Genomic DNA, 54,333 nt, shown 5'->3' on the forward strand with positions numbered 1-54,333 from the left:
GTCACCCTCGCCGCCTGCGACACCGCCGACCCGGCCGCCCTGACCGCGCTGCTCGCCACCGTCCCGGCCGAGCACCCGCTCACCGGGGTCGTGCACGCCGCCGGCGTCCTGCACGACGGCCTGCTCGCCAACCTGACCGACCGGCAGCTCACCGACGTGCTGCGCCCCAAGGCCGACGCGGCCTGGCACCTGCACCGGGCGACCGCCCACCTGGACCTGTCCGCCTTCGTGCTGTTCTCCTCCTTCGCCGCCACCGCCGGCGGACCGGCCCAGGCCAACTACGCCGCCGCCAACGCCTTCCTGGACGCCCTGGCCCACCGCCGCCGCGCCGAGGGCCGGCCGGCCGTCTCGCTCGGCTGGGGATACTGGGGAGAATCGAGTGCGATGACGTCCACCCTGGACGCCGTGGACATCGCCCGCTTCGCCCGCTCCGGCATGCTGCCGCTCTCGGCCGCCCAGGGCCTCGCCCTGCTCGACGCCGCGAGCACCGTGCCCCGCCCGCACCTGGCGGCCGTCCGGCTCGACCGGCACGCCCTGGCCACGGCCGGCGCACCGCCGCTCTTCGCCGACCTGCTGCCCCGGCGCGCCACCGTCCGGCGCACGGCCGCCGCCACCGCGGCGGCCACCGGCGAGCGGGGCGTCCTGGACCGGCTCGCCGGGCTCGGCGCCGCCCAGCAGGAGCAGCTGCTCCAGGGCCTGGTCGTCGGCCACCTGGCCGCCGTCCTCGGCCACGCCACCCCCGAGGCGGTCGAACCGGAACGGGGCTTCCTCGACCACGGGATGTCCTCGCTGGCCGCCGTCGAACTGCGCAACCGGCTGAACGCCGAACTCGGGCTGCGGCTGCCCACCACCACGATCTTCGACCACCCGTCACCCGTCGCCCTGGCCGGCCGGCTGCGCGAACTGCTCGGCGCACCGACCGGTGCACCGGTCGGCGAGACTGCCCCGGAGCGGCCCGTCTTCGCCGAACTGGACGGCTTGGAGGTCGCGCTCTCCGCCGCCGAGCTCGACCCGGACTCCCGCGCCCGGCTGCTCAGCCGCCTCAAGAGCCTCCAGTGGCGGCTCGACGACGGCGCGGCGGAACCGGCCGACGGCGGCGCCGACCCGGACACCGGACTCGACGGCACCACCGACGACGAGATGTTCGACCTGATCGACCGCGAACTCGGACTCGCCTGACCGGCGCGGCAGCACCCGCCGCGCCACCGGCCGCCGACCCGTACCACCCTTCCGAACTGCGAGGTTTCCCACCCATGGCCAGCACCTCCGAGGACAGGCTCCGCGACTACCTCAAGAAGGTCACCGCGGACCTGCGGCGCACCAGGCTGCGGCTGGAGTCCGTCGAGGCCAGGGACGCCGAGCCGATCGCGATCATCGGGATGGCCTGCCGCTACCCCGGCGGCGTGCGCACCCCGGAGGACCTGTGGCGGCTGGTCGCCGACGGCGCCGACGCCATCGGCGAACTCCCCACCGACCGTGGCTGGGACACCGCGGCGCTCTACGACCCCACCCCCGGCACCCCCGGCAAGAGCTATGTGCGGCACGGCGGATTCCTCGACGGCGTGGCCGACTTCGACGCCGAACTGTTCGGCATCGCCCCGCGCGAGGCCCTCGCCATGGACCCGCAGCAACGGCTCCTGCTGGAGTCCGCCTGGGAGGCGATCGAACGCGCCCGGATCGCCCCCGCCGCGCTGCGCGGCAGCGACACCGGCGTGTTCATCGGCGGCGCCGACACCGACTACGGCTCGCTGGCCCGGCAGGCCGAGGAGACCGAGGGCCACCTGCTCACCGGCGGAGCCGTCAGCGTGCTCTCCGGCCGGATCTCCTACACCCTCGGCCTGGAGGGCCCGGCCGTCACCGTCGACACCGCCTGCTCCTCCGCCCTGGTCGCCCTCCACCTCGCGGTCCGCGCGCTGCGGGCCGGCGAATGCTCGCTGGCCGTCGCGGGCGGCGTCGCCGTCATGCCCACCACCCGGCTGTTCACCGAGTTCTCCCGGCAACGCGGGCTCGCCCCCGACGGCCGGTGCAAGCCCTTCGCGGAGGCGGCGGACGGCACCTCCTGGGCCGAGGGCGTCGGCGTGCTGCTGGTCGAACGGCTCTCGGACGCCCGACGCCTCGGGCACGAGGTGCTGGCCGTGGTCCGCGGCACCGCCGTCAACCAGGACGGCGCCAGCAGCCGCCTGACCGCCCCCAACGGACCCTCCCAGCAGCGGGTCGTCCAGGCCGCCCTGGCCAACGCCCGGCTCACCCCCGACCAGGTCGACGCCGTCGAGGCGCACGGCACCGGCACCACCCTGGGCGACCCGATCGAGGCCCAGGCCCTGCTGGCCACCTACGGCCGGAACCGGCCCGCCGACCGACCGCTGTACCTCGGCGGCGTCAAGTCCAACCTCGGGCACGCCCAGGCGGCGGCCGGCGTGGCGGGCGTGATCAAGACGGTGATGGCCCTGCGCGCCGGGGTGCTGCCGCGCACCCTGCACGTCGACGAGCCGTCCTCGCACGTGGACTGGACGGAGGGGGCCGTCGAACTGCTGGCCGAGGCCCGGGACTGGCCGGAGACCGGCCGGCCGCGCCGGGCCGGGGTGTCGGCGTTCGGGATCAGCGGGACCAATGCGCACGTGGTGCTGGAACAGGCCGAGGAGGCGGCCGACGTCGCGGCTCCCGAGGACGCGGCACCGGCGCCGGGTGTGCTGCCCTGGGTGCTGAGCGGCCGGACCGGGGACGCGCTGCGCGCCCAGGCGGCACGGCTGCTGGACGCCGGTGCGGCCGGACAGCCGACCGGGGACCTGGCGTGGTCGCTGGCGACCAGCCGGTCGCTGCTCAACCACCGGGCCGTGGTGGTGGGTTCGGAGCGGGAGGAGCTGCTGCGCGGGCTCGGCGCTCTCGCGGCGGGTACGGGTGCGGCCGGGGTCGTCGAGGGTGTGGTGCGAAGTGGCGGGACGGCGTTCCTGTTCTCCGGTCAGGGCTCGCAACGGCTGGGCATGGGACGGGAGTTGTACGGCCGGTTCCCGGTGTTCGCGGCGGCCTTCGACGAGGTGTGTGCCGCGCTGGACCTGCCGGTGCGCGAGGTGGTGTGGGGCGACGACGCGGAGCTGCTGAACCGGACCTCCTTCGCCCAGGCGGGGTTGTTCGCGGTGGAGGTGGCGCTGTTCCGGCTGGTCGAATCGCTGGGTGTGCGGCCGGAGTTCGTGGCCGGGCACTCGATCGGCGAGGTGGCGGCCGCGCATGTGGCCGGGGTGTTCTCGCTGGCGGATGCGTGTGCACTCGTGTCCGCCCGTGGTCGGCTGATGCAGGCCCTGCCGTCCGGTGGGGCGATGCTCGCGGTGCAGGCCACGGAGGAGGAAGTCCGCCCGCTGCTGGGCGAGTCGGTGTCGATCGCGGCCGTCAACGGCCCTCGGTCCGTCGTCGTCTCCGGCACGGAGGAGGCCGTCGAGGCGATCCGTCAGCACTTCGCCGACCGGAAGACCAGCCGGCTGCGCGTCTCGCACGCCTTCCACTCCCCGCTGATGGACCCGATGCTGGACGACTTCCGCTCGGTCCTCAACGGCCTGACGTACCTTGCCCCTTCGATCCCGGTCGTCTCCAACCTGACCGGCGGGATCGCCCGCGACCTCCAGTCGCCCGACTACTGGGTGCGGCACGTCCGCGAGGCCGTCCGCTTCGCCGACGGCATCCGCGCCCTGGAGGCGGCCGGCGTCACCCGCTTCCTGGAGCTCGGCCCGGACGGTGTGCTCACCGCGATGGCGGCCGACTCCCTCACCGGCGAAGCCGTACTGGCCTCCGTCCTCCGCAAGGACCGGCCCGAGGAGCCCGGTGTCCTCACCGCGCTCGCCCGACTGCACGTCACCGGCGCGACCGTCGACTGGGCCGCCCTGTTCACCGGCACCGCCGTCCGCACCGTGGACCTGCCCACCTACGCCTTCCAGCACCGCCGCTACTGGCCCACCCCCGCCCCGACCGGCACCGGCGACCTGGGCGCCGCCGGCCTGGCCGCCGCCGACCACCCGCTGCTCACCGCCGCCCTCGAACTCTCTGACGACGGCGGCCTGTTGTTCACCTCCCGACTCTCCCGGCAGACCCACCCCTGGCTCGCCGACCACGTCGTCCGCGGCGAGGTCCTGCTGCCCGGCACCGCCTTCCTCGAACTCGCCGTCCGGGCGGGCGACGAGGCCGGCTGCGACCGCGTCGAGGAACTCACCCTGGCCGCGCCGCTGGTGCTGCCCGAGCACGGCGGCGTCCAGCTGCAACTGCGCGTCGGCGCGGCCGAGGAGAACGGCCGGCGTACCTTCGTGATCGCCTCCCGCCCCGAGGGCGCCGACGGCCGCGGCTGGGACCAGCACGCGACCGGCGCCCTGGCCGTGGGCGACACCCGCACGGCCTTCGACACCTCGACCTGGCCGCCCATGGACGCCGAGGCGGTCGACCTCACCGGCCTGTACGAGGGCATGGCGGACGGCGGGTACGCCTACGGCCCGGCGTTCCAGGGCCTGCGGGCCGCCTGGCGCCGTGGCGACGAGGTGTTCGCCGAGGTCGCGCTGCCGGAGGGCACCGAGGGCGCCGGCTACGGCCTGCACCCGGCGCTGCTGGATGCCGCCCTGCACGTGACGGCCGTCAACGGCATGCCGCACGGCGTGGTGCCCTTCGCCTGGGAGGAGGTGTCGCTGCACGCCTCCGGCGCCTCGGCGGTGCGGGTGCGGGTCACCCGGACCGGCGAGGAGTCCGTCGCGGTGGCGGTCGCCGACACCGAGGGACTGCCGGTGGCCTCGGTCGGGTCGCTGGCCCTGCGGGCGGCGGCCCCGGCCGGTGCGGCGACGGCCGCGGGCCGGGACGCGCTGTTCTGGGTGGACTGGGTGCGGGTGGAGCCGGTCGCGGCGGAGTTTCTGGAGGTGGCCTCGCTGGCGGAGGTTCCGGTGGAGGTGCCGCCGGTGGTGGTCGTGCGACCGGTTGTCGAGGGGGTGCACGAGCGGTCGGCGTGGGCCCTGGAGTTGGTGCAGGGCTGGTTGGCGGAGGAGCGGTTCGCGGGCTCCCGGCTGGTGTTCGTGACGCGCGGCGTGGTGGCCGGTGAGGACCTCGCCGGAGCTGCTCTGTGGGGCCTGGTGCGATCCGCGCAGTCGGAGGAGCCGGGCCGGTTCGGGCTCGTGGACATCGCGGGGGACGGCGAACTGACCCCTGCCGCCCTCGGGTTGGACGAGCCGCAACTGCTGCTCCGGGACGGCCGGGTGCTGGCCGCCCGGCTGGCGCGTGCCGCCCGCGGCACGGACGAGCCGGTGGCCTGGGCCGGTGCGGGCACCGTCCTGATCACCGGCGGGACGGGCGGCCTGGGCCGGGTCATCGCCCGGCACCTGGTGGCCGAGCACGGCGTGCGCAGCCTGCTGCTGGTGAGCCGGCGCGGCCCGGCCGCCGAGGGTGTCGACGAACTGCTCGTCGAGCTGGCCGAGTCGGGAGCCGAGGCGGCCGTCGAGGCCTGCGACGTGGCCGATCGGACGGCCGTCGCGGAGCTGTTCGCCCGGCACGAGATCCGTGCGGTGGTCCACACGGCCGGGGTCATCGACGACGGCGTGATCGGCTCGCTCACCCCCGACCGGCTGTCGGCCGTGCTGCGCCCGAAGGCGGACGCCGCCTGGAACCTCCACCAGGCCACCGAAGAGCGTGAGTTGGCGGCCTTCGTGCTGTTCTCCTCGGTCTCCGGCGTGTTCGGCGGCCCGGGCCAGGCCGCCTATGCGGCGGGCAACGCCTACCTGGACGCCCTGGCGGTGCACCGCCGTACGCTCGGCCTGCCCGCCGTCTCCCAGGCCTGGGGCCCGTGGACCCGCGACGGCGGCATGACCGCCACCCTCGCCGAGGTCGACCTGCACCGGATCGCCCGCTCGGGCCTGCCGGAGCTCGCCCCCGCCGAGGGCGCGGCCCTCTTCGACGCCTCGCTCGCGACCGGCGAGCCCGCGATCCTGCCCGTGCGCCTGGACCTCGCCGTGCTGCGGACCCAGGAGCCGGTGCCCGCGCTGCTGCGCGCCCTGGTGCGCGGCCGGGTCCGACGCGCGGTGGTCGCGGGGTCGGCCGGGTCGGCGGCGTTGGCACAGCGGCTGTCCGCGCTGGGCGGTGACGAGCGGCGCTCGGCGGTGCTGGAGCTGGTGCGCGAGCAGATCGCGGTGGTGCTGGGACACGAGGGCGGCGCGGCGGTCGACCCGTCCCGGGCGTTCCAGGACCTCGGCTTCGACTCGCTGACGGCGGTCGAGCTGCGCAACCGGCTGCGGTCGGTGACCGGTCTCCAGCTGCCGGCGACGGTGGTGTTCGACTACCCGACGGCGGGCGCGCTGGCCGGCTTCCTGCTGGAGGGCCTGTACGGCGCCGAGACCGTGGTGGAGACTCCCCGGGCGGTGCTCGCGCCGTCGGAGGATCCGGTCGTGATCGTCGGGATGGCCTGCCGCTACCCGGGCGGGGTGCGCTCGCCCGAGGAGCTGTGGCGGCTGGTGGCGGACAGTGTGGACGCCGTGTCGGAGTTCCCGACGAACCGCGGCTGGGACCTCGACGCGCTGCACAGCGAGGACCGGTCGGCACCGGGCACCTCGTACACCCGGATGGGCTCCTTCCTGCACGACGCCGGGGAGTTCGACCCCGAGTTCTTCGGGATGAGCCCGCGTGAGGCGCTGGCCACGGACGCCCAGCAGCGGCTGCTGCTGGAGACCTCCTGGGAGGCGTTCGAGCGGGCGGGCATCGACCCGGTGTCGCTGCGCGGCAGCCGGACCGGCGTGTTCGCGGGCGTCATGTACACCGACTACCGCGCGCTGCTGGACGGCGAGGAGTTCGAGGGCTTCCGGGGCAACGGCAGCGCCCCGAGCGTCGCCTCCGGGCGGGTCTCCTACACCTTCGGGTTCGAGGGTCCGGCGGTGACGGTCGACACGGCGTGCTCGTCCTCGCTGGTGGCGATGCACCTGGCGGCCCAGGCCCTGCGCGGCGGCGAGTGCTCGTTGGCGCTGGCCGGTGGCGTGACGGTGATGTCGACGCCGGGCACCTTCGTGGAGTTCTCGCGGCAGGGCGGGCTGTCGGCGGACGGGCGGTGCCGATCGTTCGCGGAGGCGGCGGACGGGGTCGGCTGGGGCGAGGGCGTCGGGGTCGTGGTGCTGGAGCGGCTGTCGGACGCCCGGCGCAACGGGCACCGGGTGCTCGCGGTGCTGCGCGGCTCGGCGGTCAACCAGGACGGTGCGTCGAACGGGCTGACGGCGCCGAACGGGCCGTCGCAGCAGCGGGTGATCCGGCAGGCGCTGGCGAGTGCGGGGCTGTCGACGGCGGATGTGGACGCCGTCGAGGCGCACGGGACCGGGACGACGCTGGGTGACCCGATCGAGGCGCAGGCGCTGCTGGCGACGTACGGGCAGGACCGTGAACTGCCGCTGCTGCTGGGGTCGATCAAGTCGAACATCGGGCACGCCCAGGCGGCGGCCGGTGTGGCGGGCGTGATCAAGATGGTGCTGGCGATGCAGCACGGGACGCTGCCGCGCACGCTGCACGTGGATGCGGCGTCCTCGCACGTGGACTGGACGGCGGGTGCGGTCGAGCTGCTGGCGGAGGGCGCGGCGTGGCCGGCCACCGACCGTCCGCGTCGGGCCGGTGTGTCCTCCTTCGGGATCAGCGGCACCAACGCGCACGTGATCCTGGAGCAGGCCGAACCCGAGGCCGTACCGGACGCCGCGGGCGCGGCGGGATCGATGCCCTGGGTGGTATCGGCGAAGACGCCGGAGGCACTGGAAGCGCAGCTGGTGCGGCTGGCGGAGCCTCTCGAACTCCCGGCCGAGGATGTGGCGTTCACCCTGGCGGGGCGGTCGCGGTTCGGGCACCGCGCGGTGCTGGTGGACGGTGTCGAGGTGGCGCGGGGGGCGGCGATGGAGGGCAGGAGCGCGTTCCTGTTCTCCGGGCAGGGGTCGCAACGGCTGGGGATGGGCCGGGAGTTGTACGGCCGCTTCCCAGTGTTCGCGGCGTCCTTCGACGCGGTGTGCGAGCAGTTCGAGCTGCCGGTGCGGGAGGTGGTGTGGGGTGCGGACGAGGAGCTGCTGAACCGGACCGACTACGCCCAGGCCGGGCTGTTCGCGGTCGAGGTGGCGTTGTTCCGACTCGTTGAATCGCTGGGCGTGCGGCCGGAGTTCGTGGCCGGGCACTCGATCGGTGAGATCGCGGCGGCGCACGTGGCCGGGGTGTTCTCGCTGGCCGACGCCTGCGCCCTGGTGGCGGCCCGTGGCCGGATGATGCAGGCGCTGCCGTCCGGTGGGGCGATGCTCGCCGTGCAGGCCACCGAGGAGGAAGTCCGGCCGTTGCTGGGCGAGTTGGTGTCGATAGCGGCCGTGAACGGTCCTCGGTCCGTCGTCCTCTCGGGCGCGGAGGAGGCGGTGTCCGGGATCGAGGCGCACTTCGCCGACCGGAAGACCACCCGGCTGCGGGTCTCGCACGCCTTCCACTCGCCGCTGATGGACCCGATGCTGGACGACTTCCGGGACGTCCTCAACGGTCTGACGTACCACGCTCCTTCGATTCCGGTCGTCTCCAACCTGACCGGCGAGATCGGTGGGGACCTTCGGTCGCCCGAGTACTGGGTGAGGCACGTCCGTGAGGCCGTCCGCTTCGCCGACGGCGTCCGCGCGCTGGAAGCGGCGGGAGTCACCCGCTTCCTGGAGCTCGGCCCGGACGGTGTGCTCACCGGCATGGCCGCCGGCGCGCTCTCCGGTGACGCCGTACTGGCCGCGGCGCTCCGCAAGGGCAGGCCCGAGGACACGACCGTACTGACCGCCCTGGCCCACCTGCACGTCTCCGGCGCGCCCGTCGACTGGTCCGCGCTGTTCGCCGGCACCGCCGCCCGGCACGTCGACCTCCCGACGTACGCCTTCCAGCACCGCCCGTACTGGCCGGCGGTCACGCTCACCCGTGGCGGCGACGTCCGGCTCGCGGGCCTCGGCGTGGCCGAGCACCCGCTGCTCGGAGCCGCCGTCGAGCTCGTCCACACCGACGGCTACCTGTTCACCGGCCGCCTGTCGGCGGCGATGCACGGGTGGCTGGCGGACCATGTGGTGCAGGGGTCGGTGCTGGTGCCGGGCACGGCGCTGGTGGAGCTGGCGGTGCGGGCCGGGGACGAGGTCGGCTGCGACCTGGTCGAGGAACTGACCCTTGCGGCGCCGCTGGTCCTGCCCGAGCGGGGCGGGGTCCGGGTGCAGGTGTGGGTCGGTGAGCCGGACGCGTCCGCACGGCGCGCCGTCACCGTGCACGCCCGGCCGGACGGCGAGGCGGGGGCCGACTGGACCCTGCACGCGAGTGGTGTGCTGGGGACGGGTGCGGCACCGGTGGCCTTCGATGCCTCGGTGTGGCCGCCGGTCGGTGCCGAGGCGCTGGACCTGACGGGTCTGTACGAGGGGCTGGCGGAGGCCGGGTTCGGGTACGGTCCGGCGTTCCGGGGTCTGCGGGCGGCCTGGCGCCGTGGGGACGAGGTGTTCGCCGAGGTGGCCCTGCCGGAAGGGGCCGAGGGGGCCGGTTACGGCCTGCACCCGGCGCTGTTCGATGCCTGCCTGCACGGCTTCGCGCTGGCGGACGCGGGCGGGGACGGTGGTGTGCCGTTCGCCTGGGAGGACGTGGCGCTGCACGCCTCGGGGGCTTCGGCCGTGCGGGTGCGGCTGACGCCGACGGCGGGTGGCGGGATGTCGCTGACGGTCGCCGACATCGAGGGGCGTCCGGTGGCCTCGGTCGGGTCGCTGGTCGTCCGGCCGGTGGCGACGGGTGCGGTGGCGTCGGTCGGCCGCAACGGCCTGTTCCGGGTGGACTGGGTGCCGGTGGAGCCGGTCGCGGCGGAGTTCGTGGAGGTGGCCTCACTGGCGGAGGTGCCGGTGGAGGTGCCGCCGGTGGTGGTGGTCCGATCCATTGTTGGGGAGGTCCATGAGCGGTCGGCGTGGGCCTTGGAGTTGGTGCAGGGCTGGCTGGCGGAGGAGCGTTTCGCCGCCTCCCGGTTGGTTTTCGTGACGGGTGGCGTGGTGGCCGGTGAGGACCTGGCGGGCGCGGCCGTGTGGGGTCTGGTGCGGTCGGCGCAGTCGGAGGAGCCGGGCCGGTTCGGGCTGGTGGACCTGGTCGGCGAGGGCGACCTGTCCTCCGCCCTGGGCCTGGACGAGCCACAACTACTCCTCCGGCAGGGCGAGTTGTCCGCCGTCCGGCTGGTCCGGACGGAACCTGCGGCGGAACCGGTGGTGTGGCCGAGCGAGGGCGCGGTGCTGATCACCGGCGGCACGGGCGGCCTGGGCCGGGTCATGGCCCGGCACCTGGCGGCCGAGCACGGTGTGCGCAGCCTGCTGCTGGTGAGCCGGCGTGGCGCGGACGCCGAGGGTGTCGACGAACTGCTCGCCGAGCTGAACGAGTTGGGTGCTGACGGCGTGGTCGAGGCCTGCGACGTGGCGGATGAGGCCGCCGTGGCGGAGCTGTTCGCCCGGCACGAGATCCGCGCGGTCGTCCACACGGCCGGGGTGATCGATGACGGCGTGGTCGGTTCGCTGACTCCCGAGCGGTTGTCGGCGGTGCTGCGTCCGAAGGCGGACGCGGCGTGGAACCTGCACCGGGCGGCCGAGAGCGCCGAGGTCTTCGTCCTCTTCTCCTCCATGGCCGGAACCTTCGGCAGCGCGGGCCAAGCCGCCTACGCGGCGGGCAACGCCTACCTGGACGCGCTGGCGGTGCACCGGCGCTCGCTGGGCCTGCCGGCCGTGTCGCTGGCCTGGGGCCCGTGGTCCGGCGTGGCCGGGATGACCGGCACCCTCACCGACGCCGAGGCCGAACGGATCGCCCGACTCGGCCTGCCGTCGATCTCCCCGGACCAGGGCGTCGCCCTCTTCGACGCCGCGCTCTCCACCGGCCACCCGGCCGTCCTGCCCGTCCGCCTCGACCCGGCCGCGATGGCCGCGCACGGCGAGGTGCCCGCACTGCTGCGGGGCCTGGTCCGGGGACGGGTGCGGCGCGCGGTGGTCGCCGGATCGGCGGTGGCCGCGGGCCTGGCGCAGCGCCTGGCCGCCCTCGGTGACGAGGAGCGGCGCTCGGCGGTGCTGGAGCTGGTGCGCGAGCAGATCGCCGTGGTGCTCGGGCACCAGGGCGGTGCGGCGGTCGACCCGTCGCGGGCGTTCCAGGACCTCGGCTTCGACTCGCTGACGGCGGTGGAACTGCGCAACCGGCTGCGGACCGTGACCGGCCTCCGGCTCCCGGCGACCGTGGTGTTCGACTACCCGACCGCCCACGCCCTCGCCGGCTTCCTACTGGACGGCCTCTTCGGCACCGAGAGCGTGGTCGACGTCCCCGGGACGTTGGCGCCCCTGTCGGACGACCCGATCGTGCTCGTGGGGATGGCGTGCCGCTACCCCGGCGGGGTGACCTCGCCCGAGGACCTCTGGCGCCTGGTGGCCGACGGCGTGGACGCGGTGTCCGACTTCCCGACCGACCGCGGCTGGGACGTCGGAGCACTGTACGACCCGAACCCGGATAACACCGGCACGTCGTACACGCGCTCCGGTGGATTCCTGTACACGGCCGGGGAGTTCGACCACGAGTTCTTCGGGATGAGCCCGAGGGAGGCGCTGGCCACGGACGCGCAGCAGCGGCTGCTGCTGGAGACGTCCTGGGAGGCGTTCGAGCGGGCGGGGATCGACCCGGTGTCGCTGCGCGGCAGCAAGACCGGTGTGTTCGCGGGCGTGATGTACGCGGACTACGCGAGCCTGCTCGGCGGTGGCGAGTTCGAGGGGTACCAGGGGAGCGGCAGCGCGGGGAGCGTGGCCTCGGGCCGGGTCTCGTACACGCTGGGCCTGGAGGGCCCGGCGGTGACGGTCGACACCGCCTGCTCGTCCTCTCTGGTGGCGATGCACCTGGCCGCGCAGGCCCTGCGCAGTGGTGAGTGCTCGTTGGCGCTGGCCGGCGGGGTGACGGTGATGTCCACCCCGAACACCTTCGTGGAGTTCTCGCGGCAGGGCGGGCTGTCGGCGGACGGGCGGTGCCGGTCGTTCGCGGACGCGGCGGACGGGGTCGGCTGGGGCGAGGGCGTCGGCATGGTCGTGCTGGAGCGCCTGTCGGACGCCCGGCGCAACGGGCATCGCGTACTGGCCGTGCTGCGTGGCAGTGCGGTCAACCAGGACGGCGCGTCGAACGGTCTGACCGCGCCGAACGGGCCCTCGCAGCAGCGGGTGATCCGGCAGGCGCTGGCCAGTGGCGGACTCTCACCGGCCGATGTCGACGCCGTCGAGGCGCATGGCACCGGGACGACGCTGGGCGACCCGATCGAGGCACAGGCGCTCCTCGCGACCTATGGCCAGGACCGTGAACTGCCCCTGCTCCTCGGCTCGATCAAGTCGAACATCGGACACGCCCAGGCGGCGGCCGGTGTGGCCGGCGTGATCAAGATGATCCTCGCCATGCAGCACGGGACACTTCCCCGCACCCTGCACGTGGACGCACCGTCCTCGCACGTGGACTGGACGGCGGGCGCGGTGGAGCTGCTGACCGAGGGCACCGCGTGGCCGGCCACCGACCGTCCGCGTCGGGCGGGCGTCTCCTCCTTCGGGATCAGCGGCACCAACGCCCACGTGATCCTGGAGCAGGTCGAACCCGAGGCCGCGCAGGAGGCTTCGGTCGCCCCGGCGTCGATGCCCTGGGTGGTATCGGCCAAGTCCGAGGTCGCACTCGACGGCCAGGCCGCGCAACTCGCGGAGCTCGACGGCTTGTCGACTCTGGACGTGGGTCTGACGCTCGCCGGTCGGTCGCGCTTCGTGCACCGCGCGGTGCTGGTGGACGGTGTCGAGGTGGCGCGGGGTGTGGCTACGGAGGGTCGTAGCGCCGTCCTCTTCTCCGGGCAGGGCTCGCAACGGCTCGGGATGGGCCGGGAGTTGTACGCCCGCTTCCCGGCGTTCGCGGCGGCCTTCGACGCGGTGTGCGAGCAGTTCGAGCTGCCGTTGCGGGATGTCGTCTGGGGTGCGGACGAGGAGCTGCTGAACCGGACGGACTACGCCCAGGCCGGGCTGTTCGCCATCGAGGTCGCGCTGTTCCGACTCGTCGAATCGCTCGGTGTGCGGACGGAGTTCGTGGCCGGGCACTCGATCGGTGAGATCGCGGCCGCGCACGTCGCCGGGGTGTTCTCGCTGGCGGACGCCTGCGCGCTGGTCGCGGCTCGTGGCCGCCTGATGCAGGCGCTGCCGTCCGGCGGCGCGATGCTCGCCGTACAGGCCACCGAGGACGAAGTCCGTCCGCTGTTGGGTGACTTGGTGTCGATTGCGGCCGTCAACGGCTCTCTGGCCGTCGTCGTCTCGGGCGCGGAGGAGTCCGTCGCCGCGATCGAGACACACTTCGCCGACCGCCGGACGAACCGCCTGCGGGTCTCGCACGCCTTCCACTCGCCGCTGATGGACCCGATGCTGGACGACTTCCGCGCGGTCCTCAACGGCCTGACGTACCAGGCACCTTCGATCCCCGTCGTCTCCAACCTCACCGGCGGTATCGCCGAGGATCTCCAGTCGCCCGAGTACTGGGTGCGCCACGTCCGCGAGGCCGTCCGCTTCGCCGACGGCATCCGGACCCTCCACGATCACGGTGTCCGCCGCTTCCTGGAGCTCGGCCCCGACGCCGTCCTCACCGCCCTCACCGCGAGCGCGCTGCCCGACGGCGAGGCCGACGACGCCGTCACCGCCCCGGCCCTGCGCCGGAACCGCCCCGAGGAACACACCCTCGTGGAGGCCCTCGCCCACCTCCACGTCCACGGCACGAAGGTCGACTGGGCCGCCCTGTTCGCCGACACCGGCGCCCGGCGCGTCGACCTCCCGACCTACGCGTTCCAGCGCCGCCGCTTCTGGCCCGCCCCGCGACCCGCCCACGGCGGCGACGTCCGTGCCGCCGGCCTCGCGGCCAGCACGCACCCGCTGTTCGGCGCTGCGGTCGACCTGGCCGACGAGGACGGATTGGTGCTCACCGGCCGCCTGTCGACGGCCTCCTTCCCGTGGCTGGCCGACCACGTCGTCCAGGGCCGGGTCCTGCTGCCCGGCGCCGGCCTGCTCGAACTCGCGCTGCGCGCCGCCGCCGAGGTCGGCTGCGAGCTGGTGGAGGAACTGACCCTGGCCGCGCCGCTGCTGCTGCCCGAGCAGGGCGCCGTCCAACTGCAACTGCGGGTCGGTGGACCGGATGCGGCCGGTCGGCGGGAGTTGGGGATCCACTCCCGGCCGGATGGTGATCCGGACGCCGGGTGGGTGCAGCACGCGGCGGGTTCGCTGGCCGAATCCGCAGTCGGGACGGGGGAGTTCGACGCCTCGGTCTGGCCGCCGACCGGTGCGGAGGCCCTGCCGCTGGAGGGCGTGTACGAGCGGATGGCCGAGGCCGGGTTCGGCTACGGCCCCGCCTTCCAGGGGCTCCGCGCGGCCTGGCGTCGTGGGGACGAGCTGTTCGCGGATGTCGAACTCCCCGACGGCGTCGGCTCGGAGGGCTTCGGCGTGCACCCCGCCCTCCTCGACGCTGCTCTGCACGTCGCCATCGTGGATGCCGGGAGCGACGACACCGTGGTCCCGTTCGCCTGGACGGGTGCGGCGCTCCGCGCCGTCGGTGCCTCGGCGGTCCGGGTGCGGATCGTCCGGCTCGACGGTGGCGGGCTGCGGCTCGACCTCGCCGACCCGGCGGGCGCTCCCGTGCTGACGGTGGACGCCGTGCAGGGCCGCGCCGTGTCGGCGGAGCAGCTGGGCTCGGCCGATCCGCTCTACGCGGTCGACTGGTCCGAGCTGCCGGCCGTCCCGGAGCCGGCCACGGCGTGGACGGCCTGGGACGCCCTGCCCGTCGAGGGCCCGGCTCCGGAGACGGTCGTCCTCGACTGCTCGACCGTGCCCGTTCCGGCCGAGGACGTCCCGGCCGCCGTGCGCGAGGTGACGCACCGCGTCCTGCGCACGGTACAGACCTGGCTGGCGGAGGAGCGGTTCGCGGCTTCGCGGCTGGTCGTGGTGACGCGTGGCGCGGTGGCGGTACGCGAGGGTGAGCCGGTGGACGTGGCGCAGGCGCCGGTGTGGGGTCTGCTGCGGTCGGCGCTGGCCGAGAACCCGGGTCGCTTCGCGCTGCTGGACACGGACGGCGAGGTGGTCGTGTCCGCCGAGCCGGAGTCCGCCGTCCGCGCCGGGGCGGTCCTCGTGCCGCGCCTGACCCAGCTCCCCACGCAGGACGGCCCGTTGTCCGTCGGTGCGGAGGACACGGTGCTGATCACCGGCGGCACCGGTGGCCTGGGCGCCGTCGTGGCCCGCTACCTGGCCGCTGAGCGCGGCGTACGGAGTCTGGTGCTGACGAGCCGCCGGGGCCTGGAGGCCCCGGGCGCGGCCGAGCTGGTGGCGGAGCTGTCCGCATTCGGCGCGTCCGTCGAGGTCCGTGCCTGTGACATGGCCGACCGTGCGGCCGTGGCGGCCCTGGTCGAGGAGATCCCGGCCCTGTCGGCGGTCGTCCACGCCGCCGGGGTCGGTGACAACGGTCTGGTCGGCGCGCTGACGCCCGAGCGGATGGACGCCGTCCTCGCCCCGAAGGCCGACGGCGCCTGGTACCTGCACGAGCTGACGCAGGACCGCCGCCTCAACGCCTTCGTCCTCTTCTCCTCCGCCGGTGGCCTGGTCCTGACCGCCGGGCAGGGCAACTACGCGGCCGCGAACGTCTTCCTCGACGCCCTCGCCGCCCACCGCCACGCCCTCGGCCTGCCCGCCACCTCCCTGGCCTATGGCCTGTGGGATGTCGGCGCCGGCCTCGGCCGCGACCTCGCCGAGGTCGACCGCCACCGGATGGCCGTCCAGGGCGTCCCCGTCCTCGACCACGCGACGGGCCTCGCCCTGTTCGCCGTCGCCCTGCGCACCCACCGCGCGGCCGTCCTCCCGATCCGGGTCGACCGGGCCGCCCTGCGCACCCGCACCGACGAGCTGCCCGCCCTGCTGCGCGGCCTCGCCGGCCCGCGCCGCCGGCCCGCGCTCCCCGCGAGCGGCCGCGCCGCCGCGACCGGCCTCGCCCAGCGGCTCGCCGGGCTGGGGGAGAGCGAGCGCCGCCGTCTGGCGCTGGACCTGGTCCGGACGGAGGTTGCGGCCGTGCTCGGCCACGCCTCCGCCGAGGAGGTGACGCCCGAGCGCGCGTTCCAGGAGCTGGGCTTCGACTCCCTCGCCGCCACCGACCTGCGCAACCGCCTCAACCAGCGCACCGGACTGCGGCTGCCCGCCACCCTCGCCTTCGACCACCCCAACGCCCGGGCCGTGGCGGCCCACCTCCTCGACCTGGCCGGAGCGGGCCGGGAACCGGCGCCGACGGACGAGACACACCCCCGGCCGGACACCTCCGACGACCCGATCGCGATCGTCGGCATGGCCTGCCGCTACCCCGGCGGCGCGGCCTCGCCCGAGGCGCTGTGGCAGCTCCTGACGGACGGCGTCGACACGGTGACCGAGCTGCCGACCGACCGCGGTTGGGACCTCGGGAACCTCTACGACCCCGAGCCCGGCAAGGAGGGCCGCAGCTACACCCGCCACGGGAGCTTCCTGCACGACGCCGGCGACTTCGACCCCGGCCTGTTCGGGATCTCCCCGCGCGAGGCCCTCTACATGGACCCGCAGCAGCGGCTCCTGCTGGAGACCTCGTGGGAGGCGCTGGAGCGGGCGGGCATCGACCCGCTGTCGCTGCGGGGCAGCCGGACCGGCGTCTTCGCCGGCCTGATGTACCACGACTACGCGCTCAACACGAACCCCTCGGGCACCAGCGGCGGCAGCGTGGTCTCGGGCCGGGTCTCGTACACGCTGGGCCTGGAGGGCCCGGCGGTGACGGTCGACACGGCCTGCTCCTCCTCGCTGGTCGCCCTGCACCTGGCCGTCCAGGCGCTGCGCAGCGGCGAGTGCTCGCTGGCCCTCGCGGGCGGCGCCACGGTGATGGCGACGCCGGGCATGTTCATCGAGTTCTCCCGGCAGCGCGGCCTGTCGGCGGACGGCCGGTGCAAGGCCTTCGCCGGTGCGGCGGACGGCGTGGGCTGGTCCGAGGGCGTCGGCGTGCTGCTCGTGGAGCGGCTCTCCGACGCGCGGCGGCACGGCCACCGGGTGCTGGCGGTGATCCGTGGCACGGCCGTCAACCAGGACGGCGCGAGCAACGGGTTCTCGGCGCCGAACGGGCCGTCGCAGCAGCGGGTGATCCGGCAGGCGCTGGCGAGTGCCGGGCTGTCGACGGCTGACGTCGACGCCGTCGAGGCGCACGGGACCGGGACGACGCTGGGCGACCCGATCGAGGCGCAGGCGCTGATCGCGACGTACGGCCAGGACCGTGAACTGCCGTTGCTGCTCGGCTCGATCAAGTCGAACCTCGGGCACGCCCAGGCGGCGGCCGGGGTCGCCGGCGTGATCAAGATGGTGCTGGCGATGCAGCACGGCGTCCTGCCGAAGTCGCTGCACATCGACCGGCCCTCGCCGCACGTGGACTGGTCCGAGGGCGCGGTCGAACTGCTCGCCGAGGCCCGGGACTGGCCGGAGACCGGCCGGCCCCGGCGGGCGGGTGTGTCCGCGTTCGGGATCAGCGGGACCAACGCCCATGTGATCGTCGAGCAGGCGCCCGAGGCGATGCCCGCACCCGCGCCCGAAGCGACCGCCGACCGGCCGGAGTCGGGCACCCTGCCCTGGCTGCTCGCCGCGGCGACACCGGACGCCCTCCGGGCGCAGGCCGGGCGGCTCGCCGCCTTCCTCGGCGCGCGCCCGGAACTCGACGCCCTCGACGTCGCCCACTCCCTGGCGGCCACCCGCTCCGCGCTGGAGCACCGAGCGGTGCTGCTCGGTACGGACCGGGCGGAACTGCTGGCCGGGCTGGACGCGCTGAGCCGCGGTGAACTCCTCCCCGGCACGGCCATCTCGTCGGCCCGGGCGGGCGGGGCGACGGCGTTCCTGTTCTCCGGGCAGGGGTCGCAACGGCTCGGGATGGGGCGGGAGTTGTACGGCCGGTTCCCGGTGTTCGCGGCGGCCTTCGACGAGGTGTGTGCCGCGCTGGGGGTTCCGGTGCGGGAGGTGGTCTGGGGGACGGACCAGGAGCTGCTGAACCGGACGGAGTTCGCCCAGGCCGGGTTGTTCGCCGTAGAGGTGGCGCTGTTCCGGCTGGTCGAATCGCTGGGTGTACGGCCGGAGTTCGTGGCCGGGCACTCGATCGGCGAGGTCGCGGCGGCGCACGTGGCCGGGGTGTTCTCGCTGGCGGACGCGTGTGCGCTGGTGGCGGCCCGTGGCCGGTTGATGCAGGCCCTGCCGGAGGGCGGGGCGATGCTGGCGGTGCAGGCCACGGAGGAGGAAGTCCGGCCGCTGCTCGGTGAGTTGGTGTCGATCGCGGCCGTCAACGGACCGACGTCCGTGGTCGTCTCGGGTGCGGAGGAGGCTGTCGCGTCCATCGAGGCGCACTTCGCCGATCGTCGGACGACCCGGCTGCGGGTCTCGCACGCCTTCCACTCCCCGCTGATGGACCCGATGCTGTACGACTTCCGCGCGGTCCTCAACGGCCTGACGTACCAAGCCCCTTCGATCCCGGTCGTCTCCAACCTGACCGGCGGGATCGCTCACGACCTCCAAGCCCCCGACTACTGGGTGCGGCACGTCCGCGAGGCCGTCCGCTTCGCCGACGGCATCCGCACCCTGCACGAGGCAGGGGTTCGCCGGTACCTGGAGCTCGGCCCCGACGCCGTCCTCACCAACCTGGTGCAGGGCGTCCTCGACGACCCGACCGCCGCCGGCACCTGCGTCGTCGCCGCTCTGCGCGGCGCGGACCGGGACGAGCCGGCCGGCCTGGTCGGCGCGCTCGGCCGGCTGCACACGGCCGGGGCGGTGGTGGACTGGTCCGGCTTCTTCGCCGGTCGCGGCGCCCGGACGGTCGAGCTGCCCACCTACGCCTTCCAGCACCGCCGTTACTGGCTCGACGCGACGACCCCGCTCGGTGACCCGGGCGCGGTGGGCGTCGACACCGTGACGCACCCGCTGCTCGGCGCCTCCGTCGACCTGTCGCACACGGACGGCTTCCTGCTCACCGGCCGGGTGTCGTTGGACTCGCACCCGTGGCTGGCGGACCACCAGGTCCTGGACACCGTGCTGGTGCCGGGTGCTGCCCTGGTCGAGCTCGCGCTGCGGGCCGCCGCCGAGGCGGGGTGCGAGCTGCTGGAGGAGCTGACCCTGGCCGCGCCGCTGCTGCTGCCCGAGCAAGGCGCCGTCCAACTGCACGTACGGGTCGGTGGCCCGGATGCCGCCGGTCGGCGGGAGTTGGGGATCCACTCCCGGCCGGACGGTGATCCGGAGGCCGGGTGGGTGCGGCACGCGGCGGGTTCGCTGGCCGAATCCGCGGTCGGGACAGGGTCGTTCGACGCGTCCGTCTGGCCGCCGGTCGGTGCGGAAGCCCTGCCGATGGACGGCGCCTACGAGCGCCTGGCGGAGGCCGGGTTCGGCTACGGTCCGGTCTTCCGGGGGCTCCGCGCGGCCTGGCGGCGCGGGGACGAGCTGTTCGCCGAGGTCGCGCTGCCGGAGGGCGTCGAGGCCGACGGCTTCGGCGTGCACCCGGCGCTGCTGGACGCGGCGATGCACGCCGCGATCCTGGCCGGCGGCGAGCGGGAGACCATGATCCCGTTCGCCTGGACCGGGGTGTCGCTGTCCGCCGCCGGTGCCTCGGCGGTCCGGGTGCGGATCGTCCGGCTCGACGGTGGCGGGCTGCGGCTCGACCTCGTCGATCCGGCCGGCGGCCCGGTGCTCGCCGTGGACTCGATGGTGGGCCGGGCGGTGTCGGCGGAGCAGCTGGGCTCGACCGACCCGCTGTACGGGGTCGAGTGGTCGGAGCTGCCGAACCCGGCTGCGGTGGAAGGCTCCTGGGCGCGCTGGGAGGACGTCTCCGGCTCCTCGGAGCCCGCGCCGGCCGTCGTCGTCCTCGACTGCGGGGGCCTCACGGTGTCCACGGACGTCCCGACGGCGGTCCGCGCGTACGTCCACACCGTGTTGGGTGTCGTCCAGGACTGGCTGTCCGAGGAGCGGTTCGCGGCTTCGCGGCTGGTCGTGGTGACGCGTGGTGCGGTGGCCGTGCGGGAGGGTGAGCCGGTGGAGGTGGAGCAGGCTCCGGTGTGGGGTCTGCTGCGCTCGGCGGAGGCCGAGAACCCGGGCCGTTTCGCATTGCTGGACACTGATGGCGAGGTGGTGGTCACCGCCGAGCCGGAGTCGGCCGTACGTGGCGGTGCGGTCTTCGTGCCGCGACTGGCTCAACTCCCGCCGTCAGAGGGGCCGTTGCCGATCGTCGCCGAGGACACGGTGCTGATCACCGGCGGTACGGGCGGCTTGGGTGCGGTGGTGGCCCGGTACCTGGTCGCCGACTGTGGTGTGCGGAGCCTGGTGCTGACCAGTCGCCGTGGCCTGGAGGCCCCGGGTGCCGTCGAGTTGGTGGCGGAGCTGTCCGCGCTGGGCGCGGTCGCCGAGGTCCGTGCGTGCGACCTGTCCGACCGTGCGGCCGTGGCGGCCCTGGTCGGGGAGATCCCGGCCCTGTCGGCGGTCGTCCACGCCGCCGGGGTCGGTGACAACGGTCTGGTCGGCGCGCTGACGCCCGAGCGGATGGACGCCGTCCTCGCCCCGAAGGCCGACGGCGCCTGGTACCTGCACGAGTTGACCCGAGAGCACCGGCTCTCCGCCTTCGTCCTCTTCTCCTCCGCCGGCGGTCTCGTCCTGACCGCCGGGCAGGGCAACTACGCGGCCGCGAACGTCTTCCTCGACGCCCTCGCCGCCCACCGCCACGCCCTCGGCCTGCCCGCCACCTCCCTCGCCTACGCGATGTGGGACGTCGGGGCCGGCCTCGGCGAGCACCTGCGGGAGCTCAACCGCAACCGGATGGCCGCCCAGGGCGTCCCGCCGCTCGGCCACGACGCCGGCCTGGCCCTGTTCGCCGCCGCGCTGCGCAGCGAGCGGGCCGCCCTGGTGCCGATCCGGGTCGACCGGGCCGCGCTGCGCGCCCGCACCGACCAGGTCCCGGCCCTGCTGCGCGCCCTCGTCCCGAGCGCTCGCCGCACGGCGGCCCACACCCCGGCACCGGCCGCGCCCACCGGTGGCCTCGCCGCCCGACTCGCCGGGCTGCCGGAGGCCGACCGGCGACGCACCGTCCTCGACCTCGTCCGGGCCGATGTGGCCGCCCTGCTCGGGCACGAGTCCGGCGACGCGATCGAACCGGACCGCGCGTTCCAGGAACTCGGCTTCGACTCCCTCGCCGCCACCGACCTGCGCAACCAGCTCAACACTCGCACCGGACTGCGGCTGCCCGCCACCCTCGCCTTCGACCACCCCAACGCCGAGGCGGTCACCGACTGCATCCTCGCCGAACTGGCGGCGGTCGCCGGAACCGCGACCGGCGACGGGCTGCGCGCCGAGGCCGAGGTGCGGGCCGCCCTGCAGTCGATCCCGACCCGCCGGCTCCGCGACGCGGGCCTGGTCGACGCCCTGCTCGACCTCGCCGAGGACCGGGTCCGTCCCGCCGTCCAGGTGACGGGGGTGGATGCCGAGGCACCGACCGCCGTTCACCACGACCCGATCGCGATCGTCGGCATGTCCTGCCGCTACCCGGGCGGGGTGACCACCCCCGAGGAGCTCTGGCGGCTGGTGACCTCCGACGCGGACGCGATCTCGCCGTTCCCCGCCGACCGCGGCTGGGACCTGTCCGCGTTCCGCACCGAGGACGGCGCCCACGCCCTGGAGGGCGGATTCCTCGACGGTGCGGCCGAGTTCGACCCCGACTTCTTCGGGATCTCCCCGCGCGAGGCCCTGGCGATGGACCCGCAGCAGCGGCTCACGCTGGAGCTCGCCTGGGAGGCCCTGGAACGTGCGGGCATCGACCCGACCGGCCTGCGCGGCAGCCGCACCGGCGTCTTCACCGGCGTGATGTACCACGACTACCCGGGCAGCGACGGCAACGGCAGCGTGGTGGCCGGCCGCGTCTCGTACAAGCTCGGCCTGGAGGGCCCGGCCGTCGCGGTGGACACCGCCTGCTCCTCCTCGCTGGTGGCCCTGCACCTGGCCGTCCAGGCGCTGCGCCAGGGCGACTGCTCGCTCGCGATCACCGGCGGCGTGACCGTGATGGCCACGCCGGGGGTGTTCGCCGAGTTCGGCCGACAGGGCGCGCTCGCCTCCGACGGGCGCTGCAAGTCCTTCGCCTCCGCCGCCGACGGCACCGGCTTCGCCGAGGGCGCCGGATTCCTGGTCGTCGAACGGCTGTCGGACGCGCTGCGGCACGGGCACCCGGTGCTCGCGGTGGTGCGCGGCAGCGCCGTCAACCAGGACGGCGCCTCCAACGGCCTGACCGCGCCGAACGGTCCCTCGCAGCAGCGGGTGATCCGCCAGGCGCTGGCCAACGCGCGCCTCGGCGCCGACCAGGTGGACGTGGTCGAGGCACACGGCACCGGAACGCGACTGGGCGACCCGATCGAGGCCCAGGCCCTGCTGGCCACCTACGGCCAGGAGCGTGAACTGCCCCTGCTGCTGGGCTCGATCAAGTCGAACATCGGCCACACCCAGGCCGCGGCCGGGGTGGCCGGCGTGATCAAGATGGTGCTGGCGATGCACCACGGCGAACTGCCGTCGACGCTGCACGTCGACGAGCCGAGCGCCCAGGTCGACTGGACGGCCGGATCCGTCCGGCTGCTGACCGAGCGCCGGGCCTGGGCACCGGGCGACCGTCCGCGGCGCGCCGGCGTCTCCTCCTTCGGCATCAGCGGCACCAACGCCCACGTGATCATCGAGGAGGCCCCGGCCGTGCTGCCGGCGGCCGACACCCGCCCGTCGAACCCGGTCGAGCCGGCAGCCGTCCCCTGGCTGCTGTCCGCCGCCACCCCGGAGGCGCTGCGCGCGCAGGCCGAACGGTTGCTGACGGCGGTCGGCGACGCCCGTCCGGTGGACGTCGGGTACTCCCTGGCGACCACCCGGGCCGCGCTCGAACACCGCGCGGCGGTGGTCGGCTGCGGGACGGCGGAACTCCTGTCCGGCCTGCGGGCGATCGCCGACGGCCGGGAGCCGGGCGGTGTCGCCACGGGCGGACGGACCGCGTTCCTGTTCTCCGGGCAGGGGTCGCAACGGCTGGGGATGGGGCGGGAGTTGTACGGCCGCTTCCCGGTGTTCGCCGAGGCCTTCGACGCGGTGTGCGCCGTGCTGGAGGTTCCGGTGCGCGAGGTGGTGTGGGGTGAGGACGAGGAGCGCTTGAACCGGACGGAGTTCGCCCAGGCCGGGTTGTTCGCGGTCGAGGTGGCATTGTTCCGGCTGGTCGAATCACTGGGCGTGCGACCGGAGTTCGTGGCCGGTCACTCGATCGGCGAGATCGCGGCCGCCTACGTGGCCGGGGTGTTCTCGCTGGCCGACGCGTGTGCGTTGGTGGCGGCGCGGGGCCGGTTGATGCAGGCGCTGCCGGAAGGCGGGGCGATGCTCGCGGTGCAGGCCACGGAGGAGGAAGTCCGGCCGCTGCTCGACAAGTTGGTGTCGATCGCCGCCGTCAACGGGCCGACCTCCGTGGTCGTTTCCGGTGCGGAGGAGGCCGTCGCGGCGATCGAGGCGCACTTCGCCGATCGGAAGACCACCCGCCTGCGGGTCTCGCACGCCTTCCACTCGCCGCTGATGGACCCGATGCTGGACGGCTTCCGCGCGGTCCTCAACGGCCTGACGTTCCAGGCACCTTCGATCCCCGTCGTCTCCAACCTGACCGGCGGGATCGCCGAGGACCTCCAGTCGCCCGAGTACTGGGTGCGCCACGTCCGCGAGGCCGTCCGCTTCGACGACGGGATCCGAACCCTGCACTCCGCCGGCGTCCGCCGGTTCCTGGAGCTCGGCCCCGACGCCGTTCTCACCGCCCTCACCGCGAGCGCGCTGCCCGACGGTGAGGCCGTCCCGGTCGCGACGCTCCGCCGAGGACACGGCGAGGAGCGGACCTTCGTCGAGGCCCTGGCGCGTCTCCACGTGCTCGGCGCACCGGTGGACTGGTCCATCCTCCACGCCGGGACGGGCGCGCGCCGGATCACCCTGCCGACGTACGCCTTCCAGCACCGCCGGTTCTGGACGGACGCCCCGGCCTTCCTGCCCTCGGCCGAGACCGCCGGGCTCCGGGACGCCGGGCACCCGCTGCTCACCGGCTCGCTCGAACTGGCCGACTCCGCCGGCCTGGTGTTCACCGGCCGCCTGTCGGCGGCGATGCACGGGTGGCTGGCGGACCACGTGGTGCAGGGGTCGGTGCTGGTGCCGGGTACGGCGCTGGTGGAACTGGCCGTCCGCGCCGGGGACGAGGCCGGCTGCGACCTGGTCGAGGAACTGACGATGCACGCACCGTTGGTGCTCCCGACGGGCGGCGCGGTCCGCCTCCAGGTGCGGCTGGCCGAGCCGGACGAGTCCGGCCGTCGCGCCGTCGGCATCCATTCCACGGCGGACACCGGCCCGGACCCGGTCTGGACCCTGCACGCGAGTGGTGTGCTGGGGACGGGCGCGGTACCGGTGGTGTTCGAAGCCTCGGTGTGGCCGCCGGTCGGTGCCGAGGCGCTGGACCTGTCCGGCCTGTACGAGGGGCTGGCGGACGCCGGGTTCGGGTACGGTCCGGCGTTCCGGGGCCTGCGGGCGGCCTGGCGGCGCGGCGAGGAACTCTTCGCCGAGGTGGCCCTGCCCGAGGGGACCGAGGGTGGCGGTTACGGCCTGCACCCGGCGCTGTTCGATGCCTGCCTGCACGGCTTCGCGCTGGCGGACTCGGACTCGGACTCGGACGGGGACGGCGCCGGAGTGCCGTTCGCCTGGGAGAACGTGGCGCTGCACGCCTCCGGGGCGTCGGCGGTGCGGGTGCGGCTGAGCCGTACGGCCACCGGCGCGTCGGCGCTGTCCGTGGCCGACGCCGAGGGCAGGCCGATCGCCTCGGTCGGCGCGCTGACGGTGCGGCCGATCGCGGCCGAGCAGCTCGCGGGCGCGCCGCGGGTGGGTCGGGACGAGCTCTTCCGGGTGGACTGGGTGCCGGTGGAGCCGGTGTCCGCCTCGTTCGTGGAGGTGGCTTCGCTGGCGGAGGTGCCGGGGGAGGTGCCGCCGGTGGTGGTGGTCCGATCCGTCGCCGGGGAGGTGCACGAGCGGTCGGCGTGGGCCCTGGAGTTGGTGCAGGGCTGGCTGGCGGAGGAGCGGTTCGCCGCCTCCCGGCTGGTCTTCGTGACACGCGGGGCCGTGGGCGGCGACGACCTCGCCGGAGCCGCTGTGTGGGGGCTGGTGCGGTCGGCGCAGACGGAGGAGCCGGGCCGGTTCGGTCTGGTGGACCTTGCGGGGGAGGGGGAGCTGTCCTCCGTCCTGGGCGTTGACGAGCCCCAACTGTTGTTCCTCGATGGTGAGGTGCTCGCCCCGAGGCTCGCCCGGACGGCCCCCGCCTCGGAGCGTCCGGTGTGGCCGAGCGAGGGCACGGTGCTGGTCACCGGCGGTACCGGAGGCCTGGGCCGGCTGGTCGCGCGGCATCTGGCGGGCGAGCACGGTGTGCGCAGCCTACTGCTGGTGAGCCGGCGCGGCCCGGCCGCCGAGGGTGTCGACGAACTGCTGGCCGAACTGGGCGAGTTGGGTGCTGACGGAGTGGTCGAGGCCTGCGACGTGGCCGATGAGGCCGCCGTCGCCGAGCTGTTCGCCCGGTACGAGATCCGTGGGGTTGTTCACACGGCCGGGGTGCTGGACGACGGTGTGGTCGGTTCGCTGACTCCCGAGCGGTTGTCGGCGGTGCTGCGTCCGAAGGCGGACGCGGCGTGGAACCTGCACCGGGCGGCGGAGAACGCCGAGGTCTTCGTCCTCTTCTCCTCGATGGCCGGCACCTTCGGCAGTGCGGGCCAGGCCGCCTACGCGGCGGGCAACGCCTACCTGGACGCTCTGGCGGCGCACCGCCGTACGCAGGGTCGGCCGGCGGTCTCGCTGGCCTGGGGCCCGTGGTCCGAGGTCGCCGGGATGACCGGCACCCTCACCGACACCGAGCGGGTGCGGATGACCCGGGCCGGCGTGCCGCCGTTCGACCCGGAGCACGGGTTGGCACTGTTCGACGCGGCGGTCGCCACCGCCGAGCCGGTCGTCCTGCCGGTCCGGCTCGACCTGCCCACCCTGCGGGACCGGGGCGAGGTCCCCGCCCTGCTGCGCGGCCTGGTCCGGACCCCAGTGCGCCGGGCGGCCGCGGCCCCCGCCGCGGCCGACCTGACCCGGCGGCTCTCGGGCCTGGGCGCGGAGGAACGTCACGCGGCCGTCCTCGACCTGGTGCGCGACCAGATCGCCCTGGTGCTGGACCATGAGAGCCGGTCGACGGTCGACCCGTCGCGGGCGTTCCAGGACCTCGGCTTCGACTCGCTGACGGCAGTGGAACTGCGCAACCGGCTGCGGTCGGCGACCGGTCTCCAGCTGTCGGCCACGGTGGTGTTCGACTACCCGACCGCCCATGCACTCGCCGGTTTCCTGCTGGAGGGCCTGTTCGGCGCCGAGCGGACGACGGACCTGCCGGTCGTGCTGCCCGTGCCGTCGGACGATCCGATCGTGATCGTCGGCATGGCCTGCCGCTACCCCGGTGGCGTCGCCTCGCCCGAGGACCTCTGGCGCCTGGTGGCCGACGGGGTGGACGCGGTGTCGGACTTCCCGGCGGACCGCGGCTGGGACGTCGAGACGCTGTACGACCCGGACCCCGACCACGCCGGCACCTCCTACACCCGGACCGGCGGGTTCCTGCGCGAGGCGGCCGCGTTCGACGCCGGCTTCTTCGGGATGAGCCCGAGGGAGGCGCTGGCCACGGACGCCCAGCAGCGGCTGCTGCTGGAGACGTCCTGGGAGGCCTTCGAGCGGGCGGGCATCGACCCGGTGTCGCTGCGCGGCAGCCGGACGGGCGTGTTCGCGGGCGTGATGTACGCCGACTACGCCAATCTGCTCGGCGGCGGCGAGTTCGAAGGCCACCAGGGCAGCGGCAGCGCGGGGAGTGTGGCCTCGGGCCGGGTGTCGTACACGCTGGGCCTGGAGGGCCCGGCGGTGACGGTCGACACCGCGTGCTCCTCCTCGCTGGTGGCGATGCACCTGGCCGCCCAGGCCCTGCGCGGCGGCGAGTGCTCGTTGGCGCTGGCCGGCGGTGTGACGGTGATGTCCACCCCGGCGACCTTCGTCGAGTTCTCCCGCCAGCGCGGCCTGGCCGCCGACGGTCGCAGCAAGGCCTTCGCGGAGGCGGCGGACGGGGTGGGCTGGGGCGAGGGTGTCGGCATGGTCGTGCTGGAGCGGCTGTCGGATGCTCGCCGCAACGGGCACCAGGTGCTCGCGGTGCTGCGCGGGTCGGCCGTCAACCAGGACGGCGCCTCCAACGGGCTGACCGCGCCCAATGGGCCGTCGCAGCAGCGGGTGATCCGGCAGGCGCTGGCGAGTGCCGGGCTGTCGACGGCTGACGTCGACGCCGTCGAGGCGCACGGGACCGGGACGACGCTGGGTGACCCGATCGAGGCCCAGGCGCTGATCGCCACCTACGGCCAGGACCGTGAACTGCCCCTGTTCCTGGGCTCGATCAAGTCGAACATCGGCCACGCCCAGGCGGCGGCCGGTGTCGCGGGTGTGATCAAGATGGTGCTGGCGATGCAGCACGGGACGCTGCCGCGCACACTGCACGTGGACGCGCCGTCCTCGCATGTCGACTGGACGGCGGGCGCGGTGGAGCTGCTGACCGAGGGCACCGCGTGGCCGTCCACCGACCACCCGCGTCGGGCGGGTGTGTCCTCCTTCGGGATCAGCGGCACCAACGCCCACGTGATCCTGGAACAGCCGGAGCCGGTGGCGTCGGCGGAAGCCGCTGCGGTCGACGGCCCGGTGCCGTGGGTAGTGTCCGCCAAGTCGGAGGCGGCGCTCGACCTCCAGCTGGACCGGCTCGCCGAGGCGGCCGAACTCCCCTCCACCGATGTGGCGTTCACGTTGGCCGGACGCTCGGGCTTCCCGTACCGCGCGGTGCTGGTGGACGGTGTCGAGGTGGCGCGGGGAACGGCGGCCGAGGGCAGGAGCGCGTTCCTGTTCTCCGGCCAGGGCTCGCAGCGGCTCGGGATGGGACGGGAGTTGTACGGCCGGTTCCCGGTGTTCGCCGGGGCCTTCGACGCGGTGTGCGAGCAGTTCGAACTGCCGCTGCAGGAGGTCATGTGGGGTGACGACGAGGGGCTGCTGAACCGGACCGACTACGCCCAGGCCGGGCTGTTCGCCATCGAGGTGGCGCTGTTCCGACTCGTCGAATCGCTGGGTGTGCGGCCGGAGTTCGTGGCCGGTCACTCGATCGGTGAGATCGCGGCCGCGCACGTCGCCGGGGTGTTCTCGCTGGCCGATGCCTGCGCCCTGGTGGCGGCTCGTGGCCGGCTGATGCAGGCCCTGCCGTCCGGCGGGGCGATGCTCGCGGTGCAGGCCACGGAGGGCGAAACCCTGCCGCTGGTCGGCGAGTTCGTCTCGATCGCCGCCGTCAACGGCCCGACCTCCGTCGTCGTCTCCGGCACGGAGGAGGCCGTCGCGTCGATCGAGGTGCACTTCTCGGACCGCCGTACGACCCGCCTTCGGGTCTCCCACGCCTTCCACTCCCCGCTGATGGAGCCGATGCTGGACGACTTCCGCACGGTCCTCAACGGCCTGACCTACCAAGCCCCGTCGATCCCCGTCGTCTCCAACCTGACCGGCGAGGTCGCTCACGACCTCCGGACACCCGACTACTGGGTGCGTCACGTCCGCGAGGCCGTCCGCTTCGCCGACGGCATCCGCACCCTGCACGAGGCAGGGGTTCGCCGGTACCTCGAACTCGGCCCCGACGCCGTCCTCACCGCCCTCACCGCGAGCGCGCTCCCCGACGCCGGCGACACCGTCACCGTCCCGGCGGCCCGCCGGAACCGTCCCGAGGAACTCACCCTCGTGGAAGCCCTCGCCCACCTCCACGTGCACGGCGCGACGGTCGACTGGCGCGCCCTGCTCGCCGGAGCCGGCGCCCGGCACCTCCCCGACCTCCCGACCTACGCCTTCGAGCACCGGGACTACTGGCCGACCGGGCTGCCCGCCGGCCGGGGAGCCGAGTCCGCCGGCCTCAAGAACGCCGAACACCCGCTGCTCACCGGCTCCTTGGAGCTGGCCGACAGCGACGGCGTGCTGTTCACCGGCCGTCTGTCGACCCGCTCCCACCCCTGGGCCGGGGACCACGTCGTGCTGGGTTCCGTCCTGGTGCCGGGCACGGCGCTGGTCGAGCTGGCCGTCCGGGCCGGGGACGAGGTCGGCTGCGACCGGGTCGAGGAACTGACCCTCGCCGCGCCGCTGGTGCTGCCCGGGACGGGCGCCGTACAGCTCCAACTCGCCGTCGGGGCACCGGACGAGGCGGGCCGGCGGCCCGTGACCGTGCACTCCCGCCCGGGCTCGGGCGGCCTGCAGCCGTGGACCCTGCACGCGAGCGGTGTCCTCGGGACGGGCGCGGCACCGGCGGCGTTCGACGCCTCCGTCTGGCCGCCCGCCGGTGCCGAGGCGTTGGACCTGACCGGCCTGTACGAGGGCCTGGCCGAGGCCGGATTCGGCTACGGACCGGCCTTCCAGGGCCTGCGGGCCGCCTGGCGGCACGGCGAGGAGCTGTACGCCGAGGTCGCCCTGCCCGAGGACGTCGAGGGCGGCGCGTACGGCCTGCACCCGGCCCTGTTCGACGCCTGCCTGCACACGCTCGCCGCGGGCGGCGGGAGCGGCGACGGTGGTGGCGCCGGGGTGCCGTTCGCCTGGGAGGACGTCGCACTGCACGCCTCCGGCGCGTCCGCGCTCCGGGTCCGGCTGACGCCGTCCGCGTCCGGGGGACTGGCGCTGGCCGCGGTGGACGCGGACGGGCGCCCGGTGGCCTCGGTGGGCTCGCTCGCGGTCCGGCCGGTCACCGCCGAGCAGCTGGGCGCCGCCGCCCGACCGGCCGGCCACGACGCGCTGTTCCGGGTCGACTGGGTGCCGGTGCAGCCGTCGGACGAGGCGGAGCTCGCCTTCGTCTCCGTCGAGCCGACCGCGCAGGCCTTGACCGAGCTGGCCCTTCAGGCCGCAGGATCCGACCTCCCCGCCGTCGTGGTCGCCGAACTCCCGGTCGGCGGCGCCGAGTCGGTGCACGAGCGGACGGCCGCCGTCCTCGACCTGGCGCAGACCTGGCTCGCGCACGAAGCGTTCGCCGCCGCCCGACTGGTCCTCGTCACCCGGGGTGCGGTGTCCGGCGGCGACCTCGCCGGGGCCGCCGCCTGGGGCCTGGTGCGATCGGCGGCCTCGGAGGAGCCGGGCCGGTTCGGCCTGCTCGACCTCGCCCCCGGCGAGACCGGGTTCCGGCCCGCCGTACTCGGTGTCGACGAACCGCAACTCCTGCTCCGCGACGGAGAGTTGTTCGCCGCCCGGCTGGCTCGGGAGGAGCTCCCGGGCACCTCCCCGAGCTGGCCGACCGGCGGCGCGGTGCTGGTCACCGGCGGCACCGGCGGTCTCGGCCGCCTGGTGGCCCGACACCTCGCCGCAGAGCACGGCGTGCGCAGCCTGCTGCTGGTCAGTCGCAGCGGCGCCGCCGCCGAGGGCGTGGCCGAGCTGGTCGCCGAACTGGCGGGGCTGGGCGCCGAGGCCGTGGTCGAGGCCTGCGACGTGGCCGACGGGGCCGCCGTCGGCGGCCTGTTCGCCCGCCACGACATCCGCGCGGTGGTGCACACCGCGGGCGTCCTGGACGACGCGACGGTCGGCTCCCTCACGCCCGAGCGGATCTCCGGGGTCCTTCGGCCCAAGGCGGACGCCGCATGGCACCTGCACCGCGCCACCGAGGGTCTGGACCTCACCGCCTTCGTGCTGTTCTCCTCGGCGGCCGGCACACTCGGCAACCCGGGCCAGGCCAACTACGCCGCCGCCAACGCGTTCCTGGACGCGCTCGCCCGGCACCGCCGGTCGCTCGGCCTGCCCGCCGTCTCGCTGGCCTGGGGCCCGTGGACCGGCACCGACGGCATGACCGGCGCCCTAACCGCTGCTGAGGCCGAACGACTGGCCCGGGCCGGCCTGCCGCCACTCACCCCGGACCTGGGGCTGGCGCTGTTCGACGCCACCACGGCGAGCCCCGAGCCCGCCGTGCTGCCCCTGCGCCTGGACCCGGCAGCCCTGCGGCAGCGCGGCGAACTGCCGCCGCTGCTGCGCGGACTGGTCCGGATGCCGGTGCGGCGCGGTACGGCCGCAGGGGCGGACGGGGTGCCGGGCGGCGGCGCCGCATTCGTCCGGCAGCTGTCCGAACTGCCGGGCGCCGAACGGGGCGAGGCCCTGCTGGAGGCGGTCCGCCGCCAGGTGGCCGCCGTCCTCGGGCACACCGAGCCGTCCGCGGTCGATCCGCAGCGGGCCTTCCAGGACCTCGGTCTGGACTCGCTGACGGCGGTCGAACTCCGCAACCGCCTCGGCGCATTGGTGGACCTGCGACTGCCCGCGACCCTGGTCTTCGACCACCCGACGGTCGCGGACCTGGCCGACCACCTCTTCGACCGACTCGGCCTGGCCCCCGAACCGACCGCCGGACCGGCCGCACTACTGGCCGAACTCGACCGCCTGGAGCAGGCGTTCGGCGCGGACGGGGTCGACGGCTCGGACGAGGAACTGTTCGACCAGGTGGCCGCCCGGCTGGAGGTGCTGCGCGCCAAGTGGCTCGCCGGCCGGGTCGGCGCGGCCGAGGGGGGCTTCGACTTCGACTCGGCCTCGGACGACGAGATGTTCGCCCTCCTGGACAACGAACTGGGCCTGTCCGACTGACCGGCCCGCCCCGTTCCCCCGGCCCTGGTCCCGGCCCCGGTCCCGCCCGCGCGGGACCGGGGCCGGGCCCGTACCCCGGTCATGTCGAGCACGCGGCGGAGGCGGCCGTGCGGCGGGAGCGGCTCGGGCAGACTGGGACGATGAACACCGGGGTGGGTCACGACGAGGTCGACTGGAACGAGGACGGGGCGCTGCGGGCCGCGTTGGGGCGTACGGCGGAGGAAGTCGGGCTCGCGCTGCCCGAGCCGGACGGGACGTCGGGCAGCCTCGCGGTGTACGTCGACGCGGGGAGCGGTCGGCGCGTGACGGTGTACCCGTGGGGCGGGCGGCGACAGGTCTTCGAGGTGGGCTTTCAGCTGAAGGGCCCGCGCCTGGCCTTCGGCCGGACCGGGGACCTGGCCGAGGTGGTCAGGGCGACGGCGGCCTGGACGGACGGCGTGAGACTGGAGGAGACCCGGGCGCGCGCCCCGTTCGTCCGGTTCCGGCCCTGGGCCCTGGCCCACGAGCAGGAGCCCCTCGGAAAGGTCGAGTTGACCTGGAGCCTCAAGCTCGACCGCATCCACATGCCGCCGTTCGACCGGCACCCTCGCGCCCACGCCGTGCTGGCGGCGGCGTACGCCCAGCCGGTGCTGCGCGGGCTGATGCCGGTCAACAGCCACTACAACCTGTGGTTCTCGACCAGTGTCGAGGAGCCCGGGAAGGCCCGGGTCGGGCACGTCCTCCTCCCCTACGACGAGGGGTGCTACGGGGTGTGGAACCGCGGAGAGCCGATCGCGCGCACCGAGACGGCGGAGGAGGCCGTCGCCCTCGTGGTGGCCGCCCTCCCGGAGGGGCTCGGGCCGGCGAGCTGACGCGAGGCGCATCCAGCGCCGGAGGCCACCGGTCGAACGAGCCATCGCCTCCGTAAGACTTCTGGACCGGCCGCGGCCGTGCGGCGGGAGCGGTTCGGGCAGACTGGGACGATGAACACCGGGGTGGGTCACGGCGAGGTCGACTGGGACGAGGACGGGGCGCTGCGCGCCGCGTTGGGGCGCACGGCGGAGGAGCTCGGGCTCGTGCTTCCCGAGTCGGACCGGGAGTGGGGGCGCCTCGCGGAGTACGTCGCTCCGGGGAATGGTCGGCGCGTAGTGGTGTATCCGCCCGACGAGCGGCGGACCTTCGAGGTGAGCTTCCAGCAGCACGGCCCGCGCCTGGCCTTTGGCGAGACCGAGGACCTGACCGAGGTGGCCAGGGCGACGGCGGCCTGGACCGACGGCGCGGGGCTGGCGGAGACCCGGGCACTCGCACCCTTCGTCCGCTTCCGGCCCTGGGCGCTCGCCCACGAGCGGGAGCCGTTCGGGAAGGTCGAGTTGATGTGGCAGCTCAAGCTCGACCGCGTCCACATGCCGCCGTACGACCGGCACCCGCGCGTCCACGCGCTGCTGGCGGCGGCGTACGCCCGCCCGGAGCTGCGCCAGCTGATGCCGGTCAACAGCCACTTCAACCTGTGGTTCTCCACCGGTGTCGAGGAGTACTGGAAGAACCGGGTCGGGTACATCGTCTGCCCCTACGACGAGGGGCTCTACGGGGTGTGGGGTGGCCAGGAGCTGATCGCACGCACGGAGACTGCGGAGGAAGCCGTCGCCCTCGTGGTGGCCGCCCTCCCGGAGGGCGCCACGGTGGCCTAGTGCCGCATCAGGCAACGTTCGCCCTGGCGACGACTGCGCGAAGGCGCTCGTCGGCGGTGTGCTTGTTCCGCCCGCCAGATGATGTAGCGGCGGATCATGCTGCCCTGCTCCTTGTGGCTGGCGTGGTCGGTGCCGTCGAGTGTGCAGTAGCGCAGGGCGGTGAACTGGGCCTCGATCCGGTTGAGCCAGGAGCTGTTGGTCGGGGTGGCAGCAGCACCATCTGGGCCCGCTGCCAGGTCACCACCGACACGGTGCCCCGGCGGACGATCCGTAGCAGCCGTCTGCTCTCGTCGTCATCGATCTCACGGACCTGCACGCGTTCAGCCACGTGATCATTCTGACGGTCCGGTGTCACCCGGTTTCCAGGCCGGGAGGTGATCCGGATCCGCCCTCGCGCATCGTTCCTGCGGCCGTAGAACCCCAGTAAGGTAAGCGAGTTGACGAACAATGGGGGGTAATGGCAGTGGATGCACAGCTTCTCGTCGGGCGGTACCGATTAGTGCGTCAGCTCGGCCAAGGTGGCATGGGGCAGGTGTGGCAGGCCCAGGATGAGACCTTGGACCGGCCCGTAGCCGTCAAGGTCATCTCCCTGCTCACCGGTGGCGGGAGCCGCGGCGACGAGGCACGGGCCCGGTTCCTGCGCGAAGCCCGGCTCACCGCCCGCCTCCAGCACCCCAACATCGTGACCATCCACGACCTCGGCGAATATGGTGCGGGAGAGGACCGCGTCCCCTTCCTCGTCATGGAACTGGTCAGGGGCGAGGGTCTCGACACACTGATGCGTCGGGGCGCCGCCACTCTGACCGATGCCGCTCGATGGGGCGAACAGATCGCCCATGCCCTGGCCGGCGCGCACGACGCCGGAATCATGCACCGCGACATCAAGCCGTCCAACATCCTGATCACCCCGGCGGGCACCGCCAAAGTCCTCGACTTCGGCATCGCACGCGCCGTCGATCCGACCGATACCCGTCTCACAGAGAGCGGCTTCATCGTCGGTACACCGCCCTACATGGCCCCGGAGCAGGCACGAGGCTTCCCAGAACCGCGCAGCGACCTCTACGCCCTCGGTTGCATCCTCTTCGAGCTGATCACAGGCCGGCTCCCCTTCCAGGCTCCCGACACCCTCGGCTACCTCTCGGCACACCTCACCCAAGAACCGCCCGTGCCCAGCTCGCTATCCATCGGCATCCCCTCCGCGTGGGATGACCTCGTACTGAGGCTGCTGGCAAAGAAACCCGAGCAGCGATACCCGAACGCCACCGACCTCTCCAAGGCGCTACAACACCTCAACCACATACCAGAGCCCGCCGGGGGCCCTGCGCCACCAGCAGGAGTGACCACCCAAGCCCCCTCCGTGACAGCGACGGACCCCCTGGGGCTTACGGCTCCCTCCGACAGAGCAGGTAATCCCTCTGCACGGTCGGACGCATCGGCGCACAGCCCGACACGTCTCAGGCGTGCGACACAGTTCGTCCTCCAGGGTTTCCTCTGGCTGCTCCTGCTTCTCTCGCTGGTCCCCTGGGGGGCGATCGGGCTGCTGGCAGCCATGATGGTCCTGTGGGTGTGGACGGCAGTACTCAGGCCGCACTCCCCGCGGCTGACGCGCGGAACTGGGTACGTTGCGGTGACCATCCTTGTTCTTCAGACCGCAAAGTCTGCGGTCCTCATCTTGGATCCTGCTTATGGGGACGATGGAAGCGGGTGGGCTGTGATCGCGTTGGCCGTCCTGACCATTGCGGCGTACTGCTACCGCGACATTACGAGCCGGCGAGCCCGGCGACGCATGACAGCATCGTAACCACGGCCCGCCCAGCAGCCGGATGGCACATCGACGAGCCGAACGTTGCCTGATGCGGCACTAGCAGGCGGCGGTCGTCAAGTCCCCCCACCCTCCCGGACGCCAGTTCTGGCAGCTCACCTAGCCTCCCCGGCCCCACAGTGGGCGGCATCGTGCGGCGGAGGGCGCCGTTCGACACGGCCGGGAGGCAAGGATGAGACCGACAGTGCTCGGGGACGTGCTCGACGAGGCGGTGCCGGCCCTGCGGGGCGTGGCCCGGGCGGAGGCGCGGCGGGAGGCAGCGGAGTTGGCCGGGCGGGTGCTCGGGGTGGAGCCGGAGGGGCTGGACCCGGCACTGCCGCTGGACGGCCGGGCGGTGCGGCGACTGCGGGAGCTGGTGCGCCGCAGGGCCGAGGGCGTGCCGCTCGGCCAGCTGACCGGGCGGGCGGTGTTCGCCGGACTCGAACTCGCCGTCGGGCCAGGGGTGTTCGTGCCCCGGGTGCACAGCGAGCTGGTGCTGGCGGCCGGCCGGAAGGCCGTCGAGGGCATCCCCGGGCCGACGGTGGTGGACCTGTGCGCGGGCTCCGGGGCGCTCGGGCTGGCCCTCGCCCACGCGCGGCCGGACGCCCGGGTGCACGCGGTCGAATTCGACCCGGTCGCCGTGGACTTCACCCGCCGCAACGCGGCCCGGCGCGCCGCGCTCGGCGACACCGAGGTCACCGTCCACGAGGGCGAGGCGGCCCGGGCGGGCGCACTGACCGGACTGGACGCCGCGGCCGACCTGGTGCTCGCCAACCCGCCGTTCATGCCGGACGCGGCCGAGGTGCCGGACGAGTTCGGCCGCTACCAGCCCCGGCAGGCGGTGTTCGGTGGCGCCGACGGCCTGCGGGTGGTCCGCCAGGTGGTGGAGGCGGCGGAGGGCCTGCTGCGGCCGGGCGGCGTCCTGGTGGTCGAGCACGGCCACCTGCACGGCGCGACGGTCCCGGCCCTGCTCCGGGAGTCCGGGTTCACCGACGTGAGCTGCCGCCCGGACCACGACGGCTGGCCGCTGTACTCGTCCGCCGTCCGGACCGCCTCCTGACGCACCCGCGGCGGCAGTCGGGGGGCTGCCGACCCGTCAGTTCGTCCCACCCGTGCGCTCAAGGTCCGCGTGGGTCCGCAGGAACCCGAGGTACTTGGGGTCGTCCTCGTCGAAGATCCCGGCTCCGCCGCCCATGTAGGCCCTGATCAGCTCGTCCGCAGCCCGGTCGTGGTCGCCCAGCTCGAAGGTGGTCTGGCCCAGCCGAAGGTGGATGTACGGGTTGCCGAGCCCCTCCGGGCACTGGACGGCGTTGTGGAAGCACCGGTACGCCCGGTCGTGCACGCCGAGCCGGAAGTGCACGTCCCCGAGCGCGACGTAGATCCAGGTCGAGGCCGCCCAGTCACGGGGGTCGCCCGGCAGCAACCGCAGCGCCTCGACGTAGCGCTGCTTGGCCTCGACGAACTCGCCCATCCCGGCGAGGGTGTCGCCCTCCCGGCACAGGTCCGTGATCTCGGCATGGACCTCGTCCGGCAGCTGCATGGGTCTTCCCCGTCGTCGATCGTCTTCTCTCTCTTCCAGCGTCGGTCATCTGCCACCCAAGAACAAGACTGCAATTTTCAGGCGGAGACCGGGACCATGGCACGCGTGACCTCTCCTTCCTCGGACTCCGAGACCAGCAGAGAACTGTCCGATCGACTCGCCCACGTCCGCTGGCTCGCCGGCGGTACGGGCTCCGGCAAGAGCACGCTCGCCCACCTACTGGCCGACCGGTACGACGTCGAGGTCTACAACGGCGACCGCGCGGAGCACAGCTGGCTGACGCGGTGCACGCCGCAGCGCCACCCGCGCCTGGCCGCGATGCGTGGCGTGCCACCGGGCGGGATGTGGGCGGGCCGCACCGCACAGGAGGTGTTCCGGGCGATGGCGAGCCTGCACGGAGAGACGACCGGCTTCCTCGTCGAAGACCTCCTCGCCATGCCCGCCGATCACATCGTCCTGGTGGACTACTTCGGGATCCTGCCCAACCACCTCGCACCGCTGCTGTGCCGACCCGACCAGGCGGTCTTCCTCCTGCCCGCACCCCCGTTCCGGCAGGCCGCACTCGGCGCGCGCTACGCGGACCCGGCCCGCGCGAGAGCCACCTGGGGCAGGAACGACACCGCGACCATGCTGGTCAAGCGCCTCACCCGCGATGCCCTCTGGGACGAGGAAGTCCGCAGACAGGCCGACGACCACCGCCTCGACACCATCACGGTCGACGGCAGCACCCCCGCCACCGATCTCGCCGATCAGCTGGCAGCACGCTTCGGCTTGGCCCGCAGAACGTGACGCCCGCCGGGCCGGCGCCGGCCCCGCTCACAGCCGCATGAGTCCGGCGGCGGTCGGCCGGAACCCGCACCGGGCGTAGAAGGACTCCAACTGCGGCTCGTAGTCCACGTGCAGCCACTCGGCACCGCGCGCCCGCGCCTCCTCGGCTGCCGCCCGCACCAGCCGCACCCCGAGCCCCCGCCGACGCTCATCGGGATGCACGGTCGTGTCCAGGATGAAGGCGTGCACCCCGCCGTCGCCCGCGACGTTGACGAACCCGACCAGCCGCCCACCCCGACGCGCCGCGACCCAGGCCAGACTCCGGGCCAACACCGGCCCGAACGACCTCGGCCGGTGCCCCGGCCACGACGCCCCGAACAACTCGTCGAGCTCGTCATCCGCCAGCTCAGGACACACCGTCAACGCCACATCACCACTGCTCACCATGCAGGGAACCCTGCCACGCGCCCCCGGCCGGCGTGCAGCACCTGCTGCACCGCGCGAAGTGAGCGCCGTCCCCGGGCCGCGGGGTGGGTGGGGTGGCGCGCAGGAAGTCGGATGGGCCGACTTCCTGCGCGGCGCGGGCCGGTGCCCTGTCAGCGGGGGGTGAGGGGGCGGCGGAAGCCTCGGGTGGCGAGCCAGGCGCCGGTGGCGGCGACGGCGGTGCCGAGGAGGAGGGCCGGGATGGCGGAGCTGGTGCCGGGGAGGCCGAGGGCCAGGGCGCGGGTGGTGTCGATCGCGTACGTGAGCGGGTTGACGTCGGCGATCGCGGCGAGCCAGTCGGGGAGGTCGGCGGTGGGGACGTAGGCGCTGGAGGCGAACATCAGCGGCAGCACGGCGATGATGGCCAGGTTCTGGATGGGTTCGGCCCGGCGCAGCCAGGCCGCGGCGGCGATGAAGAGCCAGCCGAGGGCCCAGCTCATGAACAGGGTCAGCCCGATCGAGGCGGTGACCGCGACCACCCCGCCGCGCGGGTGGTAGCCGAGCACGAGGGTGCCCAGCAGCAGGATGATCACGGCCTGCACGGCGGCGCGCACCAGGGTGGTGAGGCTGCGCGCGACCAGCAGCGAGCCCGGGGCGACGGGCAGGCAGCGCAGCCGGGCGACGATGCCGTTCTGGAGGTCCTCGACCAGCCCGACCCCGGACTGCACCGCAGACTGCACCGCGTTGTCCACCAGGACGGCGGGCAGCACGAAGTCCAGGTACGTGACGTCCGGCGGGAAGTGCGGGGGCAGGCCCATCCGGCTGAACACCTGGGAGAGCACCACCAGGGTGATGACGGGCTGCAGCAGCCCGAACAGCAGTACGGCGGGGTCCGTCACGAGTGCGCGCAGCGAGCGGCCGGTGAGGATGCGGATCTGGGTGAGCCGCGAACTGCCCTGCCAGGCGGGCGGGTTGGGCAGGACGGGCGTCGCCTCTGGGGGCGGTGCGGTCGCGGTGGTCGGGGTGGTCACCGGGTGGATCCTTCCGAGCGGTCCGAACGGTCGAGACGGTCGGGGCGGTGGGCCAGGGCGAGGTAGACGTCTTCGAGGCCGGGCTCGCCGAAGGTCAGCTCGGCGGCCTCGATCCCCACCCCGTCGAGGGCCCGGACGACCGCCGCGACCTCGCGGGTGGCCTCGATCGGGACGACCAGCGCGGTGCCCTCCCGGCCGGTGACCGGTGCGAAGCCGGCCTCGCGCAGGGCGCGGGCGGCGCGGTCCGGGTCGTCGGAGGGTTCCAGGACGAGGGTGACGGTGCGCCGGCCGACCCGGGCCTTGAGTTCGGCGGGGGTGCCGTCGGCGACGACGGTGCCGCCGGAGAGCACGGTGATGGAGTCGGCGAGCCGGTCGGCCTCGTCGAGGTACTGGGTGGTGAGCAGGACGGTGGTGCCCTCGGCGACCAGCCCTTCGACGATCTCCCACAGGCCGAGCCGGCTGACCGGGTCCAGACCGGTGGTCGGCTCGTCGAGGAACACCACCTCGGGCCGGCCGACCAGGCTCGCGGCCAGGTCGAGGCGGCGGCGCAGCCCGCCCGAGTAGCCGCGGGCGGGCCGGTCGGCGACGTGCCCGAGGTCGAACAGGCCGAGCAGTTCGTCGGCCCTGGCCCGGGCGGCGCGGCGGCCGGCCCCGAGCAGTCCGGCGAGCAGGAGCAGGTTGTCCCGGCCGCTGAGCCGTCCGTCGACGGTGGCGTACTGGCCGGTGAGGCCGATCCGCCGGCGGACCTCGGTCGGTCGCTCGCGGACGTCGTACCCGGCGACGCTGGCCCGGCCGGTGGTGGGTGCGAGGGCGGTGGTGAGGACGTTGACCAGGGTGGTCTTGCCGGCGCCGTTGTGGCCGAGCAGGGCCAGCACGCTGCCCCGGGGGACGGCGAGGCTGACCGAGTCGAGGGCGCGCACGTCGCCGAAGGTCATGCCGACGTCGACCGCCTCGATCACGCGGTCGTCGGTGCCCGGGGGCGTGGGGGTCATGGCCGGATCTCCGTAGGGCGGTGGTGGGTTGAGTGGGGCGCGGCGGGTCAGTCGAGGGCGTCCATCAGCCGGAACAGCTCCTCGTCGGTGGCCGAGCCGAGGCCGGTTCCGGCGTCGGTTCCGGCGTCGGTTCCGGCCCCGGGATCGGCCCCCGGAACGGCCACGGAACCGGTCCCGGAACCGCCGTTGCGGCGGAGCGACCCGCCCAGCGCGCCGCTGCGCCGGGCGAGTTCGCGCAGCCGGGTGGCGTCGGCCGGGTCGAGGGTCTCGCCGGTGGCGAGCAACTCCGCCAGCAGGTCGACCAGTTCGCCCGCGGTTCGGGGCTGCCCGGTGCCCCGGTCGAGGTGGGCGCCGACGGCGCGGACCACGGCATCCGGGGACGGGTGGTCGAACACCAGGGTGGCCGGGAGCACGGTGCCGGTGGCGGCGGCGATCCGTTCGCGCAGTTCGATCGCCTTGACGGAGGTGACGCCGAGGGCGGCGAAGGGCTGCGCGGCGTCCAGTTCGGCGGCGGAGCGGCCGAGCACGCTCGCGGTCTCGGCGAGGACGAGCCGGCGCAGCACGCCGTCCCGCTCCTCGGGGCCGGCCGGAAGCCGGGTCGACGGCCCGTCCGGTACGGGCATGGCCGCGGGCGGCGGTGCGGCGGCCGCGAGCCAGTACGTCTGCCGCTGGAACGGGTACGTCGGCAGGGGCGCGGGCCGGGCGCCGGGCAGGACGGCGTCCCAGTCCACCGGCACGCCGTGCAGGTGCAGGCGGCCGACGGCGGCGAGCAGCGCCCGGGTCTCGTCGGCCCGGTCCGTCGCACCAGCCGTACCAGGTGCACCAGTTGCACCGGTCGCACCGCTCGTACCGGTCGTCAGGACGGCGGCGGCGAGGCCCGCGTCCTCGGCGGCCAGGCACTCGCCGACCATCGGCGCGAGCGCGGTGGCCGGGCCGAGTTCCAGGTAGGCGTCGACGCGTTCGGCGCGCAGCCGTAGGACGGCGTCCCGGAACCGGACCGGTTCGCGGGCCTGCCGAACCCAGTGGCCGGGGTCGCGGGCCTGGTCGGCGGTCAGTGGCAGGCCGGTGACGCCGGAGACCAGGGGTATGGCGGGGGCGGCGAAGGCCAGGCCCTCGACCACGCCCCGGAACTCGTCCAACACCGGTTCCAGCAGCGGGGAGTGGAAGGCGTGCGAGACCCGCAGCCGGGTGCTCCGGCGGTCCGCGAACTGCGCCTCGATCGCCGCGACCGCGGCCTCGGTGCCCGAGACGACCACCGACGACGGCCCGTTCACCGCCGCGAGCGAGACGAACTCTCCGAGCAGCGGCCGGACTTCGTCCTCGGTGGCCCGGACGGCGAGCATCGCGCCTCCGGCCGGGAGGGCCTGCATGAGCCGTCCCCGGGCGGCGACCAGGGCGCAGGCGTCCGCCAGCGACAGCACCCCGGCCACCTGGGCGGCGGCGAGCTCGCCGACCGAGTGCCCGGCCAGCAGGTCGGGGCGGACGCCCCAGGACTCCAACAGCCGGTACAGCGCGACCTCGTGGGCGAACAGTGCGGGCTGGGTGAACTCGGTGCGGTCCAGCAGTTCCGGCTCGTCGCCGAGCGCGGCGCGCAGCGGCCGGGTGAGCAGGGGGTCGAGTGCGGCGCACACCTCGTCCAGTGCGGCGCCGAACTTCGGGAAGGCGGTGGCGAGTTCGCGCCCCATGCCGGGCCGCTGGCTGCCCTGCCCGGCGAACACGAAGGCGAGTCGCCCGCCGCTGTCCCGGCGGCCGGTGGCCGGGAGCACCGGTCCGGGTTCCCCGGCGGCGAACTGCCGTAGCGCGTCGACGAGTTCGGACCGGTCGGCGCCGACCAGCAGGGCCCGGTCCCGGTGCACGGCGCGGGTGGTGGCCAGCGCGTGGGCGAGGTCCGGGAGCGGGTGCCCGGGGTGGGCGGCGACGTGTGCGGCCAGCCGTCCGGCCTGCTCCCGCAGGGCCCGCTCGTCCCGGGCCGAGAACACCAGCGGCACCGGGCCGTCGGCCCCGGGTCGCGACGCGGCCGGCTCGCTCGGCCCCGGCCCCTCCGCGACCGGCTCGCCCGGCGCCTCCTCCAGCACCACGTGCGCATTGGTCCCGCTGATCCCGAACGAGGACACCCCCGCCCGCCGCACCCGGTCGGCGTCCCGGGGCCACGGCCGGTCCTCGGTCAGCAGCCGGACCGCGCCCGAGGACCAGTCCACCCGGGTGGTCGGCTCGGTGACGTGCAGCGTCCTCGGCAGCAGGCCGTGCCGTAGCGCCTGCACCGTCTTGATCACTCCGGCCACCCCGGCCGCCGCCTGGGCGTGCCCGAGGTTGGACTTGACCGACCCCAGCCACAGCGGCCGGTCCGCGGGGCGGGCACCGCCGTGGACGGCGAGCAGCGCCTGGGCCTCGATCGGGTCGCCCAGCGCCGTCCCGGTGCCGTGCGCCTCGACGGCGTCCAGGTCGCCGGGGCCGAGGCCCGCGTCGGCGAGCGCGCGCCGGAGCACCCGCTGCTGCGCGGGGCCGTTGGGCGCGGTGATGCCGTTCGAGGCGCCGTCCTGGTTCACCGCCGAGCCGCGCACCAGGGCGAGCACCGGGTGCCCGTTGCGCCGGGCGTCGCTCAGCCGTTCCAGGACGAGCAGGCCGACGCCCTCCGACCAGGCGGCGCCGTCGGCGTCGTCCGAGAAGGACTTGCAGCGGCCGTCGGGGGAGAGCCCGCGCAGCCGGGAGAACTCGACGAACGAGGTCGGGGTGGCCATCACCGCGACGCCGCCGGCCAGCGCGAGCGAGGACTCGCCGGAGCGCAGCGAGCGGCAGGCGAGGTGCAGCGCGACGAGCGAGGAGGAGCACGCGGTGTCGACGGTGAGCGCCGGGCCCTCCAGGCCGAAGGAGTACGAGATCCGCCCGGCCAGCGCGCTGCCGGCGGTGCCGATCCCGAGCAGTCCCTCCAACTCGGCCGGGGCGCCCGCGCCGTAGTCGTGGTACATCGCGCCGGTGAACACCCCGGTCCGGCTGCCGCGCAGCCCGGTCGGGTCGATGCCGGCCTGCTCCAGCGCCTCCCACGCCGTCTCCAGCAGCAGCCGCTGCTGCGGGTCGGCGGCCAGCGCCTCGCGCGGCGAGAACCCGAAGAAGCCGGCGTCGAACCGTCCGGCGCCGTCCAGGAATCCGCCCCGGCGGACGTAGGACGTGCCGGGGTGTTCCGGGTCGTCGTGGAACAGGCCGTCGAGGTCCCAACCACGGTCGGCGGGGAAGTCCGAGTCGGTGTGGGTGCCGTCGGCGAGGAGCGTCCACAGGTCGTCGGGGGAGGCGATGCCGCCGGGGAGCCGGCAGGCCATGCCGACGATGGCCACCGGCTCGTCGGAGGCCGTGCCCGGGTCCTCCGCCGCCCGCTCGGGGGCCGCGCCGGAGAGCAGCAGGGCGACGGCGGCCGGGGTGGGGTGGTCGAAGCCCAGGCTGACCGGCAGCGGCCGGCCGGTGGCCTCCACCAGCAGGTTGCGCAGCCGGATGGTGCGCACCGAGTCGAGCCCGTACGCGCGGAACGCGGTGTCCGGGCCGATCGGCTCCTCGGCCGGGCCGCGGCCCGCCACCTCGGCCGCGCACCCGCGCACCAGGTCGAGCGCCTCGCCGTACCCGAGCGGGGCCGGCCCGGCCGCACCCTCCGGCGTCCCGACCGATGGACCCGCCGCCGAACCCGCCGAACCCGCCGAACCCGCCGGACCCGCCGCCGAACCCCCGACCGACTCCCGCGCCACCAACTGCTCCAGCGCCAGCCGGTGCAGCTTCCCGGCCGGGGTGCGCGGCAGCTCGTCGACGGTGACCAGCTCCAGCGGGATCTTGTAGTCGGCGGTCCCGCGCCCCTGGAGGTAGGCGGTCACGGCCCGCAGCCCGATGCCCGGGTCGGCGCCGCGGGTGAGCACCAGGCAGGGGATCTCGCCGAGCCGGGCGTCCGGCCGCGCGACGACGGCCAGTGGCCCGATGCCCGGCAGCGCGGCCAGCAGCTCCTGGACCTCGGTGGCGTCGAACTTGCGCCCGCCCACGTTGATCAGTTCCGCCGACCGGCCGTGGAAGGAGAGCTGCCCGTCCGGGCCGAGGCTGGCCCGGTCGCCGGTGCGCAGCCAGCCGTCCGCCGTGATCACGGCGTCGGTCAGTTCGGGCTCCCGGTGGTAGCCGCGGAACATGCTCGGGCTGCGGTACTGGAGTTCACCGGTCTCGCCCGTGGGCAGTTCCGCGCCGTCCCGGTCGACGATCCGGACCCGGGCGCCGGGGGTCGGCCGTCCGACGCCGCGCGCGACGGCGGGCTCGTTCGGCAGGGTCCGGGTGCCGGTGCCCAGTTCGGACATGCCCCAGACCACCACCAGCTCGCTCCCGAGCACCGACCGGACGTCGGCGGCCAGCGCGGACGGGATCGCCGCCCCGGCGGTGCGCACCTGGTGCGGCCGGAAGCCGGCCGGCTCCCCGCCGCGGGCCAGCGCGGCGACGATGTCGTGCAGCTGCGCCGGGACGGCGAAGACCGCGCTCGGCGCGGTGCGTCGGGCCAGGGCGAGGAAGCGCTCGGGGTCCCAGCCGCGCAGCAGCACCTGCGGGCAGGCCCGGAACAGCGCGGTGTGCAGCGACTGGAGGCCGAACAGGTGGGTGAGCGGGCAGGCCGCCAGGATCGCCCCGGCGAAGGCGGCGCCGCCCTCCGCGGCGACGGGGGCGGTGTTGGAGAGCAGCCCGTCGTGGCTGTGCAGGCAGATCTTGGGCCGGGCCGAGGTGGTGCCGGAGGAGGGGATCAGGACCAGCGGCTGGTCCGGCCGGACCTCCACCGGGTGCGGCTCCCGCCCCGCCCGCTCGGCCATCGCCCGGGCCAACGAGCTTGCCCCGGAGGGAAGTTCCTCCGGGGCACGCCCGTCGTCCCCGGCGATCAGGACCGCCCGCAGCGAGGGCACGGCGGCCGCCAGCGCCGCGGCGGTGTCCGCCGCCTCCGGCGCGAGCAGGACGGCGGTCGGGTCCACCCGGCCCAGCAGCGCCCGGACGTCGGCGGGCCCGTAGCCGGCGTGCACCGGCAGCATGACCGCGCCGATGGTGGCGATGGCCACGTGCGCGGTCGGGTACTCCCAGCAGTTGGGCAGCTGGACCGCGACCACGTCGCCCGGGCCGGTGCCCAGCTCCTGGAACACCCGGGCCAGCGCGGCCACCTCGGCCTGCCACTGCCGCCAGGTCAGTTCGCGTCCGCCGTCCACCAGCGCGACCGCGTCGGGCGCGCGCCGGACGGCCGCGGCGAACACCCCGGGCAGGGTGTGCCCGCCCAGGGCCCCGGGACTGCCCGCGGCCGGATCGATCGCGTAGTCATCGCTGTGGACGGACACCTTCACTCCCGGGGTCGGTGGCGGCTACCGCTGTCATCCTCGGCCGGACGCCGCCGGGAAAGCCCTAGAGCCCGAGCCGGCCCCGGCCCCGGAGTCGGCGTCAGCAGCGGCCCCGACCCCCGCGGCAGCCGCAGCCGCAGCCGCAGCAGTGGCCCCGGCACCCACCCCGGACCCGCGCCGCGCCCGCGACGGAGCGGACGGCTGCTGCCCGGGGAACGGGGTCCCCAGCAGCGCCAGCAGCGGCCGGGCCTTCACCACCGTCTCGTCGAACTCGCCCTCGGCGTCGGACAAGGCGATGATCGCGCCGCCGACCCCGTAGCGCAGCCGCCCGCCGCTCAGCACGGCGGTGCGGATCACGATGCTCAGGTCGGCCGCGCCGGTCAGCGAGAAGTAGCCGATCGCACCGGAGTAGATCCCGCGCGGACCGTTCTCCAGCCGGTCGATGATCTGCATGGTGCGGAGCTTCGGGGTGCCCGTCATCGAGCCGCCGGGGAAGGCCGCGCGGACGCCGTCGACCGCGCTGCGCCCGGGGCGCAGCCGCGCCCGTACGGTGCTGACCAGCTGGTGGACGGTGGCGTAGGTCTCGACGTCGAACAGCGGCTCGGCGACCACGGATCCGGTCTCGGCGCAGCTGCCGAGGTCGTGCCGGACCAGGTCGACGACCATCAGGTTCTCGGCGCGGTCCTTCTCGCTGGCCGCCAGGTCGGCGATCAGCAGGGTGTCCTCCACCGCGGTGGCGCCGCGCGGCCGGGTGCCCTTGATCGGCTTGGACTCCATCACCCCGTCGGGGTCGATCCGCAGGAAGCGCTCGGGGGAGGAGCTGAGCACGGACAGCCCGTCGAAGCCGAGGAAGGCGGCAAACGGGGCCGGGCTGATCCGGCGCAGGGCCCGGTAGGCCTGCCAGGGGTCGGCGGGGGCGGGGCCGTCGATCATGTTGGTGAGGCAGACCTCGTAGGTCTCGCCCGCGCTGATCTCGTCCTGGCAGGCGTCGATGAGCTGGAGGTAGGTCCGGCGACGGTGGCGCAGGCGCAGCGGGACGGGCTCGCCGGGCCGGACGGGGGCGGGGTCGGCCAGGACGGCGGCGGGGCCGGCCAGCAGGGCGGCGGTGGTGCTCAGCCAGGCCGCGGCGGAACGGTCCCGGCCGTCCTCCCGGTGGTCCGCGCCTGCGTCGTCCCGCCCCTCCTCGACCAGCGCGAGCAGGTGGACGGCGCCGGTGCCGTGGTCGAGGACCACCGCCCGGTCGGCGAACACCATGACCGCGTCCGGGTCGGGCGAGCGGTGGGCGCGGTCGCCGCCGCACTCGGCCTTGAGCTCGTAGCCAAGGCAGCCGACCCAGCCCAGCGCGAAGTCGAAGGGCAGCTCGGGCACTTGGGTGCGCAGCGAGCGCAGGTCGGCGTCGAGCCAGTCCAGGAAGGCGCCGCGGACCACCTCGACGGTGTCGCCGGAGCGCACCGTCACGGTGCCGCGGTTGACGTCGGCGGTGGCCACCCGGGCGAGCGGGCCGGAGGCGTCGCCCATGACGGAGAACCGGCCGAGCCGGCCGCCGGGGAGGCTGCTGTCCAGCCAGAACGGGTGGTCGCCGGTGCGGAAGAGCCGGTCGAAGACGGCCTCGGCGTCCCACCGGGTGTCGACCGTCCGGCTCAGCACGGTCAACCGCCGGGCGGCGGGTTCGGCGGTTGCGGCCGGTACGGCTGGCACGGGGACGGCGCGGGGGAGCGGTCGGGGCCCGGGCCGGTGCGTCCGGTTGAAGTCCTCGGCGAGGTCGCGGAAGTTGGCGAGCAGCTGGTGCCCGGCCTCGGTGCCGATCGACTCGGGGTGGAACTGCACGCCCCACAACGGGAGTTCGTGGTGCTGGAGGGCCATCACCACGCCGTCGTCGGTGGCCCAGGCGACCGGGTCCAGCCCGGGGGCGAGCGCGGTGACGGCCAGCGAGTGGTAGCGGACGACCTCCAGCGGGTTGGGTAGTCGGCGGAACAGCCCGGTGCCGGTGTGCCGGACGGCGGAGGTCCGGCCGTGCCGGGGTGCGGGCGCCCGGCCGACGGCGGCGCCGTGGGCCAGCGCCAGGCCCTGGTGCCCGAGGCAGACGCCGAGCACGGGCAGCCGCCCCTCGCGGGCGATCGCGGCGCAGTGGCCGAAGTCGGCGGGGTTGTGCGGGGTGCCGGGCCCGGGGGAGAGGACGACGGCGTCGAAGCCGTCGAGCAGTTCGGGCCGCCAGGACGGGTCGTCGTTGCGGATGACCTCCGGCTCCCGGCCGGTGACCTCGGCGAGGTAGTGGAAGAGGTTGTAGGTGAAGGAGTCGTAGTTGTCGACCAGGAGAGTGCGCATCAGGGGTCCTTGTCCTGCCGCGGCCGCCCGCGCGGGGCGTGGTTCGGCGGGCGGTTGGTCAGCGGAGCCCGGCGAGCTCGGCGGAGATCTCCCGCAGGACCGCCGTCTGCTGCTCGGCCAGGAAGAAGTGGCCCCCGGGGAGGACTTCGAGTCGGAAGCCGCCGGTGGTGTGGTCCTGCCAGGCCTCGGCCTCGGCGACGGTGGTGCGCGGGTCGGCGTCGCCGGTGAGCGCGGTGATCGGGCACCGCAGCACCCGGCCCGGCTCGTAGGCGTAGCGTTCGACGGCGCGGTAGTCGGCGCGGATCGCGGGCATCGACATCCGCAGGATCTCCTCGTTCGCCAGGGCCCGGGCGTTGCTGCCGTCGAGCAGCCGGAGTTCGGCCAGCACGCCGTCGTCGTCCCGCTGGTGGACGGTCTCGGAGCGGCTGGTGGAGGGCGCCCGGCGGCCGGAGGCGATGATGCCGCGGGGGGCGTGGCTGCCCTTCTGCTCCAGTCGCCAGGCGGTCTCGAAGGCGAGGACGGCGCCCATGCTGTGGCCGAAGTAGAGGGTCGGCCGGTCGTCCAGGGTCAGCAGTTCGTCGGTGATCCGGTCGGCCAGGGCGGCTATCGAGTCGAGGCAGGGCTCGGTGCGGCGGTCCTGGCGGCCCGGGTACTGCAGGGCGACCACCTCGGTGTCGGCGGCCAGGGCGGCGGAGACCGGGTGGTAGTAGCTGGCGGAGCCGCCGGCGTGCGGGAAGCAGACGAGCCGCACCGGTTGCGCGTCCGCGGGATGGAAGCGGCGCAGCCACAGGGTGCTGGGACTGGTCATGGGGTCGGTCCTCTCAGGGGCGGGAGTCGGGGCCGGCGGGCGGTTCGGCCCGGTGGACGGTTCGGTCCGGCAGGCGGTTTCGGTCCCGGCGGGCGGTTCAGTCCCGGTGCACGGTGATGGCGGCGGACGGGCAGAGCGTGGCGGCCAGGGCGACGGCCTCCGGGTCGGCCGCGGCCGCCGCGGGGTCGTGCACCTCGACCACGCCGTCGTGGTCCTGGTCGAACACCGCGGGGGCGTTCAGCACGCACTGGCCCGCGCCGACGCAACGGTCGGTGTCGACGGTGATGCGCATGGTCGGTTCCCTAGGAATGTGAGGCGGTCCAGGAGGACCGGGTGTGGTCACCAGCGGACCGGCAGCGCGTGCAGGCCGCACAGCACGCCGTCGTACTTGTACGGGAGTTCCTCGGCCGGCACCGCCAGGCGCAGGTCCGGGATGCGTTCGAAGAGCCTGCGGTAGGCGATCTCCATCTCGACCCGGACCAGGTTCTGGCCCAGGCACTGGTGGACGCCGTAGCCGAAGGCCACGTGGTGGCGCTCGGTGCGGGCCGGGTCGAAGGCGTGCGGGCAGGCGAAGGCCCGTTCGTCGTGGTTGGCGGCGGCCACCAGGGCCACGATGCCCTCGCCGGCCCGGACCTGCTGGCCGCCGATCTCGACGTCCTCGACGGCGACCCGCAGCGAGACCAGGTCGGCCACCGAGTGGAAGCGCAGGGTCTCCTCGACCACCCGGGGGTCGCCGATCCACTCCGGGTGGGCGAGCAGCGTCACCACGCCGAGTGCGATGTTGTTGGCGGTGGTCTCGTGGCCGGCGATGAGCAGCAGCATCAGCACCCCGGACATCTCCCGGGGTTCGATCGCGCCGGTCGCCAGCAGCCGGCTGATCAGGTCGTCGCCCGGCCACTGCTGCTTGATGGCGACCAGGCGGTTGATGTAGCGCAGCAGTTCGCGCGAGGCGGTGTCGCGCTGCTGGTCGGTGGAGGAGCGGATGGCGACCAGTGTGCGGGTGCGGGACTCGAAGAAGTCCCGGTCCACCGGCGGTACGCCGAGCAGCGCGGAGATCACCAACGAGGGGACGGGCAGGGCGAAGTCGGCGACCAGGTCGGCCTCGGAGCCGGCGGCCAGCAGGCCGTCGATGCACCGGTCGACGGTCTGCTCGACCGCGGGGCGCAGCTCGCGGACCCGGCGGACGGTGAACTCGGGGATCAGCGCCTTGCGGAAGCGGTCGTGCTCGGGCGAGTCCAGGCCGACGAACCAGCCGGGGATCTGCTCCTGGCGGGGCACGCCCATGGTCTGGCTGATGTTGGGGAACCCCGGGTGGTCGGGGTTGGAGCTGATCCGGCGGTCGGTCAGGACGGCCCGGACGTCCTCGTGCCGGGTCACCAGCCAGACCCGGTTGCCGTTGGGCAGGTGGCACACCACCAGGCCCTGCTGTCCGCGGTAGTCCTGGTAGCGGGGCGGCGGGAAGGCCTCGCCGGGCCGGCGCAGCGGGAAGTCGACCACCCGCGGTCCGGTGCTCGTCATGTCGTCGGGTCTCCCTCGGGCGTGCGGATCAGGGCGTGCGGATCAGGGCGTTCGGTCAGGACGTGCGGGTTCGGCGTCCCCGGGTCAGTCGACGCCGTGGAAGGCGCGGACCCGGTCGATCACCCGGTCCTGGTCGGCCGGGGTCAGCGAGGTGTAGGTGGGCAGGTAGAGGCCGTCGGCGGCGAACCGGGTGGCGTTGAGGCCGGGCCAGGCCGGGTCGAGGTAGCCGGGCTGGCGGCTCATCGGCTGGAAGAACAGTCGGGTCTCGATGCCCTCGGCGGCCAGGAAGTCGCGCAGCTCCGCGCGGCGTTCGGCGCGCAGGTCGTACATCCACAGCACGTCCCGGGGCGGCATCAGGGTGATCCCGGGGACGTCCTTGAGGCCCTGGTCGTAGCGGCGCTCGATCTCCCGGCGGGCGGCGAGGATCTCGTCCAGCCGTTCGGTCTGGGCGAGGGCGACGGCGGCCTGCATGGCCGTCATCCGGAAGTTGTAGGCGAGCTTCTTGTGCAGGAAGCTGTGGTCGGTGGTGAAGGCCATGGCCCGCAGGTGGGCCAGCTGGTCGGCCAGCCGGGGGTCGTCGGTGAGGCAGATGCCGCCCTCCCCGGCGGTGATGATCTTGTTGGCGAACAGCGAGAAGCAGGCGATGTCGCCGACCGGGCGGACGCCGTGGGCCTCGGCGGAGTCCTCCACCACCCGCAGGTTGTACTGGTGGGCGAGGTCCATGATCGCGGCCATGTCGCAGCGGCGGCCGTAGATGTGCACCGGCATGATCACCTTGGTGCGCGGGGTGATCCGCTCCTCGATCCGGGCGACGTCGATGTTCAGGTCGTCCGCGCAGTCCACGAAGACCGGGGTGGCGCCGGTGTAGGTGACCGCCCAGGCCGAGGCGATCATGGTGAACTCCGGCACGATCACCTCGTCCCCGGGGCCCACGCCGAGCGCGCGCAGCGCCAGGGTGAGCGCGGCGGTGCCGGAGGAGCAGGCGACGCCGTGGGCGGAGCCGTTGTACTCGGCGAAGGCCTCCTCGAACCGGCGGACGTACGGGCCCTGGGAGGAGATCCAGCCGTCGCCGATCGTGCGGTTGACGTACTCCAGCTCGCGTCCGTCGAGGCTGGGGCGGGACACGGGGATGGTGAAGGGCATGGGTCCTCACTCGTGGGCGTGACATGGCGTGGCGTGGCCTTGACGCGGGCGCGGCCTCGGGCCTGTCCGGCAGGATCCGCCGGACAGGCCCTGGACCCGGGCGGTGGTGCGGGCACCTACGGGGGCGCGTACGGGGCGCGTACGAGCCCGCGGACGGGGAGCGGTCAGGCCAGGGCCGGCAGCCCGAGCAGCAGGTCGGCCGCGGCGGCCCGGCCGCCCGCCGCGCGCTGGGCGGTGCCGATCCGCTCGGCCCGCTCCCGGAAGGAGCGGTCGCCGAGCACCCGGGTGAGCTTGTCCACGACGTCGGCGGGGTCGAAGTCCCGCGGCCGGTCCAGGGTCAGGCTGATCCCGAAGTCCCGTCCGCGCACCGCCTGGTCGTAGCAGTCCACCCACAGCGGCCGGACCACCAGCGGCTTCCCGAAGTAGACGCCCTCGTGGAAGCCGTTGCCGCCGCCGTGGGTGAAGAACAGGTCGACGTTGGGGTGGGCCAGCACGTCCAGTTGGGACGGCAGCCAGCTCTCGATCCGCAGGTTGTCGGGGAGTTCGCCGCGCGGCGGCAGCAGGTGCTGCTGCTCGGCCGGCAGCCGCCACAGCACCTGGTGCCGGCCGTCCAGCCGGCGGGCGACCTCCACCAGGTCGCGGACCTGGGGGGCGGTCAGCCGGGTGATGGTGCCGAAGCCCATGTAGACCACGGAGGACTGGGCGTCCAGCCAGTCCATCACGCCGGTCCCGTCGTCGGCCGGCGTGGACTCCGGCAGCGGCGGCACCATCGCCCCGACCAGCCGGACCTTCCCCGGCAGGTCGAACGGGTAGTCCAGCTCCGGAACGGAGTTGCAGAGCACCAGCTCGGCGCGGTCGATCCGGGTCATCGGGCTGGGCTTCGGCAGGCCGAGCTCCTTGCGCAGCCGGGCGTCCTCGGAGAGCACCTTGCCCATGGTGGGGTTGAGGAAGAGCGCGAGCGTGCGGAGCTTGAAGAGCCGGTTGCGCAGCCGCTGGCCGGCCGACATCGGGTAGGGCAGCCCCGAGTGCGGGACGGGGAAGTCCTTGGGCGTGTAGGAGGGCCCGAACGGGCTGTGCGAGGTCAGCACGTTGCTCGGCAGGAACGGGACGCTGAGCACGAAGGGGATCCCCCGGGACAGCGCCAGGTCGACGGCGAAGGCGCTGACGCAGTCGATCACCATCAGGGCCGGCTCGCACTTGTCCACCACGGCGGCGAGCCGGCGGTACTTCTCGGCCTGGAGGTCGGGCCGGTAGGACTGGTGGATCACCGCGCGGTGCGCCTTGAACCGGGACTCCTGGGTCACCCGGCGGTACACCTCGTCGCTCCAACTGACCGCCGACAGTTCGGAGAAGACGTCGCCGAGCGAGGCGAACTCGACCGCCGACCGGTCGGCGAGGGCCGTCACCTCGCCGCGGCGGGGCTCGTCGGTGGCGAACCAGAGGTCGGGCACGCCCCGGCGGGCCAGCTCTCCGGCCAGCACCAGCAGGGGGTTGAGCAGGCCGCTCTCCGGGAGGCTGACAAACAGGATCGGCCGGCGCGCGGTGCTCGGCCGTGGCGGGGCGTTCATCGGACTCCCTCGGGGCGGGGTGGCGACTGGGACTGCACCCCACCTTGGTCCCATGCCAGGTTCCGGGAATTCCTTAGTCCTGACCGGTCCTGACCGGGAGTTGGGTCTGATCATCCGCTTGTGTCCTGTTTTGGACGGCGGCCGTTGGGCAAAGAGACTCCAACGCTTTCTCATGCAATTCCCAGACAACCCCCCAGGGGCTCGAACAGTGACCGGCCGGTTGTCCGAACCTGGCCGGATCCGGATCGGGACGCTTCGGATGCTTGCCTGCTTCTTGACGTGTCCCATATATTCTTGCTCAGACCGGCCCGGGTACGCTGATTCCAGGTCAGTCGCTTTTGCGGTTCGCTCACCGGGATCGCCCCGGGATATCGGATCCGTCTGCGCTCGGGAGGTGCAGGAGTTCGTGTCGTCAGTGTGGAGAATTCCGGCATCGGCCGCCGACCGGGGATCCGGGGAGACGGCGTCGAGATCCCGGCGGACACCCACCGGTAGGGCGGTGAGCGGTGATCCTCTGCCGCGGAACCGGCCCTCCGAGCCTGACGGCACCTTCCTCGGCAGCCGCTGAGCTGCGGAGGGACCGACCTCACCGACCGTTCCACCGAGGGACGGGAACCCCACCCGCCCTCGTGTCACATGTTCAGGGATTCGACCGGCCGCAGGCCGGTCGCGGTCGACCGGAATGTCGACCGATTCCTTAAGTTTCGCGAACAGTTCGATGTACGGACGTGATCGCCCGGGTTTCGCCCCGGGTATTTCGAACGTTTATCCGTCCGTACTTTCGCCCCGAAGGGAACCGACTTTCCGTGGTGATTTCCCATTCTGCCCAGCCGAATTCCGTCCGGACCCTCACGGCCGAGCGGGAGCAAGGCGGTGGCACGGCGGCGCGGTACCAGCGGTCGACCGACCAGGCCGGTCTGACCATGGCCCAGCTCGACCGGGCCCTCACCATCCGTCAGGCCAACGAGGCCTTCTTCTGGCAGTTCGGCCGCTCCTCGGCCGACCTCTGCGGCCGCACCTTCAGCGAGCTCGTCCACCCGAGCGTCCAACAGCCGCTGCTGCGCCAGTTCTCCGGGCTGATCGAGGGCCGGCGCGACCGCTTCGCCACCGACGTGATCGCGGTCGGCCCGGGCGACGAGACCTTCACGGTGCCGCTCACCGCGGTCATGGTGCGCGGCGACCTGCCCGACGAGTCCTCGATCCTGGTCATGATGCCGGACGGTCGCCCGGACTCGGGCGGATCCGAAGTGGTGGCCGGCCAGAAGAAGCTGCTGAGCGAGATCGACGCCAGGATCCTCGAAGGCATAGCCGCCGGGGTCTCCACCGTGCCGCTCGCCGCCCGGCTCTACCTGAGCCGCCAGGGCGTCGAGTACCACGTCACCTGCCTGCTGCGGAAGTTGCGGGTCCCGAACCGCGCCGCGCTGGTCTCCCGGGCCTACTCCATGGGCGTCCTCAAGGTCGGGGTCTGGCCGCCCAAGGTGGTCGAGAGCTTCGTCAAGTAGCGGAGCCGACGCTCCGTCAACTGTTCTACCGGTAAAACCCGGTGAGGATCCTGTGCGGTCCGGTCGCGGGGGGGGGGGGGCCCCCCCGGGGGGCCCCCCCCCGGGGGGGGGGGGCCGGGCGGGCCCCCCCCCCCCCCCCCCGGCCCCCCCCGCCCCCCCGCCCGCGCGCCCC

19 protein-coding genes and 1 pseudogene (1 of these 20 only partly in view) are annotated in these 54,333 nt (G+C 74.3%); 8 read left to right on the forward strand and 12 right to left on the reverse strand.

Translation table 11 applies throughout. The annotated features are described in order from the left end of the window. The 4 genes from ACIP4P_RS06005 to ACIP4P_RS06020 form a co-directional block, all read left to right on the forward strand. On the forward strand, window positions 1–1,179 hold the 3' portion of the coding sequence (locus ACIP4P_RS06005; RefSeq protein ID WP_400915198.1) for a type I polyketide synthase. 15,135 nt of this gene lie to the left of the window's left edge; the window shows 1,179 of its 16,314 coding nt (coding positions 15,136–16,314); its start codon lies beyond the left edge, outside the window; it ends in the stop codon at window positions 1,177–1,179. 74 nt (window positions 1,180–1,253) lie between these two features. After that, entirely contained in the window at window positions 1,254–31,748 is a 30,495-nt protein-coding gene (locus ACIP4P_RS06010; RefSeq protein ID WP_400915200.1) for an SDR family NAD(P)-dependent oxidoreductase, read from the forward strand. Window positions 31,749–31,888: 140 nt separating this feature from the next. Next, entirely contained in the window at window positions 31,889–32,599 is a 711-nt protein-coding gene (locus ACIP4P_RS06015; RefSeq protein WP_400915202.1) for a DUF6193 family natural product biosynthesis protein, read from the forward strand. 111 nt (window positions 32,600–32,710) lie between these two features. Beyond that, a complete protein-coding gene (locus ACIP4P_RS06020; protein WP_400915204.1) occupies window positions 32,711–33,415 on the forward strand; it encodes a DUF6193 family natural product biosynthesis protein in 705 nt (234 codons plus the stop codon). 7 nt (window positions 33,416–33,422) lie between these two features. Here ACIP4P_RS06020 and ACIP4P_RS06025 read toward each other — a convergent pair. After that, window positions 33,423–33,627, reverse strand: a pseudogene (locus ACIP4P_RS06025) (transposase); the annotation flags it as partial. Between the two features lie 245 nt (window positions 33,628–33,872). Here ACIP4P_RS06025 and ACIP4P_RS06030 point away from each other — a divergent pair. Then, complete coding sequence (locus ACIP4P_RS06030) at window positions 33,873–35,216, forward strand: serine/threonine-protein kinase (RefSeq protein ID WP_400915205.1); 1,344 nt, start codon at window positions 33,873–33,875, stop codon at window positions 35,214–35,216. A gap of 193 nt (window positions 35,217–35,409) precedes the next feature. Beyond that, the gene (locus tag ACIP4P_RS06035) at window positions 35,410–36,276 is read left to right on the forward strand and encodes a N5-glutamine methyltransferase family protein (RefSeq protein WP_400915207.1); all 867 of its coding nucleotides are present in this window, start codon (window positions 35,410–35,412) and stop codon (window positions 36,274–36,276) included. Window positions 36,277–36,312: 36 nt separating this feature from the next. Here the strand turns inward: ACIP4P_RS06035 and ACIP4P_RS06040 are convergent, their stop codons facing one another. Further along, entirely contained in the window at window positions 36,313–36,756 is a 444-nt protein-coding gene (locus ACIP4P_RS06040) for a tetratricopeptide repeat protein (protein WP_400915209.1), read from the reverse strand. A 105-nt stretch (window positions 36,757–36,861) separates the two neighbouring features. Here ACIP4P_RS06040 and ACIP4P_RS06045 point away from each other — a divergent pair, with 105 nt between their 5' ends. Continuing rightward, entirely contained in the window at window positions 36,862–37,545 is a 684-nt protein-coding gene (locus ACIP4P_RS06045) for a hypothetical protein (RefSeq protein WP_400915211.1), read from the forward strand. Between the two features lie 27 nt (window positions 37,546–37,572). Here the strand turns inward: ACIP4P_RS06045 and ACIP4P_RS06050 are convergent, their stop codons facing one another. The 10 genes from ACIP4P_RS06050 to ACIP4P_RS06095 all read right to left on the reverse strand — a co-directional run bounded on the left by ACIP4P_RS06050 (window position 37,573) and on the right by ACIP4P_RS06095 (window position 52,659). Next, the gene (locus ACIP4P_RS06050) at window positions 37,573–37,971 is read right to left on the reverse strand and encodes a GNAT family N-acetyltransferase (RefSeq protein ID WP_400915212.1); all 399 of its coding nucleotides are present in this window, start codon (window positions 37,969–37,971) and stop codon (window positions 37,573–37,575) included. A gap of 149 nt (window positions 37,972–38,120) precedes the next feature. Further along, a complete protein-coding gene (locus ACIP4P_RS06055; RefSeq protein ID WP_400915213.1) occupies window positions 38,121–38,978 on the reverse strand; it encodes an ABC transporter permease in 858 nt (285 codons plus the stop codon). Further along, window positions 38,975–39,970, reverse strand: coding sequence for an ATP-binding cassette domain-containing protein (locus ACIP4P_RS06060; protein ID WP_400915214.1), 996 nt, complete (start codon window positions 39,968–39,970; stop codon window positions 38,975–38,977). Before ACIP4P_RS06060 ends, ACIP4P_RS06055 begins: the two co-directional genes overlap by 4 nt. A gap of 47 nt (window positions 39,971–40,017) precedes the next feature. Then, window positions 40,018–45,297, reverse strand: a complete 5,280-nt coding sequence (locus tag ACIP4P_RS06065; RefSeq protein ID WP_400915216.1) for a beta-ketoacyl synthase N-terminal-like domain-containing protein — start codon at window positions 45,295–45,297, stop codon at window positions 40,018–40,020. A gap of 33 nt (window positions 45,298–45,330) precedes the next feature. Next, complete coding sequence (gene pabB, locus ACIP4P_RS06070) at window positions 45,331–47,622, reverse strand: aminodeoxychorismate synthase component I (protein ID WP_400915219.1); 2,292 nt, start codon at window positions 47,620–47,622, stop codon at window positions 45,331–45,333. Window positions 47,623–47,680: 58 nt separating this feature from the next. After that, window positions 47,681–48,430 carry an alpha/beta fold hydrolase gene (locus ACIP4P_RS06075; RefSeq protein WP_350513603.1) on the reverse strand — a complete coding sequence of 250 codons (750 nt, stop codon included), beginning with the start codon at window positions 48,428–48,430 and terminating at the stop codon, window positions 47,681–47,683. A gap of 97 nt (window positions 48,431–48,527) precedes the next feature. Next, window positions 48,528–48,722, reverse strand: coding sequence for a ferredoxin (locus tag ACIP4P_RS06080; protein WP_350513604.1), 195 nt, complete (start codon window positions 48,720–48,722; stop codon window positions 48,528–48,530). A 47-nt stretch (window positions 48,723–48,769) separates the two neighbouring features. Continuing rightward, the gene (locus tag ACIP4P_RS06085) at window positions 48,770–49,948 is read right to left on the reverse strand and encodes a cytochrome P450 (protein ID WP_400915222.1); all 1,179 of its coding nucleotides are present in this window, start codon (window positions 49,946–49,948) and stop codon (window positions 48,770–48,772) included. An 84-nt stretch (window positions 49,949–50,032) separates the two neighbouring features. Continuing rightward, window positions 50,033–51,091 carry a DegT/DnrJ/EryC1/StrS family aminotransferase gene (locus tag ACIP4P_RS06090; protein WP_400915224.1) on the reverse strand — a complete coding sequence of 353 codons (1,059 nt, stop codon included), beginning with the start codon at window positions 51,089–51,091 and terminating at the stop codon, window positions 50,033–50,035. A 164-nt stretch (window positions 51,092–51,255) separates the two neighbouring features. Continuing rightward, a complete protein-coding gene (locus ACIP4P_RS06095) occupies window positions 51,256–52,659 on the reverse strand; it encodes a glycosyltransferase (protein ID WP_350513607.1) in 1,404 nt (467 codons plus the stop codon). 806 nt (window positions 52,660–53,465) lie between these two features. On the opposite strand from ACIP4P_RS06095, the gene ACIP4P_RS06100 reads away from it, so the two are divergent. Then, window positions 53,466–54,161, forward strand: coding sequence for a LuxR C-terminal-related transcriptional regulator (locus ACIP4P_RS06100; protein ID WP_350513608.1), 696 nt, complete (start codon window positions 53,466–53,468; stop codon window positions 54,159–54,161). Window positions 54,162–54,333: the final 172 nt, after the last annotated feature.

Source organism: Kitasatospora sp. NPDC089509, from assembly GCF_044749365.1.
Lineage (GTDB): Bacteria > Actinomycetota > Actinomycetes > Streptomycetales > Streptomycetaceae > Kitasatospora.

Bases quoted from the DNA above. Each gene is read 5' to 3' on its own strand.
- ACIP4P_RS06010 (WP_400915200.1), top strand. From the start codon at position 1,254: ATGGCCAGCACCTCCGAGGACAGGCTCCGCGACTACCTCAAGAAGGTC.
- ACIP4P_RS06015 (WP_400915202.1), top strand. From the start codon at position 31,889: ATGAACACCGGGGTGGGTCACGACGAGGTCGACTGGAACGAGGACGGG.
- ACIP4P_RS06020 (WP_400915204.1), top strand. From the start codon at position 32,711: ATGAACACCGGGGTGGGTCACGGCGAGGTCGACTGGGACGAGGACGGG.
- ACIP4P_RS06030 (WP_400915205.1), top strand. From the start codon at position 33,873: ATGGCAGTGGATGCACAGCTTCTCGTCGGGCGGTACCGATTAGTGCGT.
- ACIP4P_RS06035 (WP_400915207.1), top strand. From the start codon at position 35,410: ATGAGACCGACAGTGCTCGGGGACGTGCTCGACGAGGCGGTGCCGGCC.
- ACIP4P_RS06040 (WP_400915209.1), bottom strand. From the start codon at position 36,756: ATGCAGCTGCCGGACGAGGTCCATGCCGAGATCACGGACCTGTGCCGG.
- ACIP4P_RS06050 (WP_400915212.1), bottom strand. From the start codon at position 37,971: ATGGTGAGCAGTGGTGATGTGGCGTTGACGGTGTGTCCTGAGCTGGCG.
- ACIP4P_RS06060 (WP_400915214.1), bottom strand. From the start codon at position 39,970: ATGACCCCCACGCCCCCGGGCACCGACGACCGCGTGATCGAGGCGGTC.
- pabB (WP_400915219.1), bottom strand. From the start codon at position 47,622: ATGCGCACTCTCCTGGTCGACAACTACGACTCCTTCACCTACAACCTC.
- ACIP4P_RS06075 (WP_350513603.1), bottom strand. From the start codon at position 48,430: ATGACCAGTCCCAGCACCCTGTGGCTGCGCCGCTTCCATCCCGCGGAC.
- ACIP4P_RS06080 (WP_350513604.1), bottom strand. From the start codon at position 48,722: ATGCGCATCACCGTCGACACCGACCGTTGCGTCGGCGCGGGCCAGTGC.
- ACIP4P_RS06085 (WP_400915222.1), bottom strand. From the start codon at position 49,948: ATGACGAGCACCGGACCGCGGGTGGTCGACTTCCCGCTGCGCCGGCCC.
- ACIP4P_RS06090 (WP_400915224.1), bottom strand. From the start codon at position 51,091: ATGCCCTTCACCATCCCCGTGTCCCGCCCCAGCCTCGACGGACGCGAG.
- ACIP4P_RS06095 (WP_350513607.1), bottom strand. From the start codon at position 52,659: ATGAACGCCCCGCCACGGCCGAGCACCGCGCGCCGGCCGATCCTGTTT.